Source organism: Hymenobacter sp. M1-2 (assembly GCF_057808495.1).
Genome location: NZ_JBTYZO010000023.1, coordinates 1 through 57,671, shown reverse-complemented (window position 1 = coordinate 57,671; position 57,671 = coordinate 1). Strand labels below are relative to the sequence as shown.

Below are 57,671 nucleotides of genomic sequence, written 5' to 3'. Positions count from 1 at the left end.
CATTCTGAGTACGGTACGCGCCACGCGCGCCGCCTCCGAAGTAGAGCTGCTAACGGCTGCCTTGCACCACCTCGCCGGCTTCCGGCGCTACGGCATCACGACGGTAGAAGCCAAAAGCGGCTACGGCCTGAACGCTGAGACGGAACTGCTCCTGGTGCGAGTGGCGCGAGAAGCCGGCCGCCGCCAGCCGGTGCGGGTAGTGCCTACTTTCCTAGGCGCCCACGTGCCTGGCCCCGAATACCAAGGCCGCCCCGCCGACTATCTCGCCATGCTGGCTACCGATGTGCTGCCGCAATTCAACCCCGCCGACGTGCCGTTCGTGGATATTTTCTGCGAGCAAGGCGCATTCAGTGTCGAAGACTCGCGCCACTACCTCACGCGGGCCCAGGAGCTGGGCTTCCAGCTGAAAATCCATGCCGAGCAGCTCCACGACTTAGGCGGCGCGGCGATGGCGGCAACGCTAGGCGCCATCAGCGTAGACCACTGCGACCATCTGAGCCCCACCGACGCGACCCATATAGGCGCCAATGGCCGCACGGTGGTGGTACTGCTGCCATTGGTGCCGTTGTTTTTGCGGCAGGAAGTGTACGCGCCCGGCCGTCAGCTCATCGAAGCCGGCGTGCCGGTAGCCGTCAGCACCGACTTCAACCCTGGCTCGTGCCCTAGCAAGAACCTGTGGCTGGCGTTGTCGGTGGCTTGTCTGAAGATGGGCCTCACCCCCAAAGAAGCCCTAGCTGCCGTCACGCTCAACGCGGCCTGGGCCCTCAACCTGCAAGCAGAAATAGGCAGCCTGGAACCCGGCAAGCGCGCCGACCTCCTCGTGCTCGACGTGCGTGACTACGAGGAAATCCCGTATTGGCTCGGCGAAAACCCAGTGCGCCAAGTAGTGATAGGAGGGCAGGTGCAGGAACTGCTTTAACAAAACGAGCAAGGTCATCATGACCTTGCTCGTTTTGTTAGCATACATAAATCACAGAATATGTTTGGTTGTTAGAGCCGTCGAATTTCGGCTACCGATTCATCTTCTGTTACCTCACGTAGGGTAAGCTGGCCGAGAGGTGTGCCGTCGGGATGAGGTACCTCAGTAGCCTCGTCGTATTCCACCTGCGGGGCGCGTTGGCGGTGCTGATGATAGGCATTCAAGGCAGTCGTCACGGCAATGCGGCGGGCCCAGGCTTCGAAAGGGCCCTGCCCGCGGTATTGGTCCAGGCGAGTGAATATTTTGACGAAGACAGTTTGCAAGGCATCCTCCGCTTCGGCCCGGCTAGAACAGTAGCGCAAACACACGCCCATCAGCCGATACGCCAGCCGCTGGTACAACTCCCGTTGAGCGGCGGGTTGCCCACGCCGGCAGTCGGCCAAAAGGTCTTCGATGGACTGCGGCATGCGCGGAAGCGGCGGAGTAGAAAAGAAACAGGATGTAAATAACTGCCTTCTGCCCCCATGACCAAGAGCACCCGCGGCGGATTGCGTGGCCTGAAAAAATATTTAAAGCTTCAGCTTAAAGCGTGCGTCCGCGTTTTATTTCAGCCAGATAGTTTTCTGCTCGCTGCTTAGCGCAGAACTTGCCCCGTTGAAATAGATAGTTGTCAGTTGATGGTTGTCAGTTGGTAGTAGAACCGTAAGGGGTTGCTTCACTGCGTAATTCTGTCCTACTATCAACTGACAACTCCCTACTACTTACTACCTCCCACCTACAGCCTCCGCTACTTCCATGACGCTGCCCATCTACCAAATTGACGCTTTTTCGGCCCGACCGTTTGCTGGCAATCCGGCTGCGGTGTGCCCACTAACCGAGTGGCTGCCCGCCGAAACCATGCAGGCCATTGCCGCCGAAAACAACCTGGCCGAAACCGCCTTTTTCGTCCTGAGAAGTGGCAGCGAGTATGAAATTCGCTGGTTTACGCCCGCTGTGGAAGTGGAGCTGTGCGGCCACGCCACGCTTGCCTCCGCCCACGTACTCTATCAGCACCTAGGCTTTAGCGGCGAAGAAGTAATCTTCCATTCGCAAAGCGGCCCGTTGCGCGTGCTGCGCGAAACTGACGGCCGCCTGACGCTGGACTTTCCCAGCCGCCCACCCCAGCCGCTTGCCACCCATCCTGATGGCCTGCTCGACGGCCTGCGCGCCACCCCGCTCCACATTCTGGCCGGCCCCGATCTGGTGGCCGTGTTCAACACCGAAGCCGAAGTGCGCGCCATTCAACCCGACCAAACTCACCTAGCCCAGGTAGCCTACCGCGCCGTCATCGTCACGGCTCCGGCCGCCGACGATGAAACGGACTTCGTATCGCGCTTTTTCGGGCCCCGCGTGGGTGTTCCTGAAGACCCGGTTACTGGCTCCGCGCACACTACGCTCATTCCCTACTGGGCCGAGCGACTAGGTAAAACTCAGTTGAAAGCTCGTCAGGTGTCAGCCCGTGGCGGGGAGCTGTGGTGCGAACTGCTTGGGGAACGAGTGCGCATCAGCGGCTTCGCCGTGACGTATCTGAAGGGCCAAATCGATGTGTAGTCGAAAAACTATAGCCTACAACTTGCCGAAGTAGAACCAGCAACGGCTAGCGTATTTGCTCGCGCCCGTAGCCGTTGCGCTCCAGCACTTGCTCTATAAACAAGGCTTTGCCAGGCACTTGCAACAATGCCTTATACACCTCTTCACTCACGCCCGTGTAGCGAATCAGACTGCCGTGACGATACTCCACTTCCAGCGTTTGTGTGGCCGCGTCGTAGCCAACGGCTTTCAGGGAAGTGGAGCGAATAGGCTGGCGTTTCACGGCTGCAATGGACTTTAGGGTTTGAGTACTGGCTAATGCAAAACCTCTACATGGACCGGCTAATTTTTAGCCCGCAGAAGGCGCAGAAGTTAGCGCAGAGGGCGCAGAAGCAGACGACTGCCTGTATGCTAATGTAGCCAGGCGGTTCAACTAAGCACCACGCACTAAGTACTAATTACTTGGCTGCCGCTTTCTTTTTTCCCGCCACTGGGGCCGCCAGCTTGCCGGGGTTGTCGGCCAGGAACTTGCCCCAGCTTTTGCCGCCGGCTTTCACGTTGTTGCCTTTCTGGTAATGATGGCACAGCGCCACGGCCAGGGCATCGGTAGCGTCCAGAAACTTAGAGGCTTCCGCTATGGGCGGCAGCGTCAGGATTTGGCGCAGCATGTGAGCCACCTGTTCCTTGGTGGCGTTGCCGGAGCCCGTTACGGACTGCTTGACCTTGGTCGGCGCGTATTCCACGTACGGAATCTGGCGGGCCAGGCAAGCCGCAATAGCCACGCCCTGCGCCCGGCCTAGCTTGAGCATACTCTGCACGTTCACCCCAAAAAACGGCGCTTCAATGGCCAACTCATCGGGCAGAAATTCGTCTATCAGTTCTTGCATCCGCTCGAATATCCGCTTGAGCTTGAGCGCGTGGTTGGTGCCCAGCTTCTTCATGTCGATGACGTCGTAGCGGAGCACCGTGACTTGCTGTCCGCGCACCTCAATCACGGCGTAGCCCATAATTTGGGTGCCGGGGTCCACGCCCATAATGACTTTGGGCAGCAGGTCGGTGGGGGCGAGGGGCAGGATCATACTGTGGTAGCGAATAAGGAGTAGCCAGTGGAGAGGTGCTCGTTGAGTATCCGTCGGTAACTTGCTGCACCCAACCGAATGCGCGCTACCCTCTTGCCCCACCATCTACAAAACTACGCCCAAAAGCCGGAACATACTGCTCGCCGGAGCCGGGGATTGGTGCTGGCGGGCAAGCTGCTCATTACGGTGCTCACGCTGGGCTTGCTCTACCATTCTGTGTTTGCCGATGTAGCCACGGCCGCGGCGTGGCGCCAGCTACTGGCCGCTACGTTTACGGGAGCGGGGCGCAGACCGATACTGCTGGCCGTGGCGCTGGTGCCCGTAAACTGGGGCGTGGAAGCCTGGAAATGGTGGCGACTGGCCCGTCACTTGGAGCCCGTATCGTTCCGGCGTAGTTTTCGCGCGGTGCTGGTGGGCCTCACGCTCGGTTTCGTAACGCCCAACCGCGTCGGCGACTACGCTGGCCGCATCATCGAACTGAAAAGCCGCCGCCTCGATGCCTTAGGGGCCGTGTTTCTGGGCCGCTACGGGCAACTCGTTGTCACGGTGCTGGCGGGTACGGTGGGCTTGCTCTACTTTCTGCTGACCTTTTATCTGCGCGGCTACCCGGCCAGCGGGCTGGGTGTTGTTGCGGCGGCGCTGCTAGTAAATGCCGCCGTGCTGCTGCCGCTCTACCAATCCCGACTGCTACTGGCCGTACTGAATGTTATTGGGCCGCTGCGGCGGTTTCGACGGTTCTTGGCCGTTATGCCCACGTATTCGGCGCGTGCCATTCATGCGGTGCTGGCACTGTCGGGGCTGCGGTACGTGGTGTTTTGCGCGCAGTTTGGGCTGCTGCTCTACGCTTATGGTGCCCAAGCGCCATTTGGGCCAGGGGCAGCGGCCGTGGCGGGCACCTTTCTGCTGAAATCGTTGGTGCCTTCGCTCAATGCGCTGGCTGATGTGGGAGTGCGCGAGTTGTCGGCCACCCACCTGTTTGGGCTGTTGGGCGAACCCGCGCTGCCGGTGCTCAGCGCCAGCCTCAGCCTCTGGATTATCAATATTGCGCTGCCTAGCGCGGCCGGGTTGGTATTTGTGCTGCGGTTGAAAGTGCTGCGGAAAAAGAAGACCCGCCCGACGGATGCTGCCAGCCCTCAACTTCCCGCCGTATGAGCAGCGTAGTGGGCCTATTGCTGCTGACGGCTCCGGCCATTTATGCCGCCCACATGGTGGTGTTCCGGCGAGCCTGGGACCAACTTCCAATACCCACACTCCCGCAATCAGTCTCGGTTACATCCGTCCCAGCCAACGAAACCACGCCGCGCTTCTCCGTACTGATAGCGGCCCGCAACGAAGCGGAAAATCTGCCGCAACTGCTCCATGATCTAGCCCAACAGACACTGCCCGCCCAGGATTTCGAGGTCATCATCGCCGACGACCATTCCACCGACGCGACGGCCGCGTTGCTGTCAGCGGCCACTACTAGGAGCCCTTTCCGCTTGCGGGTCGTAAGCTTAGCCAATGAGCCAGCAGCGGGCCAGGGCAAAAAAGCCGCCCTGCAAGTAGCATTGTGGCAGGCCCGCGCCCCGTGGGTGGTCTGCACCGATGCCGACTGTCGCCTACCTCCTGACTGGCTCCGCTGCTACGATACGCTGTTGCGGACCACCGGCCCCGAAGTGCGTTTCGTGAGCGGACCCGTGCTGTTAACCGGGCCGGATACGGCGCTGCATAATCTCTCAGGACTAGAGTTTGCGGGCTTAGTGGGCACCGGTGGCGCGAGCATCGGCGCGGGCACTCCTACCATGTGCAACGGCGCCAACTTAGCCTACCGCCGCGACGCCTTCGCGGCCGTGGCGGGCTTCGCAGGAAACGAGCACCTAGCCAGCGGCGACGATGAATTTCTGCTCCATAAGCTCCACGCGGCTTTTCCGGGTAGCATCCAGTTCCTGAAACACCCCGCCGCCATTGTGCGCACGGCCGGGCCGGACACGCTAGCGGCCCTGTTACGCCAGCGCGTGCGCTGGGCCAGCAAATGGCGACATTATCGGCACCCAGCTTCCCAACGTCTGGCGGTGCTGGTACTGCTGGCCAACGTGGCGCTGGCAGCCGGCTTGCTGGCGCTGCCGTGGCAGCCGCAGCTGGCGCCGTGGGTAACCGCGGCCTGGTTGCTCAAACTAGGGGCTGATGTGTGGTTTCTGATGCCGGTGCTGCGCTTTTTTGGTCGGAAACGCTGGCTGTGGTGGGTGCCGGTGCTGCAACTCGTCTACGCGCCGTATGCTTTAGCAGTGGGCTTAGCTGGGCTGCGCGGCGGCTACGTTTGGAAGGGCCGACCCATCAAGTGAGTACCAAGATATTAGTAGTGAGTACTGAGTAGTGAGTACTGAGTAGTGAGACATGAGTACTGAGTAGTAAGACGTGGGAGAAATCATTGAAAATGACTGGATTGAACAATGTCTCACTACTCGGTACTCATTACTCAATACTCAGTGCTATAAAATCGTCTTCTGGCTTGGGATTGTAGCGGCCAGCCCCGTACTTCAAGTACAGTAGCGCGGGCCTCGGCCCGTAGCTCTTGCGCGCCGCGCCACGCACCGCGACAAAGAGGAGCAACCAGCTGAAGCCCACGCTATATTCTTGGTCCTCAATTTCACATCCAATGAACCGAAACTGGCTGGAAATGGTGTTTCCGGCGGCCCTGGCGCTGCTGGTAGTAACAATTGGCGTGTTCGTGCTGAGCATGACCGGCTTGCTCACCGAACCCGCTTCCACATTGGAAGCTGACTTGTCAAAAGGCAATAAGCCGATTGCCGCTTCCGACACAACGTCCAGCTCAGCGCCTGCTTCGCGACCTGACTTGGACGGGGCCGCCGTAGCCGCCGGCGACGCGCTTTTCAAAGGCAATTGCGCGCAGTGCCACGCTGTCAACGATGTGGTGGTAGGCCCGGCCCTGGCTGGTATTACCAAGCGCCGCTCAGTTGCCTGGTTGATTCCGTGGGTGAAAAACTCCAGCAAGGTGGTAGCCAGCGGCGACGAGTACGCCGTGAAAATCTATAATCAGTATCAGAAGCAGCAGATGCCTAGTTTCCAGCTCAGCGACGAAGAAATTCGCCAGATCCTGACTTACATCCAAAGCGAGGAAGGCCGGGGCCGTGTTAGTACGGTGGCTATGCAGATAGCGGGGCGTCCGTGAAGAAGCAGGTGCCAAAAACCGGCTCGCTCGCTACATTTGCTTTCCCCCAGCCTTCCTACTTCGTGACCGACTCTGAATTTGATATCCTTGACGAGCTGTATTTCGTCACTTCTTTCCGCGACCTGAGCCTGAAAACTGGCCTGCCCGCCGCCATTCTCGCCCAGCACCTGCGCAGCCTGCTGGAACAGGGCCTCATCCGCAGCTATTGGCCCGACCCCGACACCGAGCTAGTCTACGAAGAAAGCTCCTTTGGCGCGCTCAACCAGGATTGCTTCTTTCTGGCTTCCAAAGAAGGCCTGCTGCGCCACAACACCCGCTAGCTGTGGCCGGCTCCGCCATTTATGCCGTTGCCACCGCGCCCGTAGCCCGGCCGCCCGGCTACTACGTGCGCCAGCGCCTGCTCCGCAACCGGCCCGCCATGGTGGGCCTCGGCTTCATTGTGCTGTGCGCGCTCATTGGAGTGCTCGGCTACTGGGTGCTGCCCGATAACTCGCCCAATGCCAATAACAGCCTCGTGCAGTTACAGAAGGAGCCGCCTGGTTTCCGAGCCACCATCCTGCGCCTGCCCATGCCCGATTCGGCCCGTGCGGCGGCTGACAATATCTTCCGAACCTGGCTCTCCGGCCGCGCGCCGCGCTACCAGGAAGTGCCCATCGACAGCTACCGCTTCCAGGGTGACTCCGTGTTCATTGCGCCCTACCGCAACCATTCGGCCCTCGCCGATGCGCCCCGCCGCTATTCCCTCGCTGAGCTGGCTGGTCGCGCCGGTTCCGCGGAGGAGCTGCGCCAAGTAGTAGCACAGGAACATATCCTAACCAGAACCTACTGGCTGGGCACCGACAAATCTGGGCGCGACGAGCTGAGCCGGCTGTTGCTGGGCACGCGCGTGAGCCTGGGCATTGGGCTGGTGGCCGTGCTGATTTCCGTGACGCTGGGCATGGCCATTGGGGCGGTGGCCGGCTACGTAGGTGGCTGGGTCGACAGTTTCCTGCTGGGGGTGATGACCGTGGTGTGGAGCATTCCAGGCATCATGCTCGTCATTGCCATCTCCCTGGCCCTCGACAGCAAAGGCGTTTGGACTTCTTTCGTGGCCGTGGGGCTTACCATGTGGGTGGACGTGGCCCGGGTGGTTCGCGGGCAAATGCTGAGTTTGCGCGAAAAAACCTTCGTGGAAGCGGGCCGCGTGTTGGGAATACCGCAGCATCAGCTCATCATACGTCACCTGCTGCCCAACATGACGGGGCCCTTGATTGTAATAGCTACGAGTAATTTTGCGGCGGCCATTTTGCTCGAAGCGGGCCTAAGCTTTCTTGGCTTGGGCGTGCAGCCCCCGGCGCCATCCTGGGGACTCATGGTAAACGAAGGATTTCAACTGCTCGGCACCCAGGCCGGTCTGTGGCTTACGTTACTGCCCGGCTTGGCTATCAGCCTGCTGGTGCTTAGCTTCAACCTTTTGGGCAATGGCCTGCGCGACGCCTACGACCCCAAAACTCCTTTAAATGGTTGAATGGCTGCATGGTTAAATGACTTAATTATTTAATGGTTAAATGGTTGGTCGTTCTAGCGCCACCAGAACAATCAACCATTAAACCATTTGACCATGTAGCAATTAAACAATATACCCTATGTCCAACGCGACGATATCTTCCGAAAAACGACTTTTCCTGAAGGATCGGGAGTTGGGGGCGCTGCTTGAAATCACGCAAGCCATCAACCTCGATCACAGCGAAGGAGCGTTGTATAAAATCTTCCAGTTCACGCTGCTGGGCCAGCTCAACATTCGGCGGCTGGTGCTCTACGTGAAAGAGGAAGGAGAGTGGGAATGCGTAGTGTCGTTTGGTCCCGACATGCCCGATTTTCGCCGCATTCCGCTGCCCGAAACGGTGCTGCACAACTGCACGGGGCACCCCGGCACCGTAGCCGGGCTATCCCTGGGCAAGGAGTGGGAATTGCTCGAAACCATTATTCCCGTCGTTCGCAACGATGAAGTGGTAGCCTACGTGTTCATCGGCGACGTGCACGACGACTACGCCAGCGGCGAAGCCACCAAGTTTCTGGAGACGCTAAGCAACATCCTGTTCGGCGCCATCGACAACCGTCGGCTGGCCCGGCAGCGCGTGGCGGCGGCGGCCATCAGCAAGGAAATCGAGATTGCGCGAGACGTGCAGGCCATGCTGTTTCCGCGCCAGCTCCCTAACGACGCCCACGTGGCGCTGGCTGCTTCCTACGTGCCCCACACCGCCGTGGGCGGCGACTATTACGACGTGGTTGCCATCGACGACAACCGCTTTCTGTTTTGCGTGGCCGATGTATCGGGGAAGGGAGTGGCGGCATCGCTGCTGATGTCGAACTTTCAGGCGGGGCTGCGCACGCTGCTGCGCCAGCACGTAGACCTAGCCACCACCGCGCAGGAACTCAACAACCTAATTTTCCGCAATTCCGGCGGCGAGAAGTTCATCACCGTCTTTTTCGGCCTCTACGACCGCGCCACCCGCCAGCTCCAATACGTGAATGCCGGCCATAACGACCCGCTGCTCGTGCTTGATGGCGGCTCCGTGCTGCGTCTCAAAGAAGGCAGCATCATGCTCGGCGTGATGGACGAGTTACCTCTGCTGGAAGTAGGCGAGGTGCATATTCCGGGCCGGGCGCTGCTGCTCACCTACACCGATGGCCTCACCGAAGTCTTCGACGCGCTACAGGATGAATTCGGTGAAGAAGGCATTCTGCGCGTGCTGGAACGCAACCGTTACCTACCGCTCAAGCATCTGCACGAAGAACTGCTCAACGCCATCAAGGTCTTCAACGCCACCGGCAGCCAGTTCGCCGACGACGTAACCATCCTCAGCTGCCGGTTTAAATAGGCGGTTTGAGGTGAGGAGGTGACAGGTAACACGTGACAGGGGAGAGGTGTGGGTTGGGGTACTGGTTGGCGCTGGCAGTAGCGCGAAGCTCCGGCTTCGCGCATCGTTGAACGACTCGCGTTGTGGCAGTGCGGTTCCAGTCGTTCCATGTCAGCAACGATACGCGAAGCCGGAGCTTCGCGCTACACCTCGTGCTGCAACCCCAAACTCGCTCTAAGCTAACAGCTTCCATTCCGTAGCCCAGGGCTTTAGCCCTGGGGTGGCGGCCCTGGGGTGGCGGCGCGGTTTGGGTTCCCAGGGCTGAAGCCCTGGGCTATGCAGCAGCTCACGCTATATCTATACAGGTGCAAGTAGGCCCGGTGACGCGAAACGAATTTCGTGTTGCTGGGCCTTCTTGGCTTGGCATCGTTCTTCTTACTGCTACTTCTTTCCAGCCACGAAATTGAGGCCGAAGAAGAGGTTTTCCTTGAGCAGGGAGTTACTGCGCCACAGACGGCTTTCGCGCGCCATGATCTGCTGGGCGTTGTCCTTTTTGAACATGAAGGGCGGAAACAGGCGGATGTACTGCACGTCGTTTGGGTAAATGTGCAGGCCCTGCTTGGCGAGTTCCGTGCGCCAGGTAGCCAAGTTGCGGATATTCTCGTTGCCGAGCAGGATGTTCTTTTTCAGCTGCTCGTCGTAGATTTCGATGATACGCTTGTTGCCGCGGCGCAGGTAGAGCTTGAGGTTCTGCACCACGTTGCCACCGTTTTCCTCCACGATGATCAGGTTGCCGGCCGGGCGGAGCGTTTCGTGGAAGATGCGCAAGGCGTCCTGTAGCGGTTCGAGGTGGTGCAGCGTGTCCTGGATGATGACGTGGTCGTAGGAAGCCGGCGGCGGGGGCGAGTCGAACAGGTTCTCGTAGCTGTAGGTGAAGCCCGATACATCGCCGAACTGCGACCAGTATTTCAGCCGTTCGGGAATGTACTGGAAGTAGAATTCCAGGGTGGTACCGTGGACTTTGTAACCATTCAGGGCCAGGAAAATAGCGGTGGTGCCGTAGCCGCAGCCGCAGTCCCAGATAGCCGCGTTTGGGTTGGGCAAATGGTCCAGAATGTAGTGCAGACGTTGCGTGACGTAGGATTTGCGAAACTCAAAGCTCGCCGGATTCTCCAAGAACTTATAGTAGCTGGTCAGGTGCTGGTTGCCGCGTAATTCGTCCAGAAACAGCTCAAAAAATTCGTTAACCGTCATGTTAGGCGCAAAGAGTGGTATTACTTGAAGGCAGACGCTCCTCCGATCAGCGAAGGTACATCCTAAACATAAACTGCAATGGGCAGTCGGCCGGGCCAGAATCCAACCAAAGCCACTCCTGCCTAAATTTTGGCGGCCCGCGAGGGTAGTTGCGGCAGGGTTGGTTCTAGAATAGAAACGTCCTCGCCGTCTTGTTGCCACAGCTGAACCCGCATCAGCACGGCCAGCGAAATGTAATAGAAGGAGCCAATTTTGTCCACCTCAATCAACTCATTGAGCAGTAGGTGAAAAATAGTGATGACCAAGGAAAGGCCTGCCGCCATCACAACGTTGCGCTGTTGAGGATTCTGGGCCCGATGGTAGAGGCGCTCCACGAGCAGCAGCGCCGTGAATATCAGCGCCACGAACAGCAGAAAGCCAGGCACGCCTTGCTCGGCAAGTTGCAGCAGAAAGTAGTTGTGCGTAGTTGATTTTTCCGGGTTGTCGCTCACGTAGGTGCGGAAGCTCTTCACCGTGTAGCGCTTGTATTCGGGGTAGAAGGTCGAGGGGCCGCTGCCGACCAACGGTTTCTCGGCAATCATGTGCGCGGCCGCCACCCAACGATACACCCGCTCCATCCCCGACACATCCTGCAACTTGTACGTAGCTTCCAAGTGCTTCTCGAAGTTGCCGCCGTTGAAGATGGTTTTTTCGAACTCCGGCGCGTACAGCATGTAGGTATTTTCGCGCACAAAGTAGAGGGTGGCGCCTATCACGCCTACACTACTCGCAATGAGCACCAGCCGCGTGAGGCGCAGGCGCACAACACCGAAGTACAGTACCGCCACCACCAACGACAACATGGAAGCGCGGGTGTAAGACAGCAAAACGCCGCTCACACTTATAGCCAGCACCGCGTACCACAACCAACGGCCCCGGCGGAAAGCGGCGTCGCGGGCGGCGTAGAAGGCGTAGGGTACAAGCAGCGCCGCGGTGGCCGCGTACAGTACGTGGTTGTGGTAGAACGGCTGAATAGCCCAGTTGATGGAATCGAAGCCGAAGCCTTTGCCCGCGTGGCGCGCCATAGTGTAAAGCACTGTGATGCACACGCCCGCCGCGAAAAAAGCCGCCAGCCGCCATACGTCGCGCGGAGTGCGCACCAGCGCCAGCGTTACAAACACGAAAGGCGCTATGTACCAGGTCTTGGCCAGTAGGTACTTCACGGACTTCAGCGTGTTCACCGAAAATACCGTCGATATCACGGACCACAGCAGCGCCAGTCCCATGAATATCACCAGCGGGTGGCGCCACAGGCGAGGCGGCACTTCACTGCGCCCCAGCAGCACATTCACCCCAAAGCAAACCAGCAGCACCAGCATCAGCGGCTCCGAAGGCACGTCCATGCTCAAGCCACCGGGTAGGTGCGTCTCCACGGAAAGAGCCAGCGTGCCCAGCAGCACGTAATACACCCAACGCCAATCTACGAGCAACACCACCGTGCCCAACACCGCCACCGGCAAGGCCAGCCACAGCCGTGCTTCCAGCAGCGCCGCGGCGGCTCCGCTCACCAACAACAACCCCACAAACGCCACAAACAGGCGTTGGTCGTTGTTTTGAGGACGCAGACGAGCGAGAGGGTTCAAAGGGGAATGAGTAATTAGTGATTAAGAATGGGGAATTACAGCGTACAGCGAAGCAAGAGGAATAATCGGCAAGTTGAAGTCCATCCAAAAAAGAGTCTTCAACCGTAGGACTAAGCCCCCAATTCTTAATTTTTAATGGAAAGATTGCCGCGGTAGAGTTCGAGCAGGGTAATGAAAATGACCGATAGCGCGAACGTAACCAGCACCGACGACATCACGATAAACCAGCGCACGGGCTTGGCTTTGCGGGTAGCAGGGTAGGCTTCCTGCACGATGTAGATGCTGGAAATCTTGCCTTTGATAGCTAGTTGGGCGGTTTCGTAGTCGCCACGGGCCTTGATGAGCCGGGTCTGCACGTCGTTGAAGCGGGCGTAAAGCGTGTTCATCTGGTCGTTGCCGGCGGCGTAGCTTTCCAGATTGAAGATGTTGCCGCCATCAGCTTTGGTAAGGGCGCGCAGGGCGCGGCGCAGGCCAGCCGCCTTGCCGCTGTTGCCTTCGCCTTCGGCCCGGCGCAGCGCACTCTCCGTTTCAATGATTTCCTTGGCTAAATAGCGCGACTCCAGCGCCAGGCCGTAAACGCCGTAGCGGCGGCGGCCAGCCAGTAGGCTGTCGTATACGAGGCGATACTCGCGCTCCAGAAACTTACGCCGCTGCGCGTACAGGTCGAGTACTTTACCCCGGTTGGCGAAAGTCAGCTGCTGGTTCACCGAGTCGATGCTTTGCACCAGCGCGTTGGCAATGCGGGCCGCCAGCACCTTGTCCTTGTCCGTGAAAGTCAGCTCAATGGCGTCCCGGTCGTTGTGTACGATGTCGAGGTTGCCGGAAAACTCATCCAACGCCGCTTGATCGGCGGCATCATCGCCGGGTTTGCCGGTTTGGTAGTGCTGGTGCAGATTGAACTTACGAATAATAGCCTCCGCCACCGGCTGCGACTGGCCGATGGTGATAACCCGGTCCAGATCTTCGTTGCGGCCACCTAGTTCCAGTTTGCCGCCCTCCGTCACGATACGGTCGGGGTCGGTGGTTTGCGGGTTGGTGGGATAGAAAACCGAAGTCGATTTGTAGATGTTCGGCAGCATCAGCGCCACCACTGCGCTCACTATCAGCGCCAGCACCACGGCCCCCAACACCAAATACTTCCAACGATTGATAACCGGCCACAGGCCCAGCAATGAATAAGAGCGGGATGACATACAGGATGGAAAAGACAACCAAATTGTAGCGTCACCAGCCAACTGGCTACGCTACAGCGCAGCAAAGCTACTTTAATCGGGGCATAATTGACTACTGCGACTCCAAACAATACAGACACTACATTGTAGTGCCGCCGCTGCCCGCTTGGCCGGAATTGGTATTATGCCGCCGGGTCTGCCATCTTTGCGGATTATTGGCAATGCCTTGCTTGCGACTCCTCAACAAAGCGGTTGTAGCGACTCGCAGCTCCCCAAACGCATTGTTTGCTTTAAACCCGCCCGTATCAAACGCTTCTTCGGAAATATCAGCTTCGTAGTGCTGCTCAACCTGCTGGTGAAACCGGGCTGGGTGGTAGTGGAGAACCTGGTGCAGGACCGACTAGGGCACGCCGCGTTTGGGACGTTCACGGCTCTGTTCACGCTGGCTACCATCGTGGCGCAGGTTTCAGATTTGGGCACTACCCAGCTCACCACCAAGCGTGTAGCCGCCGCTCCTGAGTTCCTGACTGAATACTTTCCCACGTTGCTGCCCCTGAAAGGTTGGCTGTCGGCCCTGTTTCTTGGGCTAACGGTGGGCATCGGCTGGCTGCTGGGCTACCGCGGCCACATTCTCACGCTGTTGGCTCTGACCGGGGCGGGGCTGCTGCTAGCGCAATACACGCTGTTTCTGCGGGGCGTATTGCAGGCCCACCAACGCTTCAATACCGACGCCATTCTATCAGTATTAGAGAAATTTCTGTTGCTGGGCTTGGTGTTGCTGCTTGTGCCCATCGGCATTACGCTCAACAGTTATGTGGGAGCCCGCACCGTAGCAGTGGGCTTCACATTCGTCATACTATATGCTTTGGTGACGCGGCTCTACGGGCGGGTGCAGTTCCGACTACGCTGGGAGCAGGCCCGCCCGCTACTGCGCGATAGTCTGCCGCTGGCCTTTATTACGCTGGTGTACGGCCTCAACGAGCGTATCGATATGCTGATGTTGGAGCGGCTGGTATCGGCGCAGGAGGCCAGCTACTACGCGGCTTCCTACCGCTGGCTCGATACTATGATGATGTACCTCTGGACGGTGCTGCCGCTGTTTTTCGCCAAGTTCGCTCACGCCACCGCCCGCCCCGACGAGCAGCGCGACCTGCTCTGGTTCGGGCAGCGCGTCGTGACGGTGCCCATGCTGCTGATTTGCGGCTTTGTGCTGTTTCGGGGCGAAACTCTCTTCTGGCAGTTCAAGCACAGTACGCCATTGGAAGTGGGCCGCATGGCACTGTGTCTGAAAATCTTGTTTGTCAGCGTCCTGGTACATGCCTTCTTCGCCATTTATAGTACGCTGCTCACCAGCACCAACCACGAGCGGCCGGTAAGCTGGCTCGTAGGCGCGAGCATAGTGCTGAATGTGAGCCTGAACCTGCTACTGCTCCCGAAGCTGGGAGCCGTGGCCGGCGCCATTAATACGCTGGTGTGCGCGGTATTTGTGTCGGTGGGGTATTTGTGGCTGGTGCAGCGCCGGACGGGCGTGCCCGTACCCTGGGGCTGGATAGGCCGGTTAGGCTTGGCCTTCGGGCTATTATGTGCCGTCTGGTATGTCCTGCAAAGCTGGCTGAGCCTGCATTGGCTGCCGGAATTGGCGCTGGCGGGGATGGCTTTTGGGGGCATCCTGTTGCTGATGCGCATCGTGCGGATTTCGGAGCTGCGCGCGTTATTGCAAGCCCGTAAAGGCTGATGCTGTTTCTTGCGGTGTTTCGCGGTGCTCTGCTCGGGCCCATATTCACTCTCGCTCATTCACCCATCCACGCATTGGACATTGCCGTTAACGTCCGCTTTTTACTGCCCGGCAACCAGCTCGAAGGCATTGGGCGTTTCACCTACGAAACGCTGAAGCGCCTGGTAGCAGCGCACCCGGCGCACACGTTTCACTTTCTCTTCGACCGGCCTTTTGATGCGCGCTATCTGTTCGGGTCGAACGTGGTGCCGCACGTGTTGCAGCCGCCGGCGCGGCATCCATTTCTGTGGGTGGCCTGGTTTGAAGGCGCCGTGGCGTGGTGGCTGCGGCGGCACCGGCCGGTCGTGTTCCTCAGTCCCGACGGTTACACCACGCTGGCCACTAGCGTGCCGCGCGTTACGGTGTTTCACGACTTGGCCTTCGAGCATTTCCCGGAGCACATGAGCGTGCTCGAATACAAATACTACCAGTTTTTCGCGCCCCGCTTCGCCCGCGCCTCGCAGCGGCTCGTTACGGTTTCGGAGGCTACCAAGCAGGATGTGGTGCAAACCTACGGCGTGCCAGCCACCAAAATCAGCATCGCCTACAACGCCGCCGATGAGTATTTCCGGCCGCTGCCCGCCGAGGTGCAGCAGCTCACGCGGGAGCGGTACGCGGCGGGCAAAGCATACTTCCTGTTCGTTGGGGCGCTGCATCCGCGTAAGAATCTGGCAAACCTGCTCCGTGCTTTCGATGAATTCAAGCAGCGTACGGGTGCGCCGACCAAGCTGCTCATCGTAGGCCGCACCGCCTGGAAAGCTGGTCCCATGTTCGACGTGTACCAGCAAATGGCGCACCGCCGCGACGTGCACCTCACCGGCCGCGTCTCCGAAGAAGAACTGGTGCAGCTCTACGCCGCAGCGCTTGCTACCGTCTACGTGCCCTTTTTGGAAGGTTTCGGCATTCCCATCATCGAAGCCCAGGCCTGCGCCTCGCCGGTCCTGACCTCAGAACGCAGCTCCATGCCCGAAGTGGCCGGCGGCGCGGCCTTGCTCGCCGACCCCTTCAAGCCCAGCGCCATTGCCGATGCGCTGGTCCAGCTACAGCAAGAGCCCGAGCTGCGCACGCAGCTCATCGAAAAAGGGCTCCGCAACGTACAGCGCTTCTCCTGGGACACCAGCGCCGAAGTGCTCTGGCAAGCTATTCTTTCAATTAAGAATGAGGAATGAAGAATTAGGAATTAAAAAGGCCAAATGCGCGCAACCCAGCTGGTCGCAGGTCGCGTAGCCATTCTTCATTCTTCATTCTTCATTCTTCATTCTTCATTCTTCATTCTTCATTCTTCATTAAAAACCATGCGTCTTCACCGTTTGCCGGAAATCATGCAGCGCTGGCTGCCGCACACAGAATGGCGCGGTCCGGTTGTGGGAGGGGAGAAGATGCTTTATCTGACCTTCGACGATGGGCCCATTCCGGAGGAAACGCCTTTCGTGCTGGAGCAGCTAGCCGCGCACCAGGCCAAAGCCACCTTTTTCTGCGTCGGCGACAACCTGGAGCGGCACCCGGAAGTGGCGCGGCAAGTGCTGGCCGAAGGCCACCGGCTGGCCAATCATACCTACCACCACGTCAGCGGCTGGGGTACGGCGTTGCCGGAATATCTGCGCGAAGTAGAGCGGTGCCAGCAGGTGCTTGATGCGCTGCTGTTGGCGCCGGAAGCCCGGCCGCTGCTGCGCCCGCCCTACGGCCGCCTCACCCGCGCCCAGGCCCAGGCCCTGCACCCCAGCCACCGCCTCATCATGTGGGACGTGCTCACCTACGATTACGACGCTTCCTTCAACGCCGAAATCTGTTTGCGCGCCGCGCTGGCCCACACGCGCTCTGGCTCCATCGTCGTGTTTCACGACAGCCGTAAGGCCCACCAGAACCTGCGCGCCGTGCTGCCCCGCTACCTGGCCGAATGTGCCCGGCAAGGCTATCAATTCGAAACCCTGTAACGTCGGTTTTCTGCCTGATATGGCGCGGCTTTAGTCCGCAGCCCCCGGCATGGTGTAGTCGCCCCATATCTATCCAGAATGGTCCGCTGCTTCACCGGAGTGTAAACAGACGCAAACCTCACGCTTTACGGCCGCTAGGTAGATGGATAATCGAAAAGCCGCGCCGCCGTGCGCTCTAAACGCTCAAAAGCTAAGCTCACCGGGGCGTTGGCGTAAGGGTTCTTCCAAATAGCCTGGTTGTATAACGGCTGCGGACTGAAGTCCGCGCCACACCACGTCGGAACCCGAAAACGGCTGTAGCTTCGCGCTGCTTTTGTTTAATTCCACCAACGCGGAGTTGGTGTTACGTGCCGGTTCACTTGCTGTTTATCACGCTTTTTCTGGGTGGCTGGTTTCTGATTCTGGCTACCACCACGCTGCTTTTCGCCGTGCGGCCGGGCAGCCAGCCGGGGGCGTTGCCGCAGCCGTTGCCCCGCGTGAGCATCCTCATTGCCGCCCGCAACGAAGAAGCCGCCATTGCCCGCTGCCTGCACGCCATCCGCCAGCTCGACTACCCGCCCCAGCTACTCGAAGTGCTGCTCGGCGACGATGCCTCCACCGACCACACCCGTGCCGAAGCCGAACATGCCATGCAGGGCTTCGCGGGCACGTTCCGCGTGGTGCCCATTCTTGAAATGCTGGGCACGGCCCGCGGCAAAGCCAACGTGCTGGCTCACCTCACCCGCGCCGCTACCACCGAGTTCTTCTTCATCACCGACGCCGATATTGCCGTGCCGCGCACCTGGATTCAGGGCCTGCTGGCGCACGCGCAGCCCAACATTGGCACCGTCACGGGCCTCACGCTCGTCGATGGGCCGCGCTTGTTTCATAAGCTTCAGGGGCTCGACTGGCTGATTTCGCTTGGGCTGGTGCAGGTAGTGTCCGACCTGGGCCGACCCGTAACGGCCATGGGCAACAACATGCTCGTGACGCGCGCCGCCTACGAAGCCACCGGCGGCTACGAGCGGCTGCCATTTTCCGTAACCGAAGATTTTGCTTTGTTCCAGGCCACGCTGCGCCACGGCTTTGGTTACCGGATTCTGTTCCGGCCGGAGGTGCTGGCCATATCGTTGCCGATGCCTACGCTGGGCCGGCTGCTGCACCAGCGCCGCCGCTGGACCCGTGGTATGGAGGCGCTGCCGTGGTGGCTGCGGGGCGGCTTGCTTTATTACGCGGGCTTCTATCCGGCCTTGCTGGCGCTGGCCTGGCTGGCCGGGCCGCTGGCGGCCGGAATAGCGTTGCTGGTCAGAACATTGCTGCACGGCTGGCTGGCTATACTGTGCTTCCGCCGCGCCGGCCGCCGCGCTCCGCTGCACCTGCTGCCCTTCTTCGAGCTGCTGTACACGCCCACTATCACCGCCGCCTTGTTTGCTTTCCGCCTACTCCCGCTCTCCTTCGATTGGAAGGGAAGAAAATACCGGTAGGCTTATGGTTGTTGGTTGGTGGTTGTTAGTTGTTGGGGGTTGATGTAGCGCGAAGCTCCAGCTTCGCGTATCGTTGCACGATGTCGTTGCAGCCTCTCGCTAGTCGTTCAACCTCAGCAACGATACGCGAAACCGGAGCTTCGCGCTATAGAAATACCGCACAACTAGCCAAAAACCAATAACCAACAACCACCATGCATCTTACCGATTCTCACGCCCACGTCTACTCCGAGCAGTTCAAGCCGGACCGCGACGACATGCTCAATCGGGCGTATGAAGCGGGTGTGCGCACTATTGTCATGCCCAACATCGACCACACCAGCATAGAGGTGATGCTCGAAACCGAGGCCCGCTTCCCGCAGCAGTGCTTCGCCATGATGGGCCTGCACCCGTGCCACGTCACCAAAAACTTCGAGAAAGAGCTGTATGAGGTGGAAGACTGGCTCAATCGGCGCCCGTTTGCGGCGGTGGGGGAGTGCGGCATCGACCTGTACTGGGACAAAACCACCCTGGCCATGCAACAGGAAGCCTTGCGCGTGCAGATAGACCTCGCCAAAAGACACCAGCTGCCCCTCGTGCTCCATACCCGCGACGCCTTCCGCGAAACCGCCGACCTCGTACAAGCCGGCCAGGACGGAACGTTGCGCGGCGTGTTTCACTGCTTCTCTGGTTCCCGCGAGGAGGCCGAAGAGGCGATTCGCCTGGGCTTCAAGCTGGGCATTGGCGGCGTTGCCACGTTCAAAAACGGCGGCCTCGACAAAATGCTGCCCGGCCTCGGCCTCGAACACCTGCTCCTCGAAACCGACTGCCCCTACCTGGCGCCCGCGCCGCACCGCGGCAAGCGTAACGAGCCGTCCTACTTACCACTAGTGGCCCACCGCGTGGCTGAGCTACTTGGCAAAGACGTGGCCGAAGTAGCGGAGGCCACCACCCGCAACACCCAGGAGCTGTTCAAGCTCTAAGCAGTTGTGCGGAGGGAAACGCATGAATTATTCTGGATAGGCTGCTGGTAGCTATTTGATTATCCAAGCTCTAAGTTCTCACATCTAAGGTCTTGCTACTTAAACTGTCAGGTTTGGAAAAGACGTGGTAGGTTGCGGCCCCAACCCAAGCCCTCCTGCCTTGCCCACCCCCGACAACCGCCCCGAAACCGCCGTCCTGGTCATCTACACTGGTGGCACGGTTGGCATGGCCTACAACCAGCGCGGCGAGCTGGTGCCAATGAAATTCGACCAGATTCGCCGCAAGATGCCTGAGCTGCGCCAGCTCAACATGGAAGTGGAAGTACAGACGCTGGGCGAACCCATCGATTCCAGCAACGTCACGCCCGCCGACTGGCTCCGGGTGGCGGCCATCATCGAGGAAAACTACACCCGCTACGACGGCTTCGTGGTGCTGCACGGCACCGATACCATGGCCTATTCGGCGGCGGCGCTCAGCTTTCTGCTCGAAAACCTGGGTAAAACGGTGGTTTTCACTGGGGCGCAGTTGCCCGTGGGCCGCATCCGCACCGATGCCCGCCGCAACCTCGTGACGGCCCTGGAAATAGCCGTGGCCCGGCACCCCATGGCCCACAGCGTGCGCGTGCCCGAAGTGTGCATCTTCTTCAACGACCTGCTCATTCGCGGCAACCGCGCCAAGAAAGTCGAAAGCCAGCAGTACAATGCCTTCCGGTCCGAGAACTACCCGCCGCTGGCCCGCGCCGGCATCGAGCTGGATTTCGACGACAAGCAAATCCGGCTGCTGCCCGCCGCCCGCCTGCGCGTCCACCAGCACCTCGACGACCGGGTAACCATTCTCCCGCTCTTCCCCGGCATCACGGAACGCATGGTGCGCGCCCAACTAGAGGCCGATGATCTGCGCGGCTGCATCATCGAAACCTACGGTTCCGGCAACGCGCCCACGGCCCCCTGGTTCCTGCGGTGCCTGCGCGAAGCCGCCGACCGGGGCGTGTACCTGCTCAACGTGAGCCAGTGCGAAGAAGGCCGCGTGCTCCAGGGCCGCTACGAAACCAGCGCCTACCTCACCGACCTCGGCATCCTCGGCGGCGACGACATCACGCGGGAGGCAGCCATTACCAAGCTCATGTTCGTGCTGGGCCTGGAGCGCGAGGCCGCCGAAACCCGCCGCCTGCTCACCCAGGATTTGCGCGGCGAAATCACACTCGACTGAGGCGATGTTGGCCCCGTGGCTTGCGTATCCGAAAAATCGGGTGTTATTTTGCGCCACTTCCCCGCATCCAGAGAGGTGTCCGAGTGGTCGAAGGAGCACGCCTGGAAAGTGTGTATGGGCCAAAAGCTCATCGTGGGTTCGAATCCCATCCTCTCTGCGAAATCAGGTTCTGATTACCTGAAAAGCCCGTTTCTAGCTTGGAAACGGGCTTTCGTGTTTTTCAGGAATACAGAACAAAAGTTTCTCCCTTGCCAGCATAGCTTAGCAGTACCAACGGGATAGTTACCAGCTTGCCTAGGAATAAAAATGGCCGGCCCTTACCACCTGACAATAAATAGTAGATGCACCCAAACACTACTGTGACTTATAACGACGTGAAGTACGGCGTGTATTGGACTTCTGAAGCTGCTGCTCATGTAGCAGCTAATTATATAGACCCGACTCACGGCGTTACTCATACTGAGGTATCGCAGCTACTGAAGAGAGCTAGGTACAGGGTTGACCTTGAAGGAGAAACAGGTCGTCGACATTACTTCGTTTTCCTAACCGGCCGCGACGGTCTAGTGTGGGAAACCTACGTATATTTAGTGCCTCCCCTAAACGGGTGGCCAGCACGCTGTGTTACCCGGACGTGCTACAAAAGCAACAAACAACAATACAGGAGCCTTTTCGCTTCATAAGTATATGGCATCTAAAAACCCGAAAACCGGCAAAGAAATCCGTCGAGGCGAGGAGATGCGCTTTAGTGATGAGATGCGCATTTCATCTCACCATGGTAAATATATTGGCGGCAATGCACAAACCTTTTTTGGTAAAACGAGCAGCCGCCCGACGGTTTCTCTTATAGAAACCCTAAGCCGTCGCCGGACTGAATTTGCGCTCCCTGTCTTCTTCGTAACGGGTAACCTGAGCCCACTGACTAATGAGCCTGGCCTGTTTGAGAATGATGCTGATTACGAACGGGTAACAAACAGCGTAGTAGCACGGATCAAAAACGGCGAGATTCAGCCGTATGAGCCAGAAGAAGATGAGTGATAGACACCTGCTTTCGCCGTGTTACATGAACAAAAAAGCCCCAGCATACGTTGGGGCTTTACTTTTCCAGATCATTGAGCCGGATGTACGGCATCTAGTCTTCTAAGCAGTTGCGTCTAGTAAGCGTGCGGGTACAGCAAGGCGATTTCTCCTGCTTAGCCAGTGAAGTAAGAAGCTGACTTTCCGAAGCTAGTGCTAATTTTTCATAGGAGCATAGCTTACGAACGCATTTCTTACTGCACCATATTCTAATTAATCTATAAATAGCACTCTCAACTTAACCCTCACGCCGCGAATCTAGCATCTTGTAGGCCTTGGTGTACTCGCGCTCTACCGTTCGCTCATGATGTTAATGTAGCGCTGAAAAGACTTCCACGGTTTGTGACCCTTCATCATCATTACCAGTTCAGGCCGTAGGCCTCGTTACAGATTCTGTGTCATGAAGGTACGGCGGCCGGTATGGCAGCTTAGCTTTTTCCAGTTAGCTACGGTGCGGGTTGCACGCTGACCACTGCTGAAGCGTATCACCTCCAATGGCGAAGTGATGCCTTACCTCTTTGCAACAAAAAAGCCCGTCCCCAAGATTGGAAACGGGCTTTTTGCTGCTACTAACGGTGCGCGTCGGTGGTTAGGCAGGCAAGCTATCGAGGCGGGCCTGGACTTGGGTGCGGCAGTCCTGGTAGCCGGCTAACTGGCGCTGGGCGGCGTCCAGCTCGCGGGTCCGGCGGAAGGCGCCGCGGCTGCCCTGGCCGGCCAGCTGCTCGTCCTGCAATTTTTCCCGGTCGCGCTTGTAGGCGCGCAGGCGCAGCTCCTCTTTCGTGCGGGCCTCGCCGGGGCTCATGCCGTTGACGCGGATTTCGAGGGGAGTGATCTGTTCCGTGAGGCTCTGAATGGTCGACGCATCTTCGCTGGCTTCGTCGGTTTGCAGCGTGGCGGAGCGCGTTATGGCGATGATGCGGAACTCGGCGCGGGCAATATCCTCGGCCGTGTCGGCCAGGACGGCCTGGCACTCGGCGCGGGTGAGCAACAATTCTACGGGATAAGTCATGAGAGTAGGAAAAAATAAGCGTGAAAAAGAAAAGAGAGATAAGCGCACCGTCGGGGATTTAACGTCAATAGGGACTGCTTTTATTGTTCAGATGTCCTAAATTTTCTGCGTTTTTTCAAAAATGCCTAGCCCGTTTAGGAGGCGGGTGGGCTGGCGGGTTGTAGCGAGGCTAGTAGGCTGTTCGCTTCGGCTAGGTAGGCTGCCCGGCGGGCTGTGAGTAGGGTGAAGGTGAGGGCGTCGGTGGCGGCCGTATCGGTGGCTTCTTCGAGCAGGCGGGCCAGCCAGCGGCGGCGCAGGGCCACGGGCGTATGGGCTGGCTCGGGCGGGTCGGTAGGGCTGGGGGGCGGGGGCAGAGCGGCCAGCAGCAGCGGGCCGGCGGCCAGGCGGCGCGCGGCTATTGTTTGGCGGATGCTCAGCTTCCGGTCTAGGCGCAGAACCCCGAGGTGGCATTCGGTTAGCCGGGCCGCTACCGCCTTCGGAGCCGACACTCCGTCCGGTGGGGCCGCGGGTGGAACAGGCGGCGGGGATGGGGCGGGCTCCTCGGCGGGGGCAGCAACCAGCGCCGTCTGCCAGGCGCGCAGCCAGGGCCGGGCGTGACGCGGCAGGGGCTCGATGTCTGCTTCAACATTGGCGACCTGGCTGCGGCTCAGGCCCAGCCACTTGCCGAATTCTTCTTGGCTGAGGCCAAAGCAGACACGGATGTCCTTGAGAGTGAAAGCGTGACTCATGCGAATGCAGATGGCAAAGCCAGAATACTGGCACTTGCGGAGCTGGCAATATAAAGTGCCAGCTCCGCAAGTGCCAGTTTTTGTTGGCCCGGCCGGGTAGCGGGTGGCCCACAACGGTATGGTGGGGAGGGGAGCGGCTGCTGCTTGGACTTGGACAGGTGATGTTTCGGTAAGAAGGCTGCATTGCTATTAGCTGCTTACTGCACGATGAGTTCTACTACCGCTTATGTTCATCATATGCATTCGGTCATCAGTACTAGTAATCCTGTTACTCATCATATTTTGATATGTAAGTGATTGTTATATAAATCTTTAAAACGAAGCTTTGTCGGCACTCTAACGCGCCGAACCTCTACCCATGGCTCAGTTAAAGATGACTCAAGCAAATGAGCCGCTTTAAGATGGCCTCCCTAGTAGGCAGCGAATGCTACACTTGCTTCTTGTCTGAATCCTATTTATCATCTTCTTCCACCAACCCCCTTTCCACAGTATGAACATGAAAACAACTCTAATTCGACTCTTGCGAAAGAGTTCTTTGGCAGCGGGCTATTTGCTCCTGACTGCGGGAACTGCGCAAGCGACCACCTACTACGTGGCCAGTAGTGGGGGCAGTACCTCCAACTCCGGCACAAGCGCCGACAAAGCCTGGCCGTCGGTGGCATTCGCCACCAAGTCGGCCTTGCTCCGGCCCGGCGACATCATTCGGGTGGGCGCGGGCACGTACAGCGAGACGCAAACGATTAAAATTCCCTGCGGCGTGAGTGTAATCGGCGCCGGCATCGCCAGTACGTTCATCAAGAACACCGCGAGTACGGCCATGCTCGTGGAGGACTGCCAGAGTATAAGCAACCAGCAAACAATTGCTGGCTTCAAGCTCGATGGCCAAAACAAAACCACTGGCGTACACGGCTTGGAAGTACGGCGCGTGTACGGCGTGGATATGCACGACCTGTTAGTAGATGGCTTCAAGGGCGATGGCACTGGCGGCGGCATCAACTTAAGTTACGCTGACCACTGTAGCCTCTATGCCTCGACATTGAAGAATAGCGCTGGGGCCACTACGTCCGAGTGTGGCGGCAACCTAGGCGTTGGGGAGTTGGACCATTGCTATTTCTACGATCTTTTAATCCAAGACCCCACAGGCTACGGTATCAAAACCGCCATGTCTTCCAGCAACGTTATCCGCAATACCAAGTTTTTTAATATGCGGATCGAGGTGAACGACCAGAAGGACTGTTCCAAATGGAACAATCTGGCGTTCGAGCTATTCAAGATCGACTGCCAAAACGTGGAAATTTTTAATTGCTATATCAATCATGTGCTGTCGCTCTCGCCCAGCACGTCGAGCCGGTCCATTAGCATCCACAACAACCATTTCAAAATCAACAACGCGCCTAGTGCCAACACGTACGCCATCGAGGCTTCAATCAGCCACATCAAAGTATACCGCAACTACTTTGACGGAGGACTATACGCATTATACCAGCGGGGTGAACGAACTGGCCAAGGTGACTGGTTGATTTACAAAAACGTGTTTTCGCGTAACCGTAACACAGCTATCATTAATACGGGGGCGTCGGGTGTGCGCTCGTCGAAGTTCTACAACAACACCATCGTGCTGGCCGGGTCGCCAACCTGCTTTAATTTCGACAAAGGCACCGTCGATTTTAAGAACAACATTTTCACGTCGCCGGGCGGCAACATCGGCGACAAGCTGGGCAAGACAGGCAGCAGCACGTTTGACAAAAACCTGTTCTACAACATCAACGCGCGGGGCACCAATACCCTAACCACCGACCCGAAACTGCCTCTGAACAGCAGCTTTCCTGCCCAGTTTGTGCCGGCCAGCGGCAGCCCGGCCATCAACGCGGGCGTGCCCATCCCCGGCATCACCACCGACGCGCAAGGCGCCCCCGACCTAGGCGCTTTTGAAACGGGCACCACGCCGTGGCAGGTAGGTGTGGGCGCTACACCGGTAGTGCTGGCTCGCGCCTCTAGCCCACAACTGGCCGGGCCGGCCCCCTTCACCGCCCGCTTCGACGCCAGCGCCTCCCTCGGGAGCGGCTTGAGCTACAAGTGGAACTTCGGCAACGGCCAGACCAGTACTTCTGCTACGCCAACGATCCAGTACGCCGCCGTAGGCAAGTACCCCGTGTCGCTAATTGTGAGCAACGGTACGGATAGCGACACGACGACCTTGCAAGTCAATGTATTCAACAACACGCAACAGGCCGCCAGCATCCGGCTGGAAGGCGAGAAATTCCAGGAGGGCAAAGGCGTGAAGGCCGGCGCCACGAATGTGGGCAGCTGCGACCACAATGACTGGGCCGGCTTCAAAAACGTCGATTTGTCGGGCGGCTACCTCACCTTCACCGCCCGGGCGGCGGTTCCCGGCAGCGGGCACAAACTGGAGGTTCGGCTGGACTCGCCCACGGGACAGGTGATTGGCGTAATTAATTTGCAGGCGACGGGCTCGTTTAGCACCTACACCAACCAAAGCGTGAGCCTGCAAGTGGGCGAAGGGGTGCACAACGTATATTTCTCCTTCAAAGGGAACAAAGAAGCCTCCGGCATTGGCAACTTCGACTGGTTTGAGTTTTCCGGCAAGCGCCCGTTCGTGGCCGTAACGCCCCCCCCGACTACGCTACGTACCCCGGAAAACCCGGCCAGCACGGTAGCGGGCCTCGACTATGGCTACTACCAAGGCAGCTGGACGGCCCTGCCCAATTTTGGCACCCTCACGCCGGCTAAAACCGGGGCCGTCACGAGCTTCGACCTGACGCCCGCCACGCAAGCCGACAACTTTGGCTTCCAGTACACGGGCTACCTCTCTGTGCCGACGGATGGGAGCTATACGTTCTCGACCACCTCGGATGACGGGAGCCAGCTCTTCATCGGCGACCAGCTCGTCGTGGACAACGACGGGCTGCACGGGGCCACCGAGGTCTCGGGCAGCATCGGCCTGAAGGCCGGCAAACATGCCGTTACCGTCAAGTATTTCGATCGGACGGGCGGTAACACGCTAGCGGTAAGCTACCAGGGTCCCGGCCTAGCGAAGCAAGCCATTCCGGCCGCTGCCTTGTTCCGCAACCCGCCGCTGCGCACGCCCGAGAATCCGGTCAACGATGCCGCAGGTATCGAATACCGCTACTACGAAGGCAACTGGAACGCGCTGCCGGACTTCGGCACGCTGACGGCTAAGAAAGCGGGCACTGAGCCTAACGTCACGCTTGCCGTCAAAGACCGCAACGACAACTTTGCGCTCCGCTTCACGGGCTACCTCAACATACCGGCTGACGGGCAGTTCACGCTCTACACAAACTCAGATGACGGGAGCCAACTCTTCATTGGCAATCAGCTGGTCGTCGACAACGACGGGGCGCACGCGTTGCAGGAACGCAGCGGTACGATTGGCCTAAAGAAGGGCAAGCACGCCATCACCATCGCCTACTTCGACCGCCTCAACGACGAGGTGCTGACGGTGAGCTATGCTGGACCTGGCATTAGCAAGCAGGTGATTCCAGCCGCGGCCTGGTCGCAGAACGGGGCCAACAACCGGAGTACGACGCAGTCGCTGAGTGCGGCGCTGGCCAGCTTGCCGACCGACGTGTTATCGGGCTTCCCCAACCCAAGCTCGGATGGGCGGGCTACCCTGGCCTTAACGGCGCAGAAGGAGCAGGCGGTACAATTGATGGTCCGCGATGACCAGGGCCGCCTCGTTGGCTTGTTTGGCATCCGCTTGCAACCCGGCTTCACCAAGCAGCCCTTGCCCATAACGCTACCCCGTGGCACGTATCACCTCAAGACCACCATTGATGGGGAAGTGCAGAAGTTCATCCTCCAGGTTGAGTAAGCCGTTCAGAGCATACTAAACAGAAGTGACCTACATAGTAAAAAGCCAGTTGAAAGCAATTTCAACTGGCTTTTTCTCATTATCAGGTAGCAGCGGGCAGTACACTGGCTCGGTAAATAAGAAGCTGTTTGAATAAAGTAAGCCCAGCATGACCGGCTATTTTACTTGCTGTCCACACAGCCCAAGAAGCGCTAGCTTGACTCGCGGGTTCAGACAGTGCCGAGCAAATTGAGGCGTTTCATGAGATTGGTCTGATACGCTCGCCCAGTTGGAAGGCGATGGGTGCCAACAGTAACGCCTAGAGCATCTACAGCCGTTATCATGCGTACGGCCACGATGTACGACCGATGTACTCGAATGAAGTCATCGGGTGGGAGGTGCTCCTCTACCTGTCTGAGTAGGTTAGGTACCGTATACTTGGTTTCCAGCGTGTGCAAGGAAGTATAGTTGCCATCAGCCTCCACCCAAAGAATATCCTCAAACCGAACGCGCAACAGCTGCTTTCGCTCCCGAATGAAAATACTGTCGGTGTAGTTCGCCTTCGTAAACTCCACTTCCGGCATTGGTACAGGTGACGGAAAAGAAGAAGAACTCGCCGCTACTTCGGCGGCGTGATTGGCGAAGGCCATTTCTACGGCCGCATGTACATCCGGCACGTCAAAAGGCTTGACCAGGTAGCCATACGGCCGTACTTGCGTAGCCCGAGCCAGCGTAGCCCGGTCTGCGAGGGAGGTAACAAAGATGAAGGGAATGTTATACTCGGCGCGCAAGCGGCTGGCTAAATCAATGCCATCCAGTTCGCCGCGCAGCATAATATCCAGTAGAACCAAGTCAGGCAGGCGTTGCGGCTGCTGTAGGTAAGCAAGAACTTCCGACACTCGCTGTGCCACGCCGAGAACCTCGTAGTTTAAACCTAGCAAAATCCCTCGTAGATCCTCGCCAATGAAGTATTCGTCTTCGACAATGAGAACTGCGCGAGCATTCATAGTGACGCAAGAAGGGCAAAAGTGTTAGGCTAAGGAAGTAAGTTCGTTTACCTCTCGAAAGGTAACGACAAACCGGGTGCCGCTGGAAATGGACTCGATATGAAATGTGCCGTCTATCTGCTTCACCAAGTTTGTAATCAGCCGGAGCCCCAGAGACGACCCCTTTTCGAGATTGAAATCGGCTGGTAACCCGACCCCATTATCCGTGACAACCAGCGTATAGTGATCGAGCACTTCATCGGCTGTGATGTGTAGCTGAATCAGGCCCTCGCGCCCATCAACAAAGGCGTGCCGATAGGCATTATAGAGCAGCTCGTTGATGATGAAGCCGAGCGGAACAACGGTATCGGCGCTGAGACGAAGGCCGGTTGCCTCTATTTGGCAGTTGATTTGTGCGGAGCGGGATGTGGTGCTATGAGCCAGAGAAGCAGCTAGCCGTTGAATAAATTGCTCAAAATCAACTCGTATGAGGTCAGTCGAGCGATAGAGCAGCTCGTGCAGCAGGGCAATGGACCGGATTCGGTTCTGGCCTTCCCGAAGAGCTACCTGCAATTCCGGCAGATTCGGTTGTTCCAGTGCTTGCAGCGTCAGCATACTTAAGATAATCTGCAAGTTGTTCTTGACGCGGTGGTGTACTTCTTTGAGTAGCACTTCCTTTTCCCCTAAAGACTTTTGCAGGCGTTGCTGCGTGTGTAGCAAGTCCTCGTTCTTGCGGGCTATCTGCCGCTCTTGTGCTTGCAGGAGTCTATTGGCCCGGTGCTGCCCTTGGTAGCGCCGATACCATCCCCACCCAATAACCGCACTCAGCAGCAGCCCCCCGCCTAGCGCAAGGCCCACCCAGCGCTGCAACTGGGCGCGCGTTTGCTGGAGGCTGGCTTGCTGCCGTAAGAGCCGGATCTGGGTTTCCTTTTTCTCCGTCTGGTACTGGGCTTGCAGCTCGGCCATCTGCTGCGCCTGCCGCTGGTTGAACAACGTGTCTTTCTGCGCCTGATAGCGTCGCTGGTAGGCGTAGGCGGCCATTCCATCGCCGGTGGCCGCGGCCAGCTCGGCCAGGGTTTGGTAGGTCTGCAGCAACTCGGCCGAATACTGTCGCTTGGCCTGGGCCAGCGCAAACGCCTCCTCCGCGTGGCGTAGGGCCAGAGTCCGTTTTCCCAACTTGTGATAAACGAGAGCCAGCTTGTTCTGGGCCAGCACGACCTGTGCCCACAAGTCGCGCTGCTGGAACTGCCGTATACTGGCCTCGAAATACGCGACTGCTTGCGCGTAATGCCCCTGCCGCTGGTGCAACTCGCCCAGGTTCAGGTCGAGCATGGCGCGGTGAACCGGGTCCAGGGCCTTGCGCGGATTCTGCTGCAGGGCCAGGCTCGCGTGCAGGAAGCGGCTGGCCAGCGCGTACTGCTGGTTGTTGGTATATAACTCACCCAGGTTGCAGAAGTCCTCTGCTAGCCTGACCGTGTCCCGCGCTGCTTGGTTTAGGCGCATAGAGAGCAGCACATAAGGAATTGCTCGGGGTTCCTGGCCTTGCTCCTGATAGATTGCGGCAATATTGGTCAGCAGAATGCCGGTCATGAGCGTATCGGCGGCTCGTTCGGCTTGTCGCAACCCGTTCAGGTACTGTTCCAGGGCCTGGGTATACTGGTATTGTGAGTAGTAGACTGCGCCCAGGTCGTTTAGCACGCTCGCAAGCTTCTCCCGCTGGCCCAACCGCTGAATCAGGCGCCGCTCGGCGGTGAAAGCCTGCAATGCGTCTTCGTATTGCTCTAAGGACAAGAAGCAATTTGCAATACGCTGCCAACAGGTCACTACCTCACTGGATAGGCCTAGCTGTTGGTACGCAGTGCGGGCCTGTTGGTAGTAGCCTACCGCTTGCCGATACTGTCTAGCCTGCATTAGCACATGGCCGACGGTGAACAGCGCCCGGGCTCGTAGGCTATCTGATGCCAAGGGTTGGGCTAGCGCCAACGCCCGCAGACCATACTGCCGGGCTCGGGCAGTATCCGATACGCGATATTTATTGCTCAGCGCTAGCAAGGCCTGTGCCTGCTTGGTGTTTGCTGCTACAGTGGCCGCTGGCAACGATTTATGCAAGCGGTTAGGATACGTCAGGTCTAAGTAGGGTAAAAGCCAGCGTAATGCTACAAGTAGCGCAACAGCCGCCAGAGCTGTTATAAATAGAGGCTTACCATACTTCATGGGTAGTTGAGTCGTGATGCGACTTTGGGGCAAGATACAACCGCAGTACCCTTATGTCCTCAGCAATTAGAATAGCAGATACGTCAACAATTAGCCGCATTTCGTCTACTCGCTTGGGGCAGTTAGAGTATCGTTTCTGAAGTAGTTAGACCTATCGTGAAGAGCAAAGCAAAAGAAGAACAGTAACCTTGCAGCATGAACACAGTGCTCCCCGGTGCGGAACGCCAGCACCTGCGCCAGTTGCAGAAGCAGCGGCGCGACGACGACGGATATATGCAGGTGACCAACGACCCTTCGCTCATTGCTTCTATGCCATTAGCTGACTCTAGCCGCCCGCCGCTGGTGCATTCTCTTTGGAATCAACAGCTGGATAAGACCTGCACCCTGACGCTAGCCGACGAACTGGTGGCGACGGTGACCGAAAAAGCGGGCAAGAGCCGCCGCACCGAGAAGCAGTTTGCCACCGCTGCGGAGGCCGTTACCTACTTCGAGCGGCAGGAGTGGGCGCTACTGAAAAAGGGCTTCGTGCTGCACAATTCGGCCGCCACTCCTGGGCAGCCACTACTGCACAGCTACATCGGGACTGGCTACACGGGCAGCTTGGCACTGGCCGATACGCCAGCGGGCATCTATACGTACAAGCACGGCTGGTTTCGCACGGCCACGGATCAGCAGGATTTTCTGGTGCAGCTCGATGCTACCGGGCAGGTGCAGGCTACCATTGCGCTACCCACCATCCTGGCCTGGGATATGCACTACCAACCCGCCTGGCGCGCGCTGGTGCTCGACCTCGACCACAAGATTTTCACCTACGACCTAAGCAGCGGCCACTTTCAACTGCTAAGTGCGCCTGGTCATTCGCCCGCCAGCTTCGTGGCCACGGCGGCCGAGCGCACGGCGTTTGCCGCCAACAACGAGTTGGTGGTGTTCGATGCCGACCGGCGGGCCCTGTTTCGCCTGCCGTTCGACACGCAGGTGCGCAATGGCACGGTGCCGTTTGCCGCCGCCTTTTCCCGTAGCGGGGACCTGCTGGCCCTCCATACCACCCCCGGCGAAGTTCAGCTCCGCAGCGCGCTGGATGGGACCTTGCTCCACACGTTTGCCGTCGGAAATCAACCCATCCGACAATCAGCCTTCGCCGGCAATGACCAGCTGCTCCTGCTGCTGGAGCCGCACAACATCAACGGTCCGCGCTGCTTCGACCTGAAGCAGCGCCAAGAAATTGCGTTGTCTTTGCGTGGTGAGGAAGAACAATCCGCATCCGTGCAAGTCTGCTGCCTCAATGCCGACCAGTCGCGCTTGGCGGTGCTGAAAGGGACGTGGGTAGAACTGTACGACGGAGCTAGCTGGCAACTCCTGCACCGGTTTCGCCTAGCGCACTGCGTCCGAACCGCAAAGCTGCGGTTTGTAGGCCACACCCTCGCCGCCCGCACCGACTATGGCTGCTTCAGCCTCTACCAACTATAGTCGGCGGGCCGGTCCATAACCGTTACGTAGGGGGCAATAACACGCCTAAGCTTGCCAATCAGCAGTTGACAACCACGTTTTGGCCTTGCTTCCTCCACGCGGTTAGGCTAAAGTAGTTATGTTACTTTTTCGGGGCCGGCCAGGTCAGCTCGACGTACGTGGGCGGTGGGCTCTCCTCTTCCTGGCTGGGCGGGGTGCGTTCCTGCTCCAGCACCACGGTGCGCGGGCCGCTCCAACGAGCCTCGGTAGCGCCCCAATTGATAGTTTGCCGAGTCCAGAGCAGGCGCGGCGACCCGGCGCCCAATTGATAAAGCTGTATGCCCGTGGCGCTTTCATCGCTGCCGTCGTTGGCTTGGTCGCTCTTCACGCCCATTAGGTAGCGCCCATCGGGCGACACGGCGGGGAGGCCGACCACCTCAGTAAGGCGGCCGGTGCGTTGGTCAATCAGTGTCGTTATCTGGCGGGTTTCTTCCTCTGTCGCCACCACCCAGTGGTGAGCCGTAGGCAGCTCGCCCCAGTAGTGATGCACGGCCCGCCCGGTTGGGTCGTCGGGGCCTTTCGGACCGGCCAATACCGTGTGCAGGCGCACTTCGGGGCCCTGCTTCGGCCGGAAAATCAGGTAGTCACCCTCGCGGCGTACCGGGCCGCTGTCGGCTGTTAAGGTGCTGTCGAGGTAGCCGCCGAGCTGTTTGGGCAAACGGGCAAAGTACGTGCTGGACACCGGCTTCAGGTACACAATGCTGCCATCGGCCGTGTGCAGGGTATCGTGCGCGGTGTTCTGCTCGGCGTCGCCCGAGCGCAGGGGGCCGGCGGGAGCTGCGGCCTGGCTGTTGGCCGTCGGGGCAGAAGTAGGGGAGTCGGGGCGGCAACCGAACAGCCAGCAGAGGCCAGCAGCTGCCCAAAACAAGGGCTTCATAGGGGCAAGGACAAAGTTTGAGCGCATGTAAGAGCGAGTGATATGACGTGGTGTAATGCGGAGCGCCGACCAAACTACACGGCCCGGCGCGACCAAGCAGCAGCTAAAGGTCGGCCTGATCTGGCACGCTACTGCCAGGCCGCGACACCCCGGGGAAGGAAAGATTACTTGGCAGCTTTGCGCTGCAAGGTGGCAAAAACGGCCAATAGCTTCCGTAGCTCGGCCGCCGACCGGGCTTCTCCGAAGGCGTCGATTTGTTCGTCCCATCCCCGGCCGTTGTGGTTGTTGAGCACGGCACTAATACTGTAGCCATTGGCACAGCGCGTGATGTGCCAAGTCGTTGTTTGGCCGAGCAGCTGCATGGGCTGGCGACGCACCTGGCAGCCAGCCGCCGCGCTGTCTCTCCCCTGCGGTTGGCTGCCGAAATACACCCCGCCGGTGAAGCTGCTGGTCGCCAGTGTATCGGCGGGGGCGAAGTAGTAGACCTCGAAGTCGGCGGCGTCAGTGGGTTTGATGGCATAGTCGGCGGGCAGCTTCATGGTGTAGCCGCTCCGGCCCAGCGGCTGTACTACCTGGCGCGGAGTGGCTGGCGGCGCTGGCAGCCGAGCCGTGGGCGACGAGGCTACTAGCGGCGGCTTGGGGTGGTCCTGGCAGGCGGCCAGGCCAATGCCGGCAAGGTAGAGCAGGCGGAGAAACGCAGTGGGCATACGGCTAAGTAAGTATTGGCTGACCAGTTTACCAAGGTCCAAAGTAACGCTCAAAGGGCAATACGCTCGAATGTAGTGATGAGCCTCCAAACGCCACTCTTCGCATGACTTTGGAAGATGAGCAGGGCGGGGCACGTCGACCACATGCAACGCAAACGGTAGGTATCTGCGTACAGGCCAGTGAGCTCCTCCTTATTTCACCTCATGGCTTTCACCCTCCGCTTGCTCGGCCGTGCCCTGTGTGGCGTTTTGCTGCTGAGCGCTGCTTCCGCCGCTCACGCCCAACAGTCCGTGGACCTGATCATGGACAACTTCACCAGTAGCGTGATGAGCAACCACCTGGTCTTGTCGCACGCCGCGGCCACGAACACCACCAGCGCGATTTACGGCAAGAGCAAGGCCAGCAGCCCCGGCACCACGAAAGCTGCCTCAGCCACGGCCGCCAGCGCGGCCCGCCTAACCTACACACCCACCACCGAGGCCCGGCGCAAAGCGGTGGAGGCGCAGGCCCGCCGCCTCAAGGCCAACAACCCGGCTCTGGCCGAAAAGCTACCCGCCGCCTTCGGGCCGGGTGGGCCAGCCGATTTCAGCACCATCTATCCCAAGGCGGTGCAGGGGGCGGGGCTCAAGGAAAACGACGTGGCCGATGTGTTTGCGGCTTACCTGATAGGCACCTACCGGGTAGCGCACGGCGAAGTACCGAGCGGGCCACTCGTGCCAGCTAGCTTGATGAGTGGGGTGCGGGCACAGTATGCCCCAGCCGCAGCCCGCGCCCTGGCTGGGCGCTCGGCGGGCGTGGTGGCCGAGCTAGGCGAGTTTCTGAAGCTGCAAACCGTGCTGCTGTACGTGGGAGCCACGCAGGGCCAACCCACCGACCTGACTGCCTTCCGACAAGGCGTAGCGGCCCAGCTCAAGCAACTGTTCAAAGTAGACGTAAACACGCTGACCTTAACTAAAACGGGGTTTGTAGCTAGCGGGGCTGGCGCAACGGCCCCACCCAAAGCGGCTACCAGTTCCCGCGCGCCGGCCCCTGCACCAGCGGCTCCCACCGGCTCGGGCTCAGCGGCCGGCGCGCAGTGGTTTTTCCGGTCCGTCAGCAATGCGTACGGCGGCATCAGCTTCGAGCCAGTGGCTTTGCTGGCCAGCGGGCAATACTGCGACATGGGTGACGTGCCGCTAGAAAGCCTGAACCCCGCCGCCGACAAAGCCAAGCGCCCGGCAGCCTGGGGCGCCTGGCGCAAGAGTGGCAACGCCGTGGTACTGACCAACTACAAAGGCCAGTCGAATTCCTACACGCTGGGTACGGGCAGCTGGTTTCCGGCCTACCCGGCGGGGGCCGTGGCGCTGAAACGGACGTACACCAACACCAGCGGCGGCAGCGTGGGCGGGGCCACCTCCCTGGTCATTTCGAAACTAACGTTCCTGGACGGCAGCCGCTTCACGGAGGGCGCCGATGCCGGCATTGTGGCGTCCAACGCCGCGGGTGGCAACCGGCGGAGCGCCAGCGGCACCTACCGCCTGCAAGGCCACACCCTAACGCTAACTTATGCAGACGGCCGCACCGTGCGCAAGTCCTTCGCCATTGGCGCTTCCGGCAGCCCGCCCCGCCCGTCCAATACCCTGATTTTCATCGGCGGCGACGCCTACACTGACGATTGACGACTCTGACTTTTCGCTCCTTCTCTACCTAATTCTTCCCCTATGCACACCTTATTGAAACCAGTTGGAGTATTCCTCGCCGCCGGCCTGCTGCTGGCTAGGCCTCCTGTTGCCCGCGCCCAGATGTCCACCGATTTGATCATGGAGACCTACAACAGCAACATAATGGCCATCACCAACACGCAGATCGGCAACATCATGGTGGAGAATGCGGTGCGCCGCAACAACGGCCTGCCGCCGCGTGGCAGCGAGAAGTCGGCTGCCACTTCGGCTAAGACTTCGACTGCTTCAGCCAAGACTCCGGCCGCTAGCTTTGCCTACACCTCCACGCCGGCCCTGCGCCAACAGACCGTGCAAGGCTACGTGGACCGGCTCAAACCCACGAACCCAACCGCCGCGCAGGCCGTGGCCCAGCAGCTAGGACCCGGCAAGTACGATTACGGCTCCATCTATCGCGGCATCATTCAAGGCACCGGCCTGCGCGAAAACGACGCGGCCGACGCCATGACTGCCTACATGGTGCTAGGGTGGATGATTGTGAATGATGTGCGCGAGGCCCAGGGCTTGCCGGCCGGAGCGCCCCGCGGGGTGCGAGCACAGCTCGCCCCCAAGTTGGCCGCCAACGAGCAACTGACCGCTCCGGGCGTGGCGGCGAAACTGGGCGAAGAAATGAAGCTGCTGGTGGTAGTGGTGCAGGGGGGCTGGCAAGCGGCTCTGAAGGAGAAAACGCTACCTCAGTACCGGCAGGGCGTGGCCGCCATGTTCAGCAAGCAGTACGGCCTAGACATGAGTCAACTCAAGCTTACACCGCAAGGATTTGCCAAGAAGTAAGAAGACGTTCCAAAAGGCCGGCTCCCGATAGATTCAACTAAAGGGGCGTCTCTCAACCAAGAGCTAAGTGGCGCGTTGTAGCTCATTCGATCCGCGAACCATCCGCTTGTGCCCATGCTTTTTACTGCTCACTTGCTCGCTGCCCTGCGCCGACACTGGTCCCACTACTTGGCTGAGGCCGCCGGTATTGGGTTTTTCGTGGCGTGTGCGGGTATGCTCACCATGCTCGTGGAGCACCCGGCTTCCCCGCTGCACGAGGCCTTGCCAGATGATAAATTGCTACGGCGTGGGGTCATTGGCCTGGGCGTCATGTTCGTGCTGGCAGCCATCATCTATAGCCCCTGGGGCAAGCGTTCCGGCGCCCACATCAACCCCGCCGTCACGCTGGCTTTCTGGCAGTTGGGCAAGATCAAACCGGCAGATGCCGCTTGGTACGTGGCCGCCCAGCTGGTGGGGGCCATCAGCATGGCGTTGCTAATGAAAGTACTGTTTGGCGACCTATACGCCCACCCGGCCGTGAAGCATACCGTCACCGAGCCTATTTCCCCCGCCCTGCATGACCAGTTGATTGCCTTCGGTGCGGAGTTTCTCATTTCCTTTCTACTCATGCTAGTGGCTCTCAGCGCCCTGCACTCGCGGCGACTAAAAGCCTGGGCCGGCTGGCTGCTAGGCGGCCTGCTGAGTGTATACGTGCTGGTGGAAGCTCCTTTGTCGGGCATGAGTGTGAACCCGGCGCGTACGCTGGGCACGGCCGTAGCGGCCGGCAGCTATACCGGTTTGTGGCTGTACTGGGTGGCACCCTGCTTGGCTATGTGGCTGGCCACGGTTGTCTTCCTGCGCTTCCACCACGGGCAGCCGCTAGAGTGCGCTATCTTGGCCGGATGCACGCCCAGCGTAAACTCCCCGCATGCGGCGGAAGAGGAAGCACCACCTCAGTATCCCGATGAGCAGGCCGCCTAGCAAGTCAAAGCACGGCTAGTAATACAGGGCTTGACTTAGAGCAAACAGATAAGCTGGCTGTTATTGAGCTACAGCGGCCGTGGCAGGTCGTGGCGCTGGCACCCGACGGGCCGCTTTGGGCTGGGTGCGTCGCTTGCGCCACCACAGCAGGAAACCGCTCAAGCTCAGTATAGCAGGGGAGAGGCCCCCCAAGGACCAGATAACCTTGGTCAGCAGCCCGCCGAACTGCCCGAAATGCAGCGTAGAAAGCACCGTGTCTACTCGCTCACTTGGGTTAGCCGTGTGCATATCAACCTTGTCCAGTACCCGGCCAGTCCGGGCGTCGAGCTTGACCATGTGGCTGTATTGGCCGAACAACGGATTACCAGCGGGCATCTCGCCAAATACGTTTACTACAAGCTCCCCACCGGCTTCCGGACCTCGCAAACCCACTGGCCGCAGGCCCGGCAGTGCCCGTTGCGCCCGCGTATAAAGCGTATCGAACGATATGGCTAGCACCGGTTGCGGCTGTCGGCGCTTCACCACTTCTGGAGCGTAGGTTTCGGGCAAAAACACGTAGCGGAGCATCCAGACGCCGCTGGTTGCGAGCAACAGATTGAGTAGCAGACTCCAAACGCCCACCACCCGGTGCAGGCTGGAAGAAGCCGTGCGCCAGTTGCGCCACCCCATTTTCTGCCGAAACAACAGTACGGGCACCAAGTGTTTGCGGTACACCACAAGGCCCGTCACTACGCTGAGCAGTAACGCTACGCCGAGTAACGCCACGGTGAATTCGCCGGTTTTGCCACCCCACAGGCCGTAATGCACACCCAGAAGCCACCCAAAGAAATGGCTACGCGCATCCCGCTCCCCCAGAAAACGGGCCGTTTGCGGGTCGAAGTAGGCCAGGGTCCATTCGTTGTCGCCGCGCTCTATGCTCACCTCCACGGCCTGCCCCGGCTGAGTAGGTAGCCGCCGAAACCGCAGGAACGCGGGCTGCGGATAGTGGAGCCGCGCTGCCGCGAAGATGGCGTCGAGGCGGGGCACCGCGGCCGTCTTGGAAGCGCTGGTCTTTTGGCCGGCAGGTACCGGTACCGTCAGTAAGTCGGGGTTCAGCGCGTGGTCCAGCTCCTCCTCAAACACCAGCACCACTCCGCTCAGGCTCACAACCAGCAGCAGCAGCCCCGTAATCAGCCCTAGCCAGCTGTGCAGCGTGAACAGGCGACGGGTGAGGGCGGAGCGGGCCATGCAGCAGAAGTTTAGAAGGAGTAACCGGCCGTGAGGCGGAACGAGCGGCCATTACCCACCCACACAATGTCCCGAAAAAATACGCCGGAATAGTAGCGCGTATCGGCCAGGTTGTACACGTTCAGGGCCAGCGAGGCTTGCTTGAACTGATAATTCACCACGGCATCAAAGGTTTTGTAGCCCGGAATCGAGAAACCCGAATCGAAGCTGTAGCGCTTGCCCACGTAGTAAGCGCCGCCCCCGAATCCCAAGCCCTCCATAGCACCCTTCTGCACTCTGTATACCGCCCACAGATTGCCGGAGTGGTTGGGCGCGTTTTCAAACCAAGGTGAGCCGTAGGGCTGGTCGGGGTTGCCGTTTTTGGTGATGCGCGCCTCGTTGTAGGCGTAGTTGCTGATGACGTTCAGGCCGGGCAGGACGCGCCCCGTTACCGATACTTCCACGCCCTTGCTGGTCGCCTCATTACCGGCAATCTGCCGCTGGGCATTGGGGTCGTTGGGGTCCGTAGTCAGGATGTTGACCTTGCGGATGCGGTACAGCGCTACCGACCCAATCAACCGGCGGCCTAGCAACTCGGTGCGGGCACCCACTTCCCACTGCTTACCCGTCTCGGGGTCGAAGGGGCCGCCAGCGCGTGGCAAGTTGGAATACTGAGGCTGGAAGCTCTGGCTGTAAGAACCGTAGAGGCTCAGCTCCGGCAGCGGCTGGTAGACCAGCCCAGCGCGCGGCACGAAGGCCGTAGCCTTAGACGTATCCTGGGTAATCACGATGGCCGCCGTGGGGTCCGATACCTGGTCCGTCCGGTCTTTATCTAAGCTGGTGCTGCGGTAATAGTCGTAGCGCAGGCCGAGCACCGCCTTGAGCTGGGGCGTGAGCGTAAGCTGGTCCTGGACGTAGCCCCCGATGAAGTTCGTGGGGTTGTCGAACCGGTCATTATAACCCTCGCCACGGTAGCTGCGGCGGTCAGTTTGGCCGTATTGCGGGTTGAAAATGTTGAGGCCCGGTACGCCGTCGTAGCTCTGCGCGTAGTCGTAGCCGTTCTGGCTGTGCCCGTAGTCGACGCCGGCCAGAATGGTGTGCTCCACGGGCCCGGTGGTGGTCTTCCAGGTCAAGTAGCCGTTCACGAAGGCATCGTGGGTGATGTTGTCGAAGTCGCGGAAGTGTCGCTTAATGGTACCCGTGGCCGGATTGTAGCTACGGCGCGTGATGTGGTGGTACTGTTGGCGCGAGTGGTAGTAGCTGTAGCGGGCCAGCAGGTTCACGCTCAGCTTATCCGAGAAGCGGTGCTGGCTTAGCAATTGCGCATTGGCAATCCGGTCGTAGCCCTTGTCGTTGGAGTCGTGGTGGGTCCAGTCGCGGGGCAGCACGCTCAGGTCGCCTTCCACGGCCATAATTCCGCGGTTGTACCAGGTGCCGCCATCTTCGTCCTGGTGGAAATACGAAGTAGTGAGCGTCAGGTCGGTACGCTCCGAGGGACGGAACGTGAGCGAGGGATTCACGAACACGTTGCGCGTTTTCCAGTCCCGCATCTGGTGGTCAGTGCGCTCGGCCCCGGCCACCACGCGGTACAGCCACTTGCCATCAGCGGTTAGCGGGCCAGTGGCATCGGCCACGCCGCGCAGCTGGTTGTAGCTACCGTACGTCAGGCGTAGCTCGCGCCGGGCCGTGGCCTGTGGTAGCTTGGTGGTTTGATTGATGATGCCACCCGGCGCCGCGAAGCCGTACAGCACCGAGGCCGGACCCTTGATAGCCTCGACACTCTCCAGGTTGTAAGTGGGTTGGGGCGTGTACGATGAGCCGCCCAGCCGCTGCCCATTCAAGGCGAAGTTGCCGGTCGTCGACCGGAAACCGCGCATGTTGAAGTCGTTGTAGCCCCCGAACTGGGTAATGCCGGCAAAGTTGCGGATGCTTTCCTGCAAGAGCTGCACCTGCTGGTCGCGCAGGACGGCTTCGGGAAGCACCTGCACGCTTTGCGGAATGTCGCGCAACGGGGTTTCGGAGCGGGTAGCAATGTTGGTGGCGTCGCGCTTATAGGCCGTGTAGCTGCGGCCCGTCACCTGCACTTCGGCCAGGCTCGTGGTGGTTGCTGCTAGCTCCACGTTGGCTTCCACGCGCTGGCTAACCGTTACGGTTACTGGCTGCCGTTGCGCGGCAAAGCCAACGCCCTGCACCACCAGCGTATACGCTCCGGCTGGTACTCGGTCCAGGCGGAAATTTCCTAGCTCGTCGGTAGTCGTTCCTAGCGTGGTGCCTTCCAAGGCCACACTCACGAAAGCGCCGGGCTTGCCGTCCGTGGTGCGCACCGTGCCGCCAATGCTGCCGTGGTCAACAACGCCAGCTCCGTAGCTCAGATGACTAAGGAGTAAAACCCAGCTGAAAATCAGAAACAACGACGCTCGGAGAGTAGGCATTATTTATTTGGAATGGTTACAAACAGCACAAAAGTAGTAGCTGAGCTCCAGTTTCCAAACACTGTTTAGAATGATAATAAATAAACCCGCGGCAGATATAGCCTATTTACTGGTTCCAGCTAGTTGATACGAGCAACCATGAGTTGCAAAAGGACGGGCAAGCTTGTCCTACAAGGGGTGAAGAGCCGGCTCCGGGTCATCCTTCACATCGGCCACGATATTGATGTCCTTCGTTTCGGGCACCACGAACATAAAGAACAGCAGGCCGAGCAGACCAATACCAGCCAGCGTAGCAAACCCAACGGCGTACCCGAACTGCTTCACCACGAAGCCACCCAGGATGCTGCTGAGTGCGGCAGCTAATCCAATAGCCGAATAGACGACGCCTTGTAGCAGGTTGAAACGGCCGGTTCCTTTGCTGAGGTCGGCAATCATGAGGATGCTTACCACCCCAAAAAGTCCTGCCCCAATGCCATCCAGGAGCTGAATGGCCGTTAGCACGTAGGGGTTGGCGATGAAGGTAAACAGCAGCGCCCGCACCGGCAGCAACAGAAAGGCTACAATCAGCAGCCGCTTGCGCCCGTTCTCGGCAGCCGTACCGGCGTAGGACGCCACGAATACCATCACGCCCTGCGCGATAATAATGGCTGCCGACAAGTACAACGACGAGTTCTGCTTATCTACCAGGCTCATTTTCTGTCCTACCAGCGGCAGCATGGCGCCGTTGGCCAAGTGAAACAGCGCCATCGCGATGGTAAAAACCAGGATGGTCCGGTTGGCAAACAACTCCTTCATGCCCGCCACATCGGTTGCTTGCTCGGGCGTTTCGGCTCCTCGGGCCAGGTTGTGGTCGATGTCTTTTTCGCGGATGAGCAGCACAGCACCCACCAGCATGACGCATTGCACAATAGAAAAGTAAAATATGCCCTCGTAAGAAATAAACCGCCCAATCAGACCCGCGATGATGGCCGCTAGCATGTTGCCCAGGTGGTTGAAGCTCTCGTTGCGCCCTATCCTTTTCGAGAGCAGCGAGTGTCCAACAATACCTAGCGTGATGGCTGCTACGCACGGCGCATACACCGATTGCGTAAAGCCCACCACCGCCTGCGATAAGAGAATGGGGTAAAACCCGTTGCTCACAACCACTGCCAAACAGCATAAGGCGATGACCAGCGAAGCCACGATGAGCAGTAGCCGCTTGTGCTTGGTTTGGTCGATGAGCGCGCCAGCGGGAGTTTGCACCAGAATGCCCACCAAACCCGGCGCCGCAATCACAATCCCAATTTCGTCGGGCTCCCAGTTCCGGACGGTGAGCAGATACACGGACAGGTACACCCCGACACCATCCTTTACATCGGCCATCAACAGGCTTACCCAGTCGAGGCCCTTCAAACTCCGCGATGGTGTTTCCATACCCTACCAGACTTGTTTCTCCCCGCTAACGGCGGGCAGTTGTCTTGGTTAGGTTCAGCTAAACCGCGTTTCTGAACAGTAGAAGCCGTTTTTTGCTGAGCTTAAGGGCTCAAAGGGGATGCTTCAGGGCAAGTTTTGCGCGGGCAGGTTAACCGTAAAATCAGCGCAAGTTTGAGGCGTTGGCGCAGCTTGCTGAGTTACCGACTGATACCTTACCTCATACCTGTGAACCATTTATTTAGTGAGCAGGCGGCTCGACGTGGGGCGTTGAGCGCAGGAGCAGATAGCCCATGAAACCGGCCAGCAGGGAAGCCAGCAGAATGGCTGTTTTGGCCACACCTTCTCCTTCGGAATGCTCCCCCAGCGCCAGCAGCGTAATGAAAATGGACATCGTGAAACCAATGCCCGCCAACACGCCCGCGCCCCACAGGTGCCGCCACGTTACACCCTGCGGCAATGAGGCCCAGCCCAATTTAACGGCAATCCAGGTCAGCAACCCAATACCCAGCGGCTTACCCACCACCAAGCCAACCAACACCCCCAGCCCCAGCGGCGAAAGCAATTCTCGAAAGACGGTCGGCTCAATAACCAAGCTGGTATTGGCGAAGGCGAATAGGGGAATGATGCCAAAAGCCACCACCGAGTGTAGGCGTTGCTCCAGCTTCTGGGCCGGTGAGCTGATGGTTTCCGTCAGAGCCTCCAGCTCCTCGCTAATAGTGCGCGTATCGGTATCGCCGGCGTGTGCTTCGTCCTGGATGAAGGCTAGACGCTGCTCAATCAGTTTCAGCAGAGCCGGGCGGCTGTGCCCAATGCGGAATGGAACGGTAACAGCCAGTAGCACGCCCGCCAGCGTGGCATGCACCCCCGATTTCAGCGTGAAATACCACAGCAACACTCCCAGCGGCAGGTATAACCATAAGTTACGCGCGCCCAGTATGTTGAGTATCCACAATGCCCCCCAGGTGCCCAGGCCCATGTAGAGGTAGCTGAACTCTAGCTGCTTGGTATAAAAGCCCGCAATAACGAGCACTGCCCCCAGGTCGTCGACGATGGCCAGCGCGGTGAGGAATACTTTGAGCGGCAGCGGCACACGGGGGCCAAGCAGTTGTAGCACCGCCAATGCGAAGGCAATGTCGGTGGCCATGGGAATGCCCCAGCCACTAGCCGTGGGCAAGCCTCGGTTGAAGAGCGTAAACAGCAACGCGGGCATCACCATGCCGCCCAAAGCGCCCACCATGGGCAGAGCCGCCTTCTGCAACGAAGCCAGTTCGCCTTCCAGGACTTCCCGCTTGATTTCTAAGCCCACAATCAGAAAAAAGATGGCCATCAGCCCATCGTTGATCCAGTGCAGCAAGCTCTTTTCCAGTACGAAATCATTGATGGCGATGCGCAACTCTTGTTCCCACACGGCCGGAAAGTAGCGGGCCACTCCCCAATCCGAATTGGCCAGCACCAAAGCCAGTACACTGCTAAAAAGCAGTACGATACCCCCGGATGCCTCGCGGCGGAAAAACTCGGTGAAGGGCCGCACCAACGGACGGACAAGCTGACTTACTGCCATTTTATGTGGGGGATGAGAGTCCGCAAACGTACGGAACCAGCCGTGAAGCCGCTGTAACGCGGTCTATAAATCCTTGGTCTTGTTGAGGCTCAGCTGAGTGTAGGGCGGATATCCGTTCCGTGCACGAGCCAAACGAGTATATAGTACCGCGCCGCTTGCGCCACCGCGCAGGAACTTGCCTGCGGCTCGTCGCGAAACAGATTTTCGCGCTACTCCTCTTCGCCCTGACTGCCATGCCTAACCCATAAAACCACTCCGTTTTAGCCGGTAGCTAGATTTCATCGTGTCAACTACGTATGCGTACCTACTCTATTATCGACTCTTCTCCCACCAGACTGCCAACACATGCCGAAACCCACTGCCCCAACTGCTGCTCAGGATTTCACCGGCTTCGTGCGCGTACGCGGCGCGCGGGAGCACAACCTCAAAAACGTAGACCTCACCATTCCGCGCGATGCGCTGGTAGTGTTTACGGGTGTTTCGGGTTCGGGCAAATCGAGTCTAGCGTTTGGGACGCTCTACGCCGAGGCGCAGCGGCGCTACCTGGAGTCGGTTTCGCCGTACGCGCGGCGACTATTTCACCAGATGGCTGTGCCCGAGGTAGACGCCATTGAGGGGTTGCCTCCCGCCGTGGCCTTGCAGCAGCAGCGCGGCACGCCTACCACCCGCTCCTCGGTGGGCAGCGTCACGACGCTCTCCAACTTGGTGCGGATGCTGTACTCGCGGGCCGGCGACTACCCGGCGGTCCAGGGCATCATCTATGCCGAAGCCTTTTCTCCCAACACCCCCGAAGGCGCCTGCCCCACCTGCCACGGGCTGGGCCGCATCTACGAAGTCACGGAGCAATCCATGGTGCCTGACCCTACTCTCACGATTCGGGAGCGGGCCGTGGCGGCTTGGCCGCAAGCCTGGGGCGGCCAAAACCAGCGCGACATCCTCGTGACGCTCGGTTACGATGTAGACCGACCCTGGCAGGAACTCCCGCAGCAGCAGCGCGACTGGATTCTCTTCACCGAGGAGCAGCCCGTGGTGCCCGTCTACCCCGGCTATTCGCCCGCCGAAACGCAACGGGCTCTCCAGCGCCAAGAACCGCCCAACTACATGGGCACCTTCAGCAGCGCCCGGCGACACGTGCTTCACACCTTCGCTAACACGCAGAGCCCGCTCATGAAAAAACGGGCCCTTCAATACATGCTCAGCACCGAATGCCCACTCTGCCACGGCAAGCGTCTGCGGCCAGAGTCGCTGAGCGTCACGTTTGCCGGGCTCGATATTGCCGAGCTGTCGGGGCTGCCGCTGAAGCGGGTGGCGGCGCTGCTGCAACCGCACGCGAAAGGCACCGTAGCGGGGCGCAAAAAACAGGACGCGGCTCACCCGGAACAGGCTATTGTAGCCCAGCGCATCGCCGCCGACTTGTGTGCCCGCCTGGCCGTGCTATTGGACCTGGGCCTCGGCTACCTGTCGCTGGAACGAAGCACGCCCACGTTGTCGCCGGGCGAGCTGCAACGGCTGCGGCTCGCCACGCAGCTCTATTCTAACCTGTTTGGCGTGGTGTACGTGCTCGATGAGCCCTCGGCGGGGCTGCACCCTTCCGATACTGAGGCCCTGCTGGCCGCGCTGGCTAGTCTGAAGCAGGCCGGCAATTCGCTGTTCGTGGTCGAGCACAACCTAGATGTCGTACGGCAGGCCGACTGGCTCGTGGACGTGGGGCCGGCGGCAGGGCAGGAGGGAGGCGAAGTGCTCTACAGCGGCCCGCCCGCTGGCCTGACCGACGTAGCCGCTTCACAAACGCGGCGCTACTTGTTTGAAGCCACCGAGGTAGCTGCCCGCGCCTCACGTGCCCCCAAAGGCTGGCTGCGTTTGGCCGGCGTGTCGCGCAACAACCTTCAAGATCTTGCTGTTGACTTCCCGCTGGGCGTGCTTACTACCGTTACGGGCGTGTCGGGCTCCGGCAAGTCCAGCCTCGTAAGCCAGGTATTGGTGGAACTGGTGGCCGAGGAACTAGGGATGGAGAATGAGGAATTAGGAATGAGGAATGAAGAATCGACCGACGATAATTCCTCACTCCTCATCCCTAATTCTTCCTTGAAAACCGGCCAGATTGCCAGCGGTATGGAGCACGTCAAACGGCTGGTGCTCGTGGATCAAAAGCCCATTGGCCGCACGCCGCGCTCCAACATGGCCACCTACACCGGCCTCTTCGACCATGTGCGCCGGCTATTCGCCGCCACGCCCGCCGCCCGCAAGCGCCGCTACGACGCCGGCCGCTTCTCCTTCAATGTGGCCAAAGGCCGCTGCGAAAATTGTCAGGGCGAAGGTTTCGTAATGGTGGAGCTGTTGTTCTTGCCGAGCGTATACGCTCCGTGTCCCGTGTGCCATGGCGCGCGCTACAACGCCAAAACCCTCGAAGTCACCTACCGCGACAAGAACATTGCGGAAGTGCTAAGCCTCACCGTCGATGCCGCCTGGGAGTTCTTTGCCGAGGAGCCGACCGTACAGCGGGCCCTTACGGTGCTGCGCGAAGTAGGCCTGGGCTACCTGCGCCTCGGCCAGCCTGCCACGGAGCTAAGCGGGGGCGAAGCGCAACGCATCAAGTTGGCCACGGAGCTGCAAAAGGCTCAGCGTGGCAACTCCCTCTACATCCTCGACGAGCCCACCACCGGCCTGCACCCCGCCGACGTAGAAAAGCTCCTAACCCAGCTCAATGGCCTGGTAGAAGCCGGCAACACCGTCATTGTAGTAGAGCACGACATGCGCGTAGTAGCCAGCTCCGATTGGGTGCTCGACATGGGCCCGGGCGCCGGCGACGAAGGTGGCCGAGTAGTAGCCGCCGGCCCGCCCGCCAAGGTAGCCAAAGCCAAAACCAGCCGTACCGCGCCGTACCTGTCGCGTTTTCTAGGCGATATAGAATAAAATGGAAAGCTCCTATTTATACAGCTGACTTAATTTGATATTTTTCAATGGTAATTCACTTACATATTGAGCTATATTTCTAGAAGATATTCTAGCGATTGTGTGAAATAAATTTATTTCTGTAGGGAGTTTTGCAAATAATTGACAGGATATTTTTCTAAATATATTTTCTCGGGGTAAGGAGAAAGTTTTATTCCAAATAAACTTTGGTTGATTGAATAAGGTAAGCCGTTTTTCTTAAAAGACTTTTCTGTTAAATCAGAGAGAGTTATTGCTGAATTTTTAAGCTGCTCTAGTACCTCAGAATAAATTTCATCGAATATGTATAAATAAAAAATAGGGATGTCGTTGTTATAAATCAACAACTCTCCGTAAGCCGACTCGGGTAATTTGACATACGCCTTTTTCGATAACCCCAAAACCGGAATTACTTCTACACCTACTTCGACTGTCTGGCTCATGTGTCAAGTGCTAATGTGCTTTATGGGTGAACAATAGTGCCGTTCTGTAGCATGGAAAAATCTTCTAGTATCACTACGTTAACGCCTCCGTCTAACCGTAGTGAGTGAGCAACTATTCCATTTTTATTGGTAAGCTTTGCATAACGACTCATTACCTTGGGTATATAACGCGTACTCAACCTCCCCACTGGACTTGTAAGATTTAAAAAGCGGCTACCTGGTCCTAGCGTGTACTGTATGGTTGCTACGCGGCTCGCACCATGGTGCGCTAATTCTGCAACCGTAGTAGAAGGGTTGGTGGCAGTATAAAAAGCTCCTCCAAAGCGGGAACTCTGATTGAAAAATCTAGGATCAATACCCTTAAGAATGTTTTCTGCTGCTCCGGCTCTCGCAGTGGAATGAAATAAAGCAGATCCTTCCGCCACTGTGGCTGTCGCACGCGTCGCTGTCATGACTCCTCCTACAGCCACCTTAGCTGCTGCGCCTGCTCCCTTAGTTGTGAGAATATCACCTGCCAAACGACCTACCACTTTACCCCATTGACGGGCCTTCCAGTTTGGCATATCCCGAACCGTCTGGTCGAGAGCTACCACGATTTGTACCTGGCGCGGTGCGAATTTGGTACCTAGATGCTTATCCAAAAACTGAGCATTAGCCCGACCAGTAAAGGCGCCAGTTGGTCCGCTCATTAAGCTCAGTGCTACTACAGTGGTACCCATTTCGGTCCATGTCTTGGCTTGCCAAGCATCGCGTGTTACGAAGCTCCAAGTGCTCTTCACAGAGTTTCCTACACCTTCGTAAAACCCAACAGTATACTCGCCATAGGCTTTAGCCGCTCTCATACCCACATTCAGCATCTGTCGCCCTACTCCCGGAGTGCTAGCTTGGGCGCGCTGGCTCACGGGCCGGGCAGGAGTAGTTGGCTTAGGTTTACCTTGTTGCGCTACTGCGGCTCGACTACTCACAGGTTTACGCTGAGAAGGAGTTCCCGTAGGACGTAGAGCTTGGTTCCGGTTGCTAACGGGTGGTTGGCGACGCGCTGGTTGAGTAGGAGTAGGCATAAAGATGTAAAGGAGCTAGTAAAAAGAACAGTAATGCGGAAATGTACGTAAGGCTATGCAAAATAATGGTTCTGCGGAGCACAAGTTTCCGGATTTCTCCTAAGTTTACTGAATGCCCGGAATATAGTTGGGCATCGTTAGTGAGTGTCCAAAATTTTCTAAACTTAGCTCAGTTTTATGAGTCGTCAGGTTACCTCCACAGTGCAGTGCGCTGGCTCCGCGCTGGCTCCTTCTGCTGACATCAAGCAGATCTCCCTCACCCAAACCCTTTTTTCCCATCACGAATTTCAGGTGGTGGTACCCTTTGATAGGGTGGAGGGAAGTAAGGTGCCTTTCTTTTCGCAGGCCCACAAGCGTCTGCTTGGGAAGCCTCTCTCGCTATCTGTTGAGGCCGATTCCTTCCATTTCAACCAAGGACAGAATCTTCTATTTAAGGGTGTAGTAACGCACTTAGAGGCAGGTAAGGACAACGACTTTGCCGGTAGTGTAGTAGCCCGCGGCTACAGCCCGTGCTATATGCTAGCCAGCGGCTCCAAAAAGCGCACTTTCGTAGCCAAAACGTTGGACGCCATTTTCAATGAAGTGCTCCAGCCTTACCCGGCCAACCTACTGGCTCGCAAAATAAATCCTCAACACAAAGCGCCACTGCCTTACGTAGTACAGTACCGCGAAACCAACTTTGAGTTCCTGAGCCGGCTAGCCGCTGAATATGGCGAGTGGTTCTACTACGACGGCGAGGCACTACAGCTAGGGACGCCCGCGGCTAGCGAAGAAATTAATTTTGAGGCTGATGGGGAATACAACAGCTTTAGCTTCGGCATGACCTTGCTGCCCACTAAAGCTAAATTGTATGAGTATAACTATCAGAAGCACGAGCATTTCCGTAGCAGCACTAGCAGCCAAGCACTGCCTAGCCTGCAAAACCATCCTTTTGGCGGGTTTGCCTTAACCCAGGCAGAGAGTTTGTTCCCAGATGAGTCGCACACCACGGCCGAAACCTTTATTGAAGGCAACAGTCAGTTGGATGAGGAAGCCAAGCTGCTTCGTGCCCATGCTGGGGCTGGCCTCGTCACGCTGTACGGCTACAGCGACAATCCTAATATTCACTTGGGTAGTGTACTTAATGTGAGCGGCGAAGGAATTGGGACAGAGCACCTCACCCCCGAAAGCTTTGGCAAATATCGGGTTCTCGAAATCACGCACTTCATTGATGAGGCCGGTAACTACAGCAATGAGTTCAAGGGAATACCGCACGTGTTGGAGGTGCCCCCACTCAATCCAACCTACGATGCTCCACAAGGTACGCCCGAGTTAGCCGAAGTCATTGACGACAAAGACCCGCAGAAGTTGGGCCGTTTGAAAGTGCGTTATCACTGGCCCGTCGACAACCCTAAGCAGGCCGAAACCGATTGGATTCGCCTGCTCACACCCTACAGTGGCGACGGCAAAGGCCAATTATTCAAACCTGAAGTTGGTTCGCAAGTCTTAATAGACTACCAAAACGGGCTGGCCGAGCAGCCGTTTGTGATGGGCAATATGTTCCATGCCAACAACAAGCAAGGCGCCAAGTATTCGCCCGATAAGAACTCGATGAAGGGGATTCAGACGGCCGGTGGCAACAAGTTTGTAATGATGGACAAGCCTGGTGAGCAGACCATCAACATCTCTAACTCCAACAACAAAGGCACTGCTATCGAAGTGGGCTTCAAGGGCGACGGCAGTGTCAGCATCAAGAGCAATGGCCCCATTAGCCTCACGGCCGGCGGCGACATTACGCTCACGGCCACGAAAAACATTACGCTTACGGCCGAGAATATTACGCTTGATGCGAAGCAGAAGCTGACCAAAAACGCCAAGGAAATTGCTATGACGGGCACCGACAAGGTGGATATGAACGGCAAAGCCACCACCATTGCCGCTGGCAACACTATGAAAATTTCCGCCACTTCGTCGCTCGATGTAAACGGTGGCAGCCAAGCCAATATCAGCTCCGGCAAAACCAAGATTCATTAATTCCGGGTCTGCATGTCCCTGCCACTGGCCCTTCACACCCTCGCTGCTCCGCGTACCTATCATTTCGTCACCGCCTCGTCCATGCGCATGAACGAGTCCGAAGACCAAAATACTTACCGATCCACGGTGCGGCTCACGCTGCTGGAGAAAAAGCCCAACAACACAAGTATACTACAAGTAGACGTCCTGGATTTTCAGGCCGAAAAACCTTCGTTTTTCACCGAGCTAGCGGCCGACCTTAACCAGGTTAGCAACTCGCTCATCATTCAAACTGACATCTACGGCCGGTTCGAGCAAATCGAAAACAAGGAGGCCATGCTAGCCACTTGGCAACGTATCCGGCCAGACGTGATGAGTAAATATAAAAACTACTACTCACCGGCTTTCTTCGATGCCTTTGGACAAAGTGTTGCCGCACCGGGAATATTCGAAAAATCGTTGCGCTCTAAAGGCGTGCATGGCGTGTTGCTGGCAGGTATCTATGGATATGGTTACACACCCGAGACACCTGTGCATGGGCGGCGAGTATTGGAGCAATTTATCAACCACATAGAACTACCACTTCTCACCACTACCACGCTACAACCGCCCAACGCTCCCGCTACCGATCTGCTTCACTTGCATCTGGTTGGCACGCTCAACGAAGTTGCCTTTCGCGACGATGACTTGCGCCGCATGTTCCGTACGATGGCTGACAATCCTTTGCTGAAAGTAAATCTGACGGCTGCTTGCACTGAAGACTACCACGTTGAAGCAGCTACCGGTTGGTTGCACCATGCCGAGCAGCACTTACTGGTAGAGGTGCCTGGAATCTACCGTAATGAGTTGCGGCATCATTTGCAACTCGCTGAATGACCTGCCTCCGCGGCAACTAAGACTGTCGTTTTCGTCATTACTACTTCTCTACGCTTATGGCCACTGGTGACAAATACGTAATGGACGGGGCTTTTCTCACCTGCGACAAAGGCGTAATGCCCACTCGCTTCATGGTGACGCCCAAACCGGTATTGCTCTACGATGCGCAAATCGCCAATGAGGCCGACCGCATCCCGATGGCGAATATTTTGCCCTTCGGCGTGTGCCAGGTCACGCGCACTCCCTGCGTACCGGCTCCTATTATGTGGGAGCGAGTAGCTGACACGGGTGTTACAACCTTGGGTGCTCGACCCTTGCTCGATACCAGTAAGTGCATGTGCGGCGTAGGAGGCAAAATTGCCATTCACCTCAACAAAGCCGCGGCCGATGCGGCCGTAGCCCTCGACCAGCAACTCGATAAAATAGATGAAGCCGCCGAAGCGGCCGAGGAGGCATCAGGGTGGGCGTTTTGGGGTGGAGTCGCGTTGGGTATTGGCGGAGCGCTGCTAGTTGCTACCGGGGTTGGTGCTCCGCTCGGCGCCGCCATGATGACTGGGGCTGGGTACATGATGACGGCCAGTACCGTGTTAGCCACCGGCGCGGCCGTGGCCAAAGGTGCCACCAAGTTTGCCCGCGACCCCAGCAAGGAAGTGGGCCTAGCTATTGTAGGAGAGGTGCTGGTGGAGGCGGTTAAAAATTACGTCGTGCAGAAGCTGGGGGGCAAGCTCATTCAGCGGCTGGCAAAATCAAGCCTAGGAAAAAGAGCCCTAAACTCCCCCTTTGCCAAAAAGATGGAGGACCGCTTCGAGAAGGCCTGCTTAGGCAACCGGGCTACGCAGGCGAAGTGCGGCCGGGTGGGTGAGCCAGTAGACGTGGCAACGGGCAAAGTCATCAACGAAGGCACAGATTTCGAGCTAGCCGGTCCACTGCCTCTGGTATGGGACCGGGTGTGGTATTCCACTTCGGCCCACGATGGCGCACTCGGGCGCGGCTGGCACCATACCTACGACGAAGAAATATTTGTTGACGATGAGTTCGTATTACTGCGTCTCAGCGACGGCCGCTATACCGGTGCTGAAGCTCTGGCATTAGGGGAGTCCATCTTTTTACGGGATGAGAAAATAACGCTCACCCGCCAGCCCATCGGCGACTACAGTTACGACGATGCGCAAGGCATTACTCACAGCTTTGCCTATTGCGATACTACCGACTCCTACAAGCTAACTCGCCTTTCTGACGAAGCCAACGCGGCTGCCATTACGTTTGAATACTCTTCTCAGGGCTACTTGGCGAGTATCGTCGATAGCGCGGGCCGTACACTCGTCGTAGAACACGATGCCGATGGTCACCTGCTGGCTATCCGGGCGCCACACCCCACCGACCCGCGCGGCTCAGTGGATTTGGTGCGTTACACCTACGACCAGAAAAGCCGGCTGTTATCGGCGGCCGATGCATTGGGCCAAGCCTGGCAGTTCCGTTACAAAGGTTGGCTCTTGCAGCAGGCGACGTACAAAAATGGCGTCAGCTTTTACTATGAATACGACGGTTCGTCCCTGGCCTCGCGTTGTACGCGCACTTGGGGCGACGAAGGTATTTATGCCTGCCAGCTGAGTTACAACCTGGAAGCCCACCAAACCATAGTGGTAGATTCCGTAGGCGCGCAACGCATCTACGAGTATGACCCCGATCTAGGAGTGGTCACGCGCTTGTTCGACGCCCGTGGCGGCCTCACGCTCACCGAGTACAACGAGTACATGGAGGTAGTGAGCGAGACTAACCCGCTCGGCAACGAAACCCGCTACGAATACGATGAGCGGGGCAACTGCCTGCGCACCGAGTTTGCCGATGGAGCTACCTTGCAACGAATCTACGATGAGCAAAATCGCCTCGCGCAGCTCACCAATACGGTAGGGGGCCAGTGGCAATGGGCCTACAACGATACTGGCCAACTAACTCAGCGCACCGACCCTACTGGCCGTACCGTTCGTTACGCGTATATCAATAGTCGGCTGGCCAGGATCATCGACCAGGCAACCGGCCGTGCTACTACCATCGCCCACGATGCGCAAGGTAACGTAAGTGAGGTGCAAACCGCCGACGGCCAACGCAGCCGCTGGCTCTACGACCAATGGGGCCGCGTCCATAAAGCCACCGACCCCCGCGGCAACGTGCAGTGGCGGGAGCATGATCTGCTCAGCCGCGTTACAACGGTGCACGAGCCCGATGGCAACGTGCGCCGCTTCAGCTACGACGCGCTCGGCCGCGTAACCCGCGCCCAGGACCGTCACCACGACGTACAGTACGCCTACCGTGGTCTAGGCCGTTTGATCCGTCGTAACGAAGCGGGCACGGCCGTTGAGTTTCTATATGATACGGAGGAACGCCTGCGCGCCATGGTCAATGAGCATGGTCTAGCTTACCGTTTCGAACTCGATGCCGAAGGCGATGTAATAACAGAAGTGGGCTTTGACGGCCTCACCCGCCGCTACCAGCGCGACGTAGGCGGGCGCGTAGCCGAGCTGACGTTACCGACGGGCCAGCGCACGCGCTATACCTACGACCGCGCCGGCCGCGTCACGGAAATTGTCTACGGCGATGGCAGCAAAGAAACCTATCGCTACCGTGCCGATGGAGAATTGCTCGAAGCAAGCAACGATACAATGGCCGTGCAATTCAAGCGCGATGTGCTAGGTGCCATCTTGAATGAACAGCAGAACAACGATAGCGTAAGTAGTGAGTACGATGGTTTAGGAAATCGCATTGGACTTACATCTTCTTTAGGCGCCAACATCAACTACCGCCACGATGCCCGCGGCGCGGTGGAGCAAGTACGTGCAGGTAGCTGGCAAGCTTTGTTCGAACGGGACGCGCAAGGACTGGAACTGCAACGGAACCTAAGTGGTGGCGTGCAGGCTCGCTGGAAGCGGGATACGCTAGGACGACCCATCGAGCAACGTATTACGGTTGGAGTAGGCCGCCAGCCAGAACGTACCCGTAGCTACGGCTGGCAAGAAGGCGACCGACTCACCCACATCCACGACAGCCGCCACGGCGGCGCGCGTTTCGAACACGATGACTGGGGCAACCTAGCCACTACCACCTTCGGGGACGGTACGCGAGAACTGCGTCTGCCCGATGCCGTAGGCAACCTCTTCCGAACAACCGACCGGCAAGACCGGCGCTATGGCCCGGCTGGGCAACTGCTGGAGGCCAACGGCACGCGTTACGAATATGACGCGGCTGGCAATCTGAGCAAAAAGATAACCAGCCATGAGGAAGAGTGGCGCTACACTTGGAATGCAGCGGGCCAGTTAGCCGAGGTGGTGCGGCCAGATGGGGGCGTAGTACGTTTCACGTATGATGCCCTGGGCCGGCGGGTGAGCAAGTCGTACCGCGGCAGAGTCACGCGCTGGATATGGGACGGCAACAAACCCTTGCACGAGCAGACGCAGCTAGAAGTTGGCGCCCACAATGTAGATGACGTGGTAACGTGGCTTTTTGAAGAAGACTCGTTTGCGCCACTCGGCAAGTTACAGGGCCAGGAGCACTACAGTATTCTGACCGACCATCTCGGTACGCCCATCGAGATGCACAACCAGCACGGGCAGCTCGCCTGGGCTGCTGAACTCAATTCTTACGGGCGTGTGCGTAAGCAAGAGGGAGAAGCTACTGCTTGTCCGTTTCGCTACCAAGGCCAGTACGAAGACGCAGAAACGGGCCTTTATTACAACCGATTCCGCTATTACGATCCTGAGGCCGGGCAATACGTGAGCCAAGATCCTGTCCGCCTCATAGGTGGTGAGGCGCTATACGCGTATGTACAAGATCCTACAACTTGGGTTGATGAATTCGGGCTCAGTGGTAACTGCCCGCCATTAAATAGAAGACAAGCGCTTAATCAAGCTAAAGATAGAGCAGGCATTCCTCGTTCACAGCAACCAGAAACGCAATGGCAGGTAGGAAATGATCCAAAGCGCCGTGGTATGAAGAATTATAATTATTCAGAAGATCCATCGCACCATGGCCGTTTTTATGAATATAGAGATGCTAATGGGCATAAGCGAGTTGTGGTAGAGCATACTAATGATCCAATCAGACAACCGCATGCACATGCTGGTATGCCCAAGCAAGGTAGTGATCCCAAAACATACGATTTTAAAGAAAATAGATACGGTAAGATAGTTGACAAAGATGGTGATCATCATATTGATTATGAGGTTCCTAAGCGCAAGAAGTAAATAAAATCATCCTTGCCGGTATGAATGAAGCCATCTTAGAAAGAATAAAATACAAAGAAGCAGAGAAATATGCTTCTGGTTTGTCGTTTGTGGAACAAATAGAACTATTGAATCAAGATGGCGTCCCTGAGATAGTTTACGAAAGTGTTAATAAGATTATTAAATACAATATCAAGCCAGACGCAATATTACCTACTCTAGAAAAGGATAAAGAGCTGGTCAAATGGATTTTAAAATTTGCTATAAAATTTAATTGTGAGAGAATACTATTTAGATCGGATAAAATGTATTGGAAATTCTGGATTAGTATGACGGTCGTAGATATGAGGAATTTTATTGATCACTTAATAACGAATGAAGTCAGGGAGTTTTATTTATTTAATCTCGACAGTGGAAGAATGTTAAGCTTATCTCATGAGGAAAATGAGTACTGGCTTTTCGACAAGAATATTAACAAATTGCCGGATGCTTCACGTATGATGCCCTGGGCCGGCGGGTGAGCAAGTCGTACCGCGGCAGAGTCACGCGCTGGATATGGGACGGCAACAAACCCTTGCACGAGCAGACGCAGCTAGAAGTTGGCGCCCACAATGTAGATGACGTGGTAACGTGGCTTTTTGAAGAAGACTCGTTTGCGCCACTCGGCAAGTTACAGGGCCAGGAGCACTACAGTATTCTGACCGACCATCTCGGTACGCCCATCGAGATGCACAACCAGCACGGGCAGCTCGCCTGGGCTGCTGAACTCAATTCTTACGGGCGTGTGCGTAAGCAAGAGGGAGAAGCTACTGCTTGTCCGTTTCGCTACCAAGGCCAGTACGAAGACGCAGAAACGGGCCTTTATTACAACCGATTCCGCTATTACGATCCTGAGGCCGGGCAATATGTAAGCCAAGATCCTATCCGATTGTGTGGTGGCATATCACTGTATAACTATGTTGGTAGCACAACAAGCCTAGTTGACCCATTTGGACTTGCCTGTGAGAAGGTTGTGCCCACCGATGTACATGCGTTTGGAAATGCTAGCCAACCTCGTGCACATAGAGCAGGTAAGGATATTGATGCTAATGGAAACGTTAAATTACAAGCAAACCATCAATGGCCTAGTGGTGCATTAACTACTACAAATCCAGAGGCATCCGGCTTGAGTGGCCACTATCATACTTTACCGAAAGACACTCAATTACCAGAAGGGCTTGGCATAAGAGCAGATGGGAAAGATATAGGTGGCCCTAGATCTATAGGACATCATACAATATACCCGACGCGTGATATGCCCCATTCCGAGTTTCAGGAATTATTTCAAAATCTACCTTGGGTTAAAGGAGGAAAAGTCTAAGAAAATGTCATACTCAAATGAATGGCTGCGTCTCCGTCAAGCGGAATACGATTTCTTTTCCAGAAGATACGACTTCTTGCAGAAGGCAGAAGAAGTAATCCCAGATATAAAATTGGCTCTGACAGTTCCTATAGACAAGGATACTGCTTTACGGCTTTTACACGAAACTAAACCTAATTCAGCTGTAGTAAATGCATTACTCCCAGAAATTATCGATGCTGCCATAGAGGGCGATCTGACAGCAGTACCTTTAGCTAGAGACATACTGACTTATTATAAAGATGAAGAATGGTTGGAATTGAAACTGAAGGATATTGTAAAGATCTATTTTAATGATGATGATTGGAATTACAGAAGAATTGCAGAGCTTTATAAAGCGTTGAATTACAATGAAGAATTAAATCACTTCATAATGCTGTGTAAAACACACCCCAATGACGATATTCGTGAAGTGGGTAATGATTTTGAAATTTAATATAAATCAACACATTAACTATGATTTAAATTTAATTATTTTACCGTATCACAGGAAAAACCTACATGGGACATAAACAATACCCCACGTAATATTTTCATGAGATACGATAAAGAAGGTGAGTATATATTAGATAACGTAAGCTTATGTTGGCATCAAAAATCCAGTAGAATATCCTGTTATGGCAGGAAGACCACACGGAAAATAATTTAAATTGAACATAGGCTTTGAGCTAGGTGTATAGTCCCAGGGAGGGATGGTGTATTTTCCGGGCTGGACTTTCGCACTCAGTTATGGGCCAAGTACTTCATGGCAGCGCCCGCTTGAGCGGCGGCAGTACGGCGCGCTATCCAA

Annotated in this window: 45 protein-coding genes and 1 tRNA gene (1 of these 46 running past the window's edge); 28 read left to right on the top strand and 18 right to left on the bottom strand. The window is 57.8% G+C overall.

The window, feature by feature from the left end; translation table 11 throughout:
* Positions 1–919 carry the 3' portion of an imidazolonepropionase gene (gene hutI / locus ACYSMN_RS19995; RefSeq protein ID WP_488925681.1) on the top strand. It extends 344 nt beyond the left edge of the window, so 919 of the gene's 1,263 nt are visible here — the last part of the coding sequence; the start codon falls outside the window, past its left edge; its stop codon occupies positions 917–919.
* 71 nt (positions 920–990) lie between these two features.
* Here hutI and ACYSMN_RS19990 read toward each other — a convergent pair whose 3' ends face one another.
* Positions 991–1,386, bottom strand: coding sequence for an RNA polymerase sigma factor (locus tag ACYSMN_RS19990; protein ID WP_488925680.1), 396 nt, complete (start codon positions 1,384–1,386; stop codon positions 991–993).
* 328 nt (positions 1,387–1,714) lie between these two features.
* On the opposite strand from ACYSMN_RS19990, the gene ACYSMN_RS19985 reads away from it, so the two are divergent.
* Entirely contained in the window at positions 1,715–2,509 is a 795-nt protein-coding gene (locus ACYSMN_RS19985) for a PhzF family phenazine biosynthesis protein (RefSeq protein ID WP_488925679.1), read from the top strand.
* Between the two features lie 46 nt (positions 2,510–2,555).
* On the opposite strand, the gene ACYSMN_RS19980 is transcribed toward ACYSMN_RS19985, so the two are convergent.
* Together ACYSMN_RS19980 and ruvC are read right to left on the bottom strand one after the other, a co-directional pair.
* Positions 2,556–2,771 (bottom strand): KTSC domain-containing protein, encoded by a 216-nt coding sequence (locus ACYSMN_RS19980; RefSeq protein WP_488925678.1) that lies wholly within the window; start codon positions 2,769–2,771, stop codon positions 2,556–2,558.
* Between the two features lie 175 nt (positions 2,772–2,946).
* A complete protein-coding gene (gene ruvC, locus ACYSMN_RS19975) occupies positions 2,947–3,567 on the bottom strand; it encodes a crossover junction endodeoxyribonuclease RuvC (protein ID WP_488925677.1) in 621 nt (206 codons plus the stop codon).
* Between the two features lie 78 nt (positions 3,568–3,645).
* Between ruvC and ACYSMN_RS19970 the strand changes: the two genes are divergently transcribed.
* From ACYSMN_RS19970 to ACYSMN_RS19945, 6 genes are all read left to right on the top strand, one after another.
* Positions 3,646–4,719, top strand: coding sequence for a lysylphosphatidylglycerol synthase transmembrane domain-containing protein (locus tag ACYSMN_RS19970; RefSeq protein WP_488925676.1), 1,074 nt, complete (start codon positions 3,646–3,648; stop codon positions 4,717–4,719).
* A complete protein-coding gene (locus ACYSMN_RS19965; RefSeq protein ID WP_488925675.1) occupies positions 4,716–5,888 on the top strand; it encodes a glycosyltransferase in 1,173 nt (390 codons plus the stop codon). Before ACYSMN_RS19970 ends, ACYSMN_RS19965 begins: the two co-directional genes overlap by 4 nt.
* Before the next feature lie 314 nt (positions 5,889–6,202).
* Positions 6,203–6,736, top strand: coding sequence for a c-type cytochrome (locus ACYSMN_RS19960; protein WP_488925674.1), 534 nt, complete (start codon positions 6,203–6,205; stop codon positions 6,734–6,736).
* Between the two features lie 62 nt (positions 6,737–6,798).
* On the top strand, positions 6,799–7,056 hold the full coding sequence (locus ACYSMN_RS19955) for a hypothetical protein (RefSeq protein WP_488925673.1): 258 nt from the start codon (positions 6,799–6,801) through the stop codon (positions 7,054–7,056).
* Between the two features lie 2 nt (positions 7,057–7,058).
* Positions 7,059–8,243 carry an ABC transporter permease gene (locus tag ACYSMN_RS19950; RefSeq protein WP_488925672.1) on the top strand — a complete coding sequence of 395 codons (1,185 nt, stop codon included), beginning with the start codon at positions 7,059–7,061 and terminating at the stop codon, positions 8,241–8,243.
* A 118-nt stretch (positions 8,244–8,361) separates the two neighbouring features.
* Positions 8,362–9,597 carry a PP2C family protein-serine/threonine phosphatase gene (locus tag ACYSMN_RS19945; RefSeq protein ID WP_488925671.1) on the top strand — a complete coding sequence of 412 codons (1,236 nt, stop codon included), beginning with the start codon at positions 8,362–8,364 and terminating at the stop codon, positions 9,595–9,597.
* A gap of 420 nt (positions 9,598–10,017) precedes the next feature.
* On the opposite strand, the gene ACYSMN_RS19940 is transcribed toward ACYSMN_RS19945, so the two are convergent.
* From ACYSMN_RS19940 to ACYSMN_RS19930, 3 genes are all read right to left on the bottom strand, one after another.
* Positions 10,018–10,830, bottom strand: coding sequence for a class I SAM-dependent methyltransferase (locus tag ACYSMN_RS19940; RefSeq protein ID WP_488925670.1), 813 nt, complete (start codon positions 10,828–10,830; stop codon positions 10,018–10,020).
* Between the two features lie 122 nt (positions 10,831–10,952).
* The gene (locus ACYSMN_RS19935) at positions 10,953–12,452 is read right to left on the bottom strand and encodes an O-antigen ligase family protein (protein ID WP_488925669.1); all 1,500 of its coding nucleotides are present in this window, start codon (positions 12,450–12,452) and stop codon (positions 10,953–10,955) included.
* A 125-nt stretch (positions 12,453–12,577) separates the two neighbouring features.
* On the bottom strand, positions 12,578–13,645 hold the full coding sequence (locus ACYSMN_RS19930; RefSeq protein WP_488925668.1) for a GumC domain-containing protein: 1,068 nt from the start codon (positions 13,643–13,645) through the stop codon (positions 12,578–12,580).
* A gap of 205 nt (positions 13,646–13,850) precedes the next feature.
* Between ACYSMN_RS19930 and ACYSMN_RS19925 the strand changes: the two genes are divergently transcribed.
* The 8 genes from ACYSMN_RS19925 to ACYSMN_RS19890 all read left to right on the top strand — a co-directional run bounded on the left by ACYSMN_RS19925 (position 13,851) and on the right by ACYSMN_RS19890 (position 22,002).
* On the top strand, positions 13,851–15,359 hold the full coding sequence (locus ACYSMN_RS19925) for an oligosaccharide flippase family protein (protein WP_488925667.1): 1,509 nt from the start codon (positions 13,851–13,853) through the stop codon (positions 15,357–15,359).
* 74 nt (positions 15,360–15,433) lie between these two features.
* Positions 15,434–16,567: a glycosyltransferase family 4 protein gene (locus tag ACYSMN_RS19920; RefSeq protein WP_488925666.1), complete on the top strand. Its 1,134-nt coding sequence runs from the start codon at positions 15,434–15,436 to the stop codon at positions 16,565–16,567.
* A gap of 126 nt (positions 16,568–16,693) precedes the next feature.
* Positions 16,694–17,332, top strand: coding sequence for a polysaccharide deacetylase family protein (locus ACYSMN_RS19915; protein ID WP_488925665.1), 639 nt, complete (start codon positions 16,694–16,696; stop codon positions 17,330–17,332).
* Between the two features lie 359 nt (positions 17,333–17,691).
* Positions 17,692–18,795 (top strand): glycosyltransferase, encoded by a 1,104-nt coding sequence (locus ACYSMN_RS19910; RefSeq protein ID WP_488925664.1) that lies wholly within the window; start codon positions 17,692–17,694, stop codon positions 18,793–18,795.
* A 194-nt stretch (positions 18,796–18,989) separates the two neighbouring features.
* Complete coding sequence (locus tag ACYSMN_RS19905) at positions 18,990–19,757, top strand: TatD family hydrolase (protein ID WP_488925663.1); 768 nt, start codon at positions 18,990–18,992, stop codon at positions 19,755–19,757.
* A 160-nt stretch (positions 19,758–19,917) separates the two neighbouring features.
* A complete protein-coding gene (locus ACYSMN_RS19900; protein ID WP_488925662.1) occupies positions 19,918–20,967 on the top strand; it encodes an asparaginase in 1,050 nt (349 codons plus the stop codon).
* Positions 20,968–21,036: 69 nt separating this feature from the next.
* Positions 21,037–21,124, top strand: a tRNA-Ser gene (locus ACYSMN_RS19895).
* Between the two features lie 527 nt (positions 21,125–21,651).
* A complete protein-coding gene (locus ACYSMN_RS19890) occupies positions 21,652–22,002 on the top strand; it encodes a hypothetical protein (RefSeq protein ID WP_488925661.1) in 351 nt (116 codons plus the stop codon).
* Between the two features lie 628 nt (positions 22,003–22,630).
* Here ACYSMN_RS19890 and ACYSMN_RS19885 read toward each other — a convergent pair.
* Positions 22,631–23,050, bottom strand: a complete 420-nt coding sequence (locus ACYSMN_RS19885) for a hypothetical protein (protein ID WP_488925660.1) — start codon at positions 23,048–23,050, stop codon at positions 22,631–22,633.
* Positions 23,051–23,184: 134 nt separating this feature from the next.
* A complete protein-coding gene (locus ACYSMN_RS19880; protein ID WP_488925659.1) occupies positions 23,185–23,778 on the bottom strand; it encodes a hypothetical protein in 594 nt (197 codons plus the stop codon).
* Positions 23,779–24,298: 520 nt separating this feature from the next.
* Here ACYSMN_RS19880 and ACYSMN_RS19875 point away from each other — a divergent pair.
* On the top strand, positions 24,299–27,631 hold the full coding sequence (locus tag ACYSMN_RS19875) for a PA14 domain-containing protein (protein WP_488925658.1): 3,333 nt from the start codon (positions 24,299–24,301) through the stop codon (positions 27,629–27,631).
* 209 nt (positions 27,632–27,840) lie between these two features.
* On the opposite strand, the gene ACYSMN_RS19870 is transcribed toward ACYSMN_RS19875, so the two are convergent.
* Entirely contained in the window at positions 27,841–28,617 is a 777-nt protein-coding gene (locus tag ACYSMN_RS19870; protein WP_488925657.1) for a LytR/AlgR family response regulator transcription factor, read from the bottom strand.
* A 24-nt stretch (positions 28,618–28,641) separates the two neighbouring features.
* Positions 28,642–30,705 (bottom strand): tetratricopeptide repeat protein, encoded by a 2,064-nt coding sequence (locus tag ACYSMN_RS19865; protein WP_488925656.1) that lies wholly within the window; start codon positions 30,703–30,705, stop codon positions 28,642–28,644.
* 300 nt (positions 30,706–31,005) lie between these two features.
* Here ACYSMN_RS19865 and ACYSMN_RS19860 point away from each other — a divergent pair, with 300 nt between their 5' ends.
* Positions 31,006–32,277, top strand: a complete 1,272-nt coding sequence (locus ACYSMN_RS19860) for a WD40 repeat domain-containing protein (protein ID WP_488925655.1) — start codon at positions 31,006–31,008, stop codon at positions 32,275–32,277.
* 121 nt (positions 32,278–32,398) lie between these two features.
* Here ACYSMN_RS19860 and ACYSMN_RS19855 read toward each other — a convergent pair whose 3' ends face one another.
* Both ACYSMN_RS19855 and ACYSMN_RS19850 read right to left on the bottom strand, forming a co-directional pair.
* A complete protein-coding gene (locus ACYSMN_RS19855) occupies positions 32,399–33,193 on the bottom strand; it encodes a hypothetical protein (RefSeq protein WP_488925654.1) in 795 nt (264 codons plus the stop codon).
* Positions 33,194–33,357: 164 nt separating this feature from the next.
* Complete coding sequence (locus ACYSMN_RS19850; RefSeq protein ID WP_488925653.1) at positions 33,358–33,900, bottom strand: hypothetical protein; 543 nt, start codon at positions 33,898–33,900, stop codon at positions 33,358–33,360.
* Positions 33,901–34,104: 204 nt separating this feature from the next.
* Here ACYSMN_RS19850 and ACYSMN_RS19845 point away from each other — a divergent pair, with 204 nt between their 5' ends.
* The 3 genes from ACYSMN_RS19845 (at position 34,105) to ACYSMN_RS19835 (ending at position 37,350) form a co-directional block, all read left to right on the top strand.
* The gene (locus ACYSMN_RS19845; RefSeq protein WP_488925652.1) at positions 34,105–35,559 is read left to right on the top strand and encodes a DUF6683 family protein; all 1,455 of its coding nucleotides are present in this window, start codon (positions 34,105–34,107) and stop codon (positions 35,557–35,559) included.
* A 42-nt stretch (positions 35,560–35,601) separates the two neighbouring features.
* Entirely contained in the window at positions 35,602–36,390 is a 789-nt protein-coding gene (locus tag ACYSMN_RS19840; RefSeq protein WP_488925651.1) for a DUF6683 family protein, read from the top strand.
* A gap of 114 nt (positions 36,391–36,504) precedes the next feature.
* On the top strand, positions 36,505–37,350 hold the full coding sequence (locus ACYSMN_RS19835) for an MIP/aquaporin family protein (RefSeq protein WP_488925650.1): 846 nt from the start codon (positions 36,505–36,507) through the stop codon (positions 37,348–37,350).
* Positions 37,351–37,410: 60 nt separating this feature from the next.
* On the opposite strand, the gene ACYSMN_RS19830 is transcribed toward ACYSMN_RS19835, so the two are convergent.
* From ACYSMN_RS19830 to nhaA, 4 genes are all read right to left on the bottom strand, one after another.
* Positions 37,411–38,577 (bottom strand): PepSY-associated TM helix domain-containing protein, encoded by a 1,167-nt coding sequence (locus ACYSMN_RS19830; RefSeq protein WP_488925649.1) that lies wholly within the window; start codon positions 38,575–38,577, stop codon positions 37,411–37,413.
* Positions 38,578–38,588: 11 nt separating this feature from the next.
* Positions 38,589–40,988: a TonB-dependent siderophore receptor gene (locus ACYSMN_RS19825; protein ID WP_488925648.1), complete on the bottom strand. Its 2,400-nt coding sequence runs from the start codon at positions 40,986–40,988 to the stop codon at positions 38,589–38,591.
* 168 nt (positions 40,989–41,156) lie between these two features.
* The gene (locus ACYSMN_RS19820) at positions 41,157–42,401 is read right to left on the bottom strand and encodes an MFS transporter (protein ID WP_488925647.1); all 1,245 of its coding nucleotides are present in this window, start codon (positions 42,399–42,401) and stop codon (positions 41,157–41,159) included.
* 238 nt (positions 42,402–42,639) lie between these two features.
* Positions 42,640–43,962: a Na+/H+ antiporter NhaA gene (nhaA, locus tag ACYSMN_RS19815; RefSeq protein ID WP_488925646.1), complete on the bottom strand. Its 1,323-nt coding sequence runs from the start codon at positions 43,960–43,962 to the stop codon at positions 42,640–42,642.
* Positions 43,963–44,307: 345 nt separating this feature from the next.
* Between nhaA and uvrA the strand changes: the two genes are divergently transcribed.
* On the top strand, positions 44,308–46,875 hold the full coding sequence (gene uvrA / locus ACYSMN_RS19810) for an excinuclease ABC subunit UvrA (protein ID WP_488925645.1): 2,568 nt from the start codon (positions 44,308–44,310) through the stop codon (positions 46,873–46,875).
* A 113-nt stretch (positions 46,876–46,988) separates the two neighbouring features.
* Here the strand turns inward: uvrA and ACYSMN_RS19805 are convergent, their stop codons facing one another.
* Both ACYSMN_RS19805 and ACYSMN_RS19800 read right to left on the bottom strand, forming a co-directional pair.
* A complete protein-coding gene (locus ACYSMN_RS19805; RefSeq protein ID WP_488925644.1) occupies positions 46,989–47,336 on the bottom strand; it encodes a hypothetical protein in 348 nt (115 codons plus the stop codon).
* A gap of 20 nt (positions 47,337–47,356) precedes the next feature.
* Positions 47,357–48,238, bottom strand: coding sequence for an RES family NAD+ phosphorylase (locus ACYSMN_RS19800; RefSeq protein WP_488925643.1), 882 nt, complete (start codon positions 48,236–48,238; stop codon positions 47,357–47,359).
* A 336-nt stretch (positions 48,239–48,574) separates the two neighbouring features.
* On the opposite strand from ACYSMN_RS19800, the gene ACYSMN_RS19795 reads away from it, so the two are divergent.
* The 6 genes from ACYSMN_RS19795 to ACYSMN_RS19770 are packed head-to-tail and all read left to right on the top strand — an operon-like array spanning position 48,575 to position 57,317.
* Positions 48,575–50,410 carry a type VI secretion system Vgr family protein gene (locus ACYSMN_RS19795; protein WP_488925642.1) on the top strand — a complete coding sequence of 612 codons (1,836 nt, stop codon included), beginning with the start codon at positions 48,575–48,577 and terminating at the stop codon, positions 50,408–50,410.
* A gap of 12 nt (positions 50,411–50,422) precedes the next feature.
* Complete coding sequence (locus tag ACYSMN_RS19790) at positions 50,423–51,265, top strand: hypothetical protein (protein ID WP_488925641.1); 843 nt, start codon at positions 50,423–50,425, stop codon at positions 51,263–51,265.
* Between the two features lie 56 nt (positions 51,266–51,321).
* On the top strand, positions 51,322–55,503 hold the full coding sequence (locus ACYSMN_RS19785) for an RHS repeat-associated core domain-containing protein (RefSeq protein ID WP_488925640.1): 4,182 nt from the start codon (positions 51,322–51,324) through the stop codon (positions 55,501–55,503).
* Between the two features lie 20 nt (positions 55,504–55,523).
* Positions 55,524–56,003 carry a hypothetical protein gene (locus tag ACYSMN_RS19780; protein WP_488925639.1) on the top strand — a complete coding sequence of 160 codons (480 nt, stop codon included), beginning with the start codon at positions 55,524–55,526 and terminating at the stop codon, positions 56,001–56,003.
* Positions 56,000–56,842: an RHS repeat domain-containing protein gene (locus ACYSMN_RS19775; protein WP_488925638.1), complete on the top strand. Its 843-nt coding sequence runs from the start codon at positions 56,000–56,002 to the stop codon at positions 56,840–56,842. Before ACYSMN_RS19780 ends, ACYSMN_RS19775 begins: the two co-directional genes overlap by 4 nt.
* Before the next feature lie 4 nt (positions 56,843–56,846).
* Positions 56,847–57,317, top strand: coding sequence for a hypothetical protein (locus tag ACYSMN_RS19770; RefSeq protein WP_488925637.1), 471 nt, complete (start codon positions 56,847–56,849; stop codon positions 57,315–57,317).
* Positions 57,318–57,671 lie beyond the last annotated feature (354 nt).

Coding starts and splice junctions, on each gene's coding strand:
- uvrA (WP_488925645.1), top strand. CDS start 44,308: ATGCCGAAACCCACTGCCCCAACTGCTGCTCAGGATTTCACCGGCTTC.
- ACYSMN_RS19770 (WP_488925637.1), top strand. CDS start 56,847: ATGTCATACTCAAATGAATGGCTGCGTCTCCGTCAAGCGGAATACGAT.
- ruvC (WP_488925677.1), bottom strand. CDS start 3,567: ATGATCCTGCCCCTCGCCCCCACCGACCTGCTGCCCAAAGTCATTATG.
- ACYSMN_RS19795 (WP_488925642.1), top strand. CDS start 48,575: ATGAGTCGTCAGGTTACCTCCACAGTGCAGTGCGCTGGCTCCGCGCTG.
- ACYSMN_RS19990 (WP_488925680.1), bottom strand. CDS start 1,386: ATGCCGCAGTCCATCGAAGACCTTTTGGCCGACTGCCGGCGTGGGCAA.
- ACYSMN_RS19885 (WP_488925660.1), bottom strand. CDS start 23,050: ATGACTTATCCCGTAGAATTGTTGCTCACCCGCGCCGAGTGCCAGGCC.
- ACYSMN_RS19860 (WP_488925655.1), top strand. CDS start 31,006: ATGAACACAGTGCTCCCCGGTGCGGAACGCCAGCACCTGCGCCAGTTG.
- ACYSMN_RS19965 (WP_488925675.1), top strand. CDS start 4,716: ATGAGCAGCGTAGTGGGCCTATTGCTGCTGACGGCTCCGGCCATTTAT.
- ACYSMN_RS19805 (WP_488925644.1), bottom strand. CDS start 47,336: ATGAGCCAGACAGTCGAAGTAGGTGTAGAAGTAATTCCGGTTTTGGGG.
- ACYSMN_RS19880 (WP_488925659.1), bottom strand. CDS start 23,778: ATGAGTCACGCTTTCACTCTCAAGGACATCCGTGTCTGCTTTGGCCTC.
- ACYSMN_RS19985 (WP_488925679.1), top strand. CDS start 1,715: ATGACGCTGCCCATCTACCAAATTGACGCTTTTTCGGCCCGACCGTTT.
- ACYSMN_RS19830 (WP_488925649.1), bottom strand. CDS start 38,577: ATGGCCCGCTCCGCCCTCACCCGTCGCCTGTTCACGCTGCACAGCTGG.
- ACYSMN_RS19940 (WP_488925670.1), bottom strand. CDS start 10,830: ATGACGGTTAACGAATTTTTTGAGCTGTTTCTGGACGAATTACGCGGC.
- ACYSMN_RS19820 (WP_488925647.1), bottom strand. CDS start 42,401: ATGGAAACACCATCGCGGAGTTTGAAGGGCCTCGACTGGGTAAGCCTG.
- ACYSMN_RS19835 (WP_488925650.1), top strand. CDS start 36,505: ATGCTTTTTACTGCTCACTTGCTCGCTGCCCTGCGCCGACACTGGTCC.
- ACYSMN_RS19785 (WP_488925640.1), top strand. CDS start 51,322: ATGGCCACTGGTGACAAATACGTAATGGACGGGGCTTTTCTCACCTGC.
- ACYSMN_RS19825 (WP_488925648.1), bottom strand. CDS start 40,988: ATGCCTACTCTCCGAGCGTCGTTGTTTCTGATTTTCAGCTGGGTTTTA.
- ACYSMN_RS19960 (WP_488925674.1), top strand. CDS start 6,203: ATGAACCGAAACTGGCTGGAAATGGTGTTTCCGGCGGCCCTGGCGCTG.
- ACYSMN_RS19970 (WP_488925676.1), top strand. CDS start 3,646: ATGCGCGCTACCCTCTTGCCCCACCATCTACAAAACTACGCCCAAAAG.
- ACYSMN_RS19915 (WP_488925665.1), top strand. CDS start 16,694: ATGCGTCTTCACCGTTTGCCGGAAATCATGCAGCGCTGGCTGCCGCAC.
- ACYSMN_RS19890 (WP_488925661.1), top strand. CDS start 21,652: ATGGCATCTAAAAACCCGAAAACCGGCAAAGAAATCCGTCGAGGCGAG.
- ACYSMN_RS19840 (WP_488925651.1), top strand. CDS start 35,602: ATGCACACCTTATTGAAACCAGTTGGAGTATTCCTCGCCGCCGGCCTG.
- ACYSMN_RS19845 (WP_488925652.1), top strand. CDS start 34,105: ATGGCTTTCACCCTCCGCTTGCTCGGCCGTGCCCTGTGTGGCGTTTTG.
- ACYSMN_RS19790 (WP_488925641.1), top strand. CDS start 50,423: ATGTCCCTGCCACTGGCCCTTCACACCCTCGCTGCTCCGCGTACCTAT.
- ACYSMN_RS19850 (WP_488925653.1), bottom strand. CDS start 33,900: ATGCCCACTGCGTTTCTCCGCCTGCTCTACCTTGCCGGCATTGGCCTG.
- ACYSMN_RS19780 (WP_488925639.1), top strand. CDS start 55,524: ATGAATGAAGCCATCTTAGAAAGAATAAAATACAAAGAAGCAGAGAAA.
- ACYSMN_RS19855 (WP_488925654.1), bottom strand. CDS start 33,193: ATGAAGCCCTTGTTTTGGGCAGCTGCTGGCCTCTGCTGGCTGTTCGGT.
- ACYSMN_RS19905 (WP_488925663.1), top strand. CDS start 18,990: ATGCATCTTACCGATTCTCACGCCCACGTCTACTCCGAGCAGTTCAAG.
- ACYSMN_RS19930 (WP_488925668.1), bottom strand. CDS start 13,645: ATGTCATCCCGCTCTTATTCATTGCTGGGCCTGTGGCCGGTTATCAAT.
- nhaA (WP_488925646.1), bottom strand. CDS start 43,962: ATGGCAGTAAGTCAGCTTGTCCGTCCGTTGGTGCGGCCCTTCACCGAG.
- ACYSMN_RS19945 (WP_488925671.1), top strand. CDS start 8,362: ATGTCCAACGCGACGATATCTTCCGAAAAACGACTTTTCCTGAAGGAT.
- ACYSMN_RS19870 (WP_488925657.1), bottom strand. CDS start 28,617: ATGAATGCTCGCGCAGTTCTCATTGTCGAAGACGAATACTTCATTGGC.